At 33.4% G+C, this 41,619-nt stretch carries 41 protein-coding genes (1 of these 41 running past the window's edge); 12 read left to right on the top strand and 29 right to left on the bottom strand.

Features of this window, described 5'->3' with window-relative positions:
* The 3 genes from RT99_RS14305 to RT99_RS14315 all read right to left on the bottom strand — a co-directional run.
* Positions 1-432, bottom strand: the start of a protein-coding gene (locus RT99_RS14305) for a hypothetical protein (RefSeq protein WP_042565412.1). Its footprint begins 489 nt before the window's first position; the window shows 432 of its 921 coding nt (coding positions 1-432); its start codon is at positions 430-432; its stop codon lies off the left edge, out of view.
* A 436-nt stretch (positions 433-868) separates the two neighbouring features.
* Complete coding sequence (locus tag RT99_RS14310; RefSeq protein ID WP_042565413.1) at positions 869-1,303, bottom strand: DUF6526 family protein; 435 nt, start codon at positions 1,301-1,303, stop codon at positions 869-871.
* Between the two features lie 256 nt (positions 1,304-1,559).
* Positions 1,560-2,045 carry a DNA-deoxyinosine glycosylase gene (locus tag RT99_RS14315; protein WP_042565414.1) on the bottom strand — a complete coding sequence of 162 codons (486 nt, stop codon included), beginning with the start codon at positions 2,043-2,045 and terminating at the stop codon, positions 1,560-1,562.
* 229 nt (positions 2,046-2,274) lie between these two features.
* On the opposite strand from RT99_RS14315, the gene RT99_RS14320 reads away from it, so the two are divergent.
* Complete coding sequence (locus RT99_RS14320; protein ID WP_042565415.1) at positions 2,275-3,297, top strand: AraC family transcriptional regulator; 1,023 nt, start codon at positions 2,275-2,277, stop codon at positions 3,295-3,297.
* 281 nt (positions 3,298-3,578) lie between these two features.
* Complete coding sequence (locus tag RT99_RS14325; protein ID WP_042565416.1) at positions 3,579-4,532, top strand: helix-turn-helix domain-containing GNAT family N-acetyltransferase; 954 nt, start codon at positions 3,579-3,581, stop codon at positions 4,530-4,532.
* 127 nt (positions 4,533-4,659) lie between these two features.
* On the opposite strand, the gene RT99_RS14330 is transcribed toward RT99_RS14325, so the two are convergent.
* The 8 genes from RT99_RS14330 to RT99_RS14365 form a co-directional block, all read right to left on the bottom strand.
* A complete protein-coding gene (locus tag RT99_RS14330; RefSeq protein WP_042565417.1) occupies positions 4,660-5,859 on the bottom strand; it encodes an FAD-binding oxidoreductase in 1,200 nt (399 codons plus the stop codon).
* A gap of 1 nt (position 5,860) precedes the next feature.
* Positions 5,861-6,334, bottom strand: a complete 474-nt coding sequence (locus RT99_RS14335; protein WP_042565418.1) for a low affinity iron permease family protein — start codon at positions 6,332-6,334, stop codon at positions 5,861-5,863.
* A gap of 6 nt (positions 6,335-6,340) precedes the next feature.
* Positions 6,341-9,154 carry an AsmA-like C-terminal region-containing protein gene (locus tag RT99_RS14340; protein WP_042565419.1) on the bottom strand — a complete coding sequence of 938 codons (2,814 nt, stop codon included), beginning with the start codon at positions 9,152-9,154 and terminating at the stop codon, positions 6,341-6,343.
* A 14-nt stretch (positions 9,155-9,168) separates the two neighbouring features.
* Positions 9,169-10,023 (bottom strand): MlaD family protein, encoded by an 855-nt coding sequence (locus RT99_RS14345; RefSeq protein ID WP_042565420.1) that lies wholly within the window; start codon positions 10,021-10,023, stop codon positions 9,169-9,171.
* Between the two features lie 24 nt (positions 10,024-10,047).
* On the bottom strand, positions 10,048-10,827 hold the full coding sequence (locus RT99_RS14350) for an ABC transporter ATP-binding protein (protein ID WP_042565421.1): 780 nt from the start codon (positions 10,825-10,827) through the stop codon (positions 10,048-10,050).
* 2 nt (positions 10,828-10,829) lie between these two features.
* Positions 10,830-11,588, bottom strand: coding sequence for an ABC transporter permease (locus RT99_RS14355; protein ID WP_042565422.1), 759 nt, complete (start codon positions 11,586-11,588; stop codon positions 10,830-10,832).
* Between the two features lie 477 nt (positions 11,589-12,065).
* On the bottom strand, positions 12,066-14,336 hold the full coding sequence (locus RT99_RS14360) for a glycosyltransferase (protein ID WP_042565423.1): 2,271 nt from the start codon (positions 14,334-14,336) through the stop codon (positions 12,066-12,068).
* Positions 14,320-15,375, bottom strand: a complete 1,056-nt coding sequence (locus tag RT99_RS14365; RefSeq protein ID WP_042565424.1) for a pesticidal protein Cry7Aa — start codon at positions 15,373-15,375, stop codon at positions 14,320-14,322. The genes RT99_RS14360 and RT99_RS14365 overlap by 17 nt, the downstream gene beginning before the upstream one ends.
* 275 nt (positions 15,376-15,650) lie before the next feature.
* Between RT99_RS14365 and RT99_RS25015 the strand changes: the two genes are divergently transcribed.
* Entirely contained in the window at positions 15,651-15,812 is a 162-nt protein-coding gene (locus RT99_RS25015) for a DUF1328 domain-containing protein (protein ID WP_042565425.1), read from the top strand.
* Between the two features lie 170 nt (positions 15,813-15,982).
* Here the strand turns inward: RT99_RS25015 and RT99_RS14375 are convergent, their stop codons facing one another.
* From RT99_RS14375 to RT99_RS14420, 10 genes are all read right to left on the bottom strand, one after another.
* On the bottom strand, positions 15,983-16,444 hold the full coding sequence (locus tag RT99_RS14375; RefSeq protein WP_042565426.1) for a DUF1440 domain-containing protein: 462 nt from the start codon (positions 16,442-16,444) through the stop codon (positions 15,983-15,985).
* A 9-nt stretch (positions 16,445-16,453) separates the two neighbouring features.
* Positions 16,454-16,963, bottom strand: coding sequence for a DinB family protein (locus RT99_RS14380; protein ID WP_042565427.1), 510 nt, complete (start codon positions 16,961-16,963; stop codon positions 16,454-16,456).
* Between the two features lie 10 nt (positions 16,964-16,973).
* Positions 16,974-17,360: a VOC family protein gene (locus tag RT99_RS14385; protein ID WP_042565478.1), complete on the bottom strand. Its 387-nt coding sequence runs from the start codon at positions 17,358-17,360 to the stop codon at positions 16,974-16,976.
* Positions 17,361-17,440: 80 nt separating this feature from the next.
* Positions 17,441-17,650, bottom strand: coding sequence for a hypothetical protein (locus tag RT99_RS14390; RefSeq protein ID WP_042565428.1), 210 nt, complete (start codon positions 17,648-17,650; stop codon positions 17,441-17,443).
* Positions 17,651-17,662: 12 nt separating this feature from the next.
* Positions 17,663-18,043 carry a DoxX family protein gene (locus RT99_RS14395; protein ID WP_042565429.1) on the bottom strand — a complete coding sequence of 127 codons (381 nt, stop codon included), beginning with the start codon at positions 18,041-18,043 and terminating at the stop codon, positions 17,663-17,665.
* 514 nt (positions 18,044-18,557) lie between these two features.
* Positions 18,558-19,976 carry a TolC family protein gene (locus RT99_RS14400; protein WP_042565479.1) on the bottom strand — a complete coding sequence of 473 codons (1,419 nt, stop codon included), beginning with the start codon at positions 19,974-19,976 and terminating at the stop codon, positions 18,558-18,560.
* A 131-nt stretch (positions 19,977-20,107) separates the two neighbouring features.
* Positions 20,108-23,278: an efflux RND transporter permease subunit gene (locus RT99_RS14405; RefSeq protein WP_042565430.1), complete on the bottom strand. Its 3,171-nt coding sequence runs from the start codon at positions 23,276-23,278 to the stop codon at positions 20,108-20,110.
* Positions 23,279-23,289: 11 nt separating this feature from the next.
* A complete protein-coding gene (locus RT99_RS14410; protein ID WP_371198031.1) occupies positions 23,290-24,429 on the bottom strand; it encodes an efflux RND transporter periplasmic adaptor subunit in 1,140 nt (379 codons plus the stop codon).
* Between the two features lie 320 nt (positions 24,430-24,749).
* Entirely contained in the window at positions 24,750-25,343 is a 594-nt protein-coding gene (locus tag RT99_RS14415; RefSeq protein WP_042565432.1) for a TetR/AcrR family transcriptional regulator, read from the bottom strand.
* A 519-nt stretch (positions 25,344-25,862) separates the two neighbouring features.
* Positions 25,863-26,786: an SMP-30/gluconolactonase/LRE family protein gene (locus RT99_RS14420; RefSeq protein ID WP_042565433.1), complete on the bottom strand. Its 924-nt coding sequence runs from the start codon at positions 26,784-26,786 to the stop codon at positions 25,863-25,865.
* Positions 26,787-27,210: 424 nt separating this feature from the next.
* Between RT99_RS14420 and RT99_RS14425 the strand changes: the two genes are divergently transcribed.
* The 7 genes from RT99_RS14425 to RT99_RS14455 all read left to right on the top strand — a co-directional run bounded on the left by RT99_RS14425 (position 27,211) and on the right by RT99_RS14455 (position 33,330).
* Entirely contained in the window at positions 27,211-28,224 is a 1,014-nt protein-coding gene (locus RT99_RS14425) for a zinc-binding alcohol dehydrogenase family protein (RefSeq protein WP_042565434.1), read from the top strand.
* A gap of 205 nt (positions 28,225-28,429) precedes the next feature.
* Positions 28,430-28,609, top strand: a complete 180-nt coding sequence (locus RT99_RS14430; RefSeq protein WP_042565435.1) for a type II toxin-antitoxin system HicA family toxin — start codon at positions 28,430-28,432, stop codon at positions 28,607-28,609.
* 21 nt (positions 28,610-28,630) lie between these two features.
* Positions 28,631-29,026, top strand: a complete 396-nt coding sequence (locus RT99_RS14435) for a hypothetical protein (protein ID WP_042565436.1) — start codon at positions 28,631-28,633, stop codon at positions 29,024-29,026.
* Positions 29,027-29,077: 51 nt separating this feature from the next.
* Complete coding sequence (locus tag RT99_RS14440; RefSeq protein WP_042565437.1) at positions 29,078-29,518, top strand: cupin domain-containing protein; 441 nt, start codon at positions 29,078-29,080, stop codon at positions 29,516-29,518.
* 117 nt (positions 29,519-29,635) lie between these two features.
* On the top strand, positions 29,636-30,535 hold the full coding sequence (gene gnd / locus RT99_RS14445; RefSeq protein ID WP_042565438.1) for a phosphogluconate dehydrogenase (NAD(+)-dependent, decarboxylating): 900 nt from the start codon (positions 29,636-29,638) through the stop codon (positions 30,533-30,535).
* A 54-nt stretch (positions 30,536-30,589) separates the two neighbouring features.
* Complete coding sequence (locus RT99_RS14450) at positions 30,590-31,906, top strand: gluconate:H+ symporter (protein ID WP_042565439.1); 1,317 nt, start codon at positions 30,590-30,592, stop codon at positions 31,904-31,906.
* Positions 31,907-31,911: 5 nt separating this feature from the next.
* Positions 31,912-33,330 carry a gluconokinase gene (locus tag RT99_RS14455; RefSeq protein ID WP_042565480.1) on the top strand — a complete coding sequence of 473 codons (1,419 nt, stop codon included), beginning with the start codon at positions 31,912-31,914 and terminating at the stop codon, positions 33,328-33,330.
* Positions 33,331-33,492: 162 nt separating this feature from the next.
* Here the strand turns inward: RT99_RS14455 and RT99_RS14460 are convergent, their stop codons facing one another.
* The 6 genes from RT99_RS14460 to RT99_RS14485 form a co-directional block, all read right to left on the bottom strand.
* Positions 33,493-33,837 carry a dimethylsulfonioproprionate lyase family protein gene (locus tag RT99_RS14460; protein ID WP_042565440.1) on the bottom strand — a complete coding sequence of 115 codons (345 nt, stop codon included), beginning with the start codon at positions 33,835-33,837 and terminating at the stop codon, positions 33,493-33,495.
* 29 nt (positions 33,838-33,866) lie between these two features.
* Positions 33,867-34,280, bottom strand: coding sequence for a DoxX family membrane protein (locus RT99_RS14465; RefSeq protein ID WP_042565441.1), 414 nt, complete (start codon positions 34,278-34,280; stop codon positions 33,867-33,869).
* An 86-nt stretch (positions 34,281-34,366) separates the two neighbouring features.
* Entirely contained in the window at positions 34,367-35,161 is a 795-nt protein-coding gene (locus RT99_RS14470) for an AraC family transcriptional regulator (RefSeq protein WP_042565442.1), read from the bottom strand.
* 197 nt (positions 35,162-35,358) lie between these two features.
* Positions 35,359-35,853 carry an SRPBCC domain-containing protein gene (locus RT99_RS14475; protein WP_042565443.1) on the bottom strand — a complete coding sequence of 165 codons (495 nt, stop codon included), beginning with the start codon at positions 35,851-35,853 and terminating at the stop codon, positions 35,359-35,361.
* 463 nt (positions 35,854-36,316) lie between these two features.
* On the bottom strand, positions 36,317-36,925 hold the full coding sequence (locus RT99_RS14480) for a hypothetical protein (RefSeq protein ID WP_042565444.1): 609 nt from the start codon (positions 36,923-36,925) through the stop codon (positions 36,317-36,319).
* 190 nt (positions 36,926-37,115) lie between these two features.
* Entirely contained in the window at positions 37,116-37,721 is a 606-nt protein-coding gene (locus tag RT99_RS14485) for a hypothetical protein (RefSeq protein WP_042565445.1), read from the bottom strand.
* A gap of 420 nt (positions 37,722-38,141) precedes the next feature.
* On the opposite strand from RT99_RS14485, the gene RT99_RS14490 reads away from it, so the two are divergent.
* The gene (locus RT99_RS14490) at positions 38,142-38,690 is read left to right on the top strand and encodes a type 1 glutamine amidotransferase domain-containing protein (protein ID WP_042565446.1); all 549 of its coding nucleotides are present in this window, start codon (positions 38,142-38,144) and stop codon (positions 38,688-38,690) included.
* Positions 38,691-38,979: 289 nt separating this feature from the next.
* Entirely contained in the window at positions 38,980-39,711 is a 732-nt protein-coding gene (locus RT99_RS14495; RefSeq protein WP_042565447.1) for a hypothetical protein, read from the top strand.
* 197 nt (positions 39,712-39,908) lie between these two features.
* Here RT99_RS14495 and RT99_RS14500 read toward each other — a convergent pair whose 3' ends face one another.
* Together RT99_RS14500 and RT99_RS14505 are read right to left on the bottom strand one after the other, a co-directional pair.
* Positions 39,909-40,727, bottom strand: a complete 819-nt coding sequence (locus RT99_RS14500) for a hypothetical protein (protein WP_042565481.1) — start codon at positions 40,725-40,727, stop codon at positions 39,909-39,911.
* 121 nt (positions 40,728-40,848) lie between these two features.
* The gene (locus RT99_RS14505) at positions 40,849-41,394 is read right to left on the bottom strand and encodes a hypothetical protein (RefSeq protein ID WP_042565448.1); all 546 of its coding nucleotides are present in this window, start codon (positions 41,392-41,394) and stop codon (positions 40,849-40,851) included.
* Between the last annotated feature and the right edge of the window lie 225 nt (positions 41,395-41,619).

Here is a 41,619-nt window from a genome sequence, read left to right on the forward strand (position 1 = left end):
ATCTATATTATACGTGTGATCGCCAAAAGTAATATCTCTTTCTAAAGTTTTTGATGAATTTCTGTCTAAATTAAAATACTCAAAACCTAGTCTTGATCTTCTTGAAATACGCCATTCGAATGTTGATAAAAACGAGACGCTCGATTTTGAAAATCCTAAATCGTCTTCAAGATCTATCTCGGTTGCTGTATCGGTACTATTTCTTCCAACCTGAACCTGTGTGTTGTTTAAAGGAAAAAATGCTCCTGCAGTAAATTTAAATCGTCTGGCGTGCCAGGGCAATTCATTGACATCATAATCCTGAAGATCTTCTAAATTATTATTATTTTGTAAAGTAGGTAAAGTGGTTTCAGCAGGAATTTCGGCTGTGGTTTGTGCCTGAGCTGAAAACCAAAAAAGGGAAATAACCAACAAAGAAAATAATTTTTTCATAGGATTGTTTTTTAGGTTTATTGACAAAAATTAGCAATTAAAGTTAACAAAAAAAAACGTTCTTCTTACTTTTTTTATTTTATTATTTTTTAGATTTATTTGATTATCAGTATTGTATATTTTATTTTGTAAAAATAAAGATACTTTATATGCTTTTTTAGTGAATTAATTTTGTAAGAATGTTTTAAAAGCTGAAATATTTTTTTGTGAATACTGAATGTCGCGTGAGGGATAGGAGCAAGCTACCGAAGTAGCGCGGATAGCCCGACAGCATCCCGATGAGGGGGCGAATAACCGCAATGTAAATTTGCCCCCTTATCGGGATGGTGGTACGCCCAGATTGTTAAGATACTGAGAGTTGATCGTATTTTTGATTTACATTTTGGTTAGTTCAAAAAAAAAGCCTCTAAAAGAGACTAATGGAAAGTTGGTTTTGTTAGACACGATTATAATCGCCTCGCCAGTGAACAATTGCTTTTTTGATGGCGTTTCCGGAGAGGTTGTTTTTGATGGCATCGTCGATTAAACCAAGGAGTTCGTTGTCTGGCGCAAAACGCAGGGCAAATAATTGATCGTCGGTTAATTTGTATTCAAATTCTTCTAATCTTTTTCCGGTTAGTGTAAAATAGCGATACCTAAGTTCGAGTCTGACAATTCTGTTTTGGAGGGTAATTGCATAATGCTGGCGAAGCATAAAGGCAAGACAGAACAAAAAAATAAAGCAGACACTTATAAATGTCCAGATTAATTTATCGTTTGTGGTGCAGACAAAATATATACTTCCTGTCAAAAATGCGATCAAAACAGGATAATAAATAAAATGATGCCATGAATAAAATCGAATATGGTTTGAATATGTTTGAATTTTCATGATTTCTTCTGCATTAAATATTAGTGTTAAATTAATAAAAGCTATTCAATAAAGAATAGCTTTTATTTAAAAATAAACTAACAACCAATATTTTATAATCTAATTCCCTGGCAATAATTTATAAGTAGTGAGTCCATATAAATTAAAAGGATTAATTATTTTAAATATCTTAAAACCTTTGGTAAAATTATCTTAGAAGCTGTCCTTTTTTGTTACATTTTAAAATGATTTTATTATAGAATTCAAATATTGAATTTTAAATTAAGGTTTCAATAATTTTCCATTCCTCTAATTTTGACTGAAAAGTTTTACTCGCATTGGCAGGACTTGATGATGGTAAGGTAATTAAGTTATATTCTTTTTGAAGATGAACGTATTTTTTAAAGAAAGCCGCCGCTTTTTGTCCATTAAAAAGTATGGTTTTTATGTTAGGGTGACTTTTTAAGAAAGTTTCAAAATCATTGGCAATTTCATTTTTTATGGCACTGTCTAAACTTCCGACTCGTTCACAAAATTGTAAAACATCCCAAAGTGCTATTTTATTTTTTTGCAAAAGTGCTTTTTTGGTTGGATAGTCATCTGAAAAATCTTCTTTTAAAATAGTGAACATAAATTTCCAGAAATTGTTTTGTTTATGACCGTAGTATTGATTGATTTCTAATGATTTAGTACCCGGCATTGTGCCTAAAATCAAAATATTAGCATCATTAGAAGTTATTGGGGCGAAAGAAAAACTTTTCATTTTGTATTTACTTATTTAGAAGAAAAAATTTTAAATATTAGAATAATCATTTAGAGGTAATTATAAAACAAATTACAAAAATTATATAACATTTTCGGAAGGTCATTAAACGAACTTTGACAGATAGATTTTTAAGGAAATCCAACGTCTAAAAGAAATGTTTCTGTTTCTAAAAGTTTCTCAAAAATCTATTAAAAATAGAATGTAGAATTTTTAAAATCCACGCAAAATGAAAATAGTAACTATAAATACAGAGAAAATCGAAAATATTTTTGATGAGTTAACTTTAAACGTAGGCGGAAAAGTAACTTTCGATTTAGATGAATATACTTTGGAAGTCAATAATAGTTTTGCAAAAGGATCTATTACCGGCGCTTCATTCAATGATGATATTTCGTATGTGCAGTTTGATATGACTTTTTCTGCCGATGTTCGAATGAATATCTTAAACTTAAAATCGTCTCCGGTTTATTTTGCTTATTGTTCTAAAGGTAATTTATCTCACAGTTTTGGAATTACGGGCGAAGAAAGAAAATTGAAAACGTTTCAAACAGCAATTCTTTCCTCTAAACAAGATCAGGAACATGTTTTGTTTTTTGAAAAAGATAAGAAAACAAAATTTACTTTGATTATTGTGGGAACTCACGCGACTGTTAATCAGACTCATTCATTGAATGAAAATGTGAGAGAAACTTTTTTTGGTAAAAATACTGTCGAAGATTTCTTTTACATAGGTTCGTATAATTTAAGAATTGCCGAAAAAATAGAGCAATTAAATGCTGTAAATCAAAGCGGAATAGTTCGTAATTTATTGAAAGAAGGTATTTTAAGAATTATTCTTGCTATGGAAATTCAACAACATACAGATGATTTAATTGCTGCTTCAAAAGATACAAACTGTTTGACTTTAAGAGAAATGGAAGAAATTAAAGAACTTTCTGAAGCTATAAAAGCCAATCCTGAAGAACCATTTACAATTAAATCATTGAGCAAAAAATCTGGTTTGTCACCAAATAAATTGCAGGAAGGTTTTAAAATGATTCACAATCGCACGGTTAATGATTATATTACACATATGCGTGTTTTAAAAGCCGAAATTTTAATTAGAACGTCGGACTTGAATATTTCTGAAATTGTGTATTGCATTGGTTTTACAAGCAGAAGCTATTTCTCTAAAATCTTCAAACAAAAATTCAATTGCAGTCCAAAAGAATATAAATTCAATTTGAATCCGTTGGCTATTACAGCTTAGTTTTATAGAGGTTCTAAGATACTGAGATTCTAAGATTCTAAGGTTTTTTACTTTGGGATCTTAGAATTTTTTGTTTTTGGATGAATCTTTACGCCAATTTTTTTTACAATTTTTTTCGCAACGTAAATCGTAGAGACGCGTCTACGCAAAGATTGAACGACAAATATGTTTCGAAAATATCGTCAGCCTAAAAAAAAACTTAGAATCTTAGTCCCTCAGAAACTTAGTATCTCAAAAAAAACACATATATTTGCATAACTAATTATGTAATCAATTATAAAATGGATTTTTTTAATAAAGTAGGTAAGGTGGCTTTAGGAAGCCGTTTGCGTTTAATGACAGCAATAATTACAGATGATGCTGCAAAAGTTTACGAATTGTATGGAGCGGATTTTATGCCAAAATGGTTCCCGGTTTTTTATACACTTACAGAAGAAAGAGAAATTACGATCACTGAAATTGCTAATGAAATTGGACATTCGCAACCTTCAGTAAGTAAAATTGTTCAGGAAATGATTACTGCAGGACTTGTAAATGATAATTTAAAAACGACAGATAAACGCAGAAATATTGTGGCTTTGACAGAAAAAGGATTAATCCTGTCTAAAAAAATAAAATTGCAATGTATTGATGTTGAAGCTGCTGTTGAATCTTTGATTTCTGAATCAAATCATAATTTATGGGCTGCACTCGAAGAATGGGAATTTTTACTGGAACAAAAATCATTGTTTAAAAGAGTAAACGAACAGAAAAAAATACGTGAAAGCCAGGATGTTCAAATTATAGAGTATACTCCCGAATATCAGGAAGCTTTTAAAGCTTTAAATGTGGAATGGATATCAACGTATTTTGAAATGGAAGAAGCAGATTATAAAGCATTGGATAATCCTAAAGAATATATTTTGGATAAAGGCGGAAAGATTTTGGTTGCCTTATATCAAAATGAACCCGTTGGTGTTTGCGCCCTGATTAAAATGAATGATAAAAATTATGATTTTGAGATGGCCAAAATGGCTGTTTCACCAAAAGCGCAGGGAAAAAGTATTGGCTGGCTGCTTGGTGAAGCAATTGTAAAAAGTGCCCGCGAACTTGGCGCATCAAAGTTATATCTGGAAAGTAATACAATCCTTAAACCAGCGATTAACTTATACCATAAATTAGGTTTCGAGAAAGTTTCTGGTTTGGCAACGCCTTATAAACGCTGTAATATTCAAATGGAGCTTATTATTAGGTGAGATTCTAAGATTCTAAGTTACTAAGGTTCTAAGTTACAGAGTGAAGGTTCAAAGTGGCAAAGGTTCTAAGTTGCTAAGATTAAGATATAAAAACCCTTAGAATCTTAGCAACTTAGCATCTTAGCACCTATCTATGAAACCTATAATACTCCAAATCCTGATTTTTTATGTTGTTTATAGAGTCAAGAATTGAGTTCATTGCAATAACGCTAAAGGTGATTCCGTTACCGCCAAAGCCCAGTACATAATGTTCGTTTTTGTCTGGATTTGGTTTTCCGAAGTACGGTAAGCCATCTTTGGTTTCGCCAAAAGTTCCTGTCCAGGAATAATCTAATTTGAATTTGACTTTTGGGAATTTTCTTTGGAATTTCTTTAAAAGATAAATTTCTTTTTTGGGTAATAATTTGTCTCTTTTTTTAGCATCTCTAAAATCTTCATCGCCACCGCCCATAATAATTCGGTTATCCGGGGTTGCTCTAAAATAAACGTATGGCGTAGACGTATCCCACAAAATGGCATTTTTAAATACTTTTGGTAATTCAGGAATGCTTTCGGATGTGATTACATAGGTGCTTTTTAAATCGACCACTTTTTCAGTAAGTGTTTCGGTACTTTCGTAACCGGTACAATTTACAATATGATCTGCTGTTATCGTACATTTATCTTCAGTATGTGCAACGAGTTTTCCCTTTTGATTTTGGGTAGAAGTAATGTTGGTACGATCGTAAATCTTCAGTCCTTTATTTTCGCAATAAACGAGTAAATCCTGCGCCAGTCTATACGGATCCATCACCGCGGCAGTTTTAGATTCTATTGCCGCAATGGCATTTAATCCCATTTTTTCAAGATCCCATCTTTCAAGCCAGGTAACATCAAAGCCATGCTCTTTTCGGCATTTAAATTCGGCTTTTAAAAACGGAAGATCTTTTTTAAGAGAACAAAAATAAATGCTTTTTTTAAACTCAAATCCGCATTCGCTTTTTATGGCATCACATATTATTCGCAAATCAAAAATTGCTTTTTTTCCGTTTATATAGCTGTTAACGGCACAATCGACTCCTCTTAGTTTTATAAGATCATGAAGAGATACATCAATTTCATATTGAAGTAATGCGGTACTGGCGGCAGTGCTTCCGTTACACATATCACGACGGTCAATAATTGTTACCTTTTTTCCTTCGTTAATAAGTTTATATGCCATTAATGCACCGGTAATTCCACCGCCAATAATTAGTATTTCAGTAGTAATATCTGAGTCTAACGACGGATAGCTTGTATCCATTGCATGCTTTAACGGCCAGTAAGTTTCTGATGAGCGTAACTTCATTTTATTTGGTTTTGGTACGTGTTTTTATTCTGTTTTTATCCTTGCGTTCGTGTTGGTCATGTGCTTCGTCAATAGAATGCGAGGTTTTAATGCTTACTTCCTTTTTAGCAAGCTCACTTAGTCTGTGATAATATTTTTGAATAATAATCATTTCTTCTTCGGTCATACTTTCAATATCGACCAGACTATTGCTTGAATATTTATTGGAAGCAACCAATTCGTTTAATTTTAATTGAATGGCAAGTGAGTCCTTGTTCTGTGCTTTCTGAATTAAAAAAACCATTAAAAAAGTGATAATTGTTGTTCCTGTATTAATAACCAATTGCCAGGTTTCAGAATAATTGAAAATAGGGCCGCAAACAGCCCAAACTATCACAATTAAAAAAGCACTTAAAAAAGCGGTTGTGCTTCCTGCAGCTTTTGAAACATGCGAAGCAAATTTTTCGAATGCGCTATTTTGTTTTTTCTTTTCCATTTGATTCTAATTTTTTCGTTTTTTGCTGACTTTTTCTTCCTTAATCACTTTGTTGTTTTTCTCGTCATAAATGGCATCGTCAATTTTTTGACCTGTTTTGCTAAAAATTTTAATTTTAGGATCTTCGTGCGTTCCCGTAATTACAATTGGAAATCCAACAATACCAAACGGCGGAAGCCCCAATCGCATTCTTAAATCCAGTAATCCGTCAAAACTTGTGGTACCTTTTATAGTAGGCTTAAAACTGGCAACGCTAAATGTAAATGGCTCAATATGAATTAAATTATTATCGATAGATGATTTAATTTCGATACCTTTCATATCCGGGTTATTCAGGCCGTCTTGTCCGGTTTTAGAGCTTATTCCGTCAAATAATTTCAATCCTTTTACTTTTACATCGCGAAGATTTAAAGTTCCGCCACCTTCAAGTGATTCGTAAATTGGTCCCATATTTCCGTTCAAATCTCCTTTTATATTATAATCAACGCCAATAATTCCCTGTGCTTTTTCGGCAGCAGAAACCATATCATGAAACATCGGAATCTCTTTATAAGCTCTTTGCACGCTAAAATCCTTAGCAGTAAAATGAGCATCAAAATGCGCCGAAGTTGGCGATTCGTCTTTATAAGTAGCGTTTATTCCCAAAATACAATCGATGATGTTAAAATTGGTATTTTCGAGATAAAAACCTGCTTTTGTAATGCCAATTTTCCCGGTTAGTTTGTTTAAAACAAGTCCGTTATATTCAACTTTGTTTACGTTTGCCGTTAAACCAACATTTAGGTTTTTCGGTACAATAACAACACCGCTCATTTTTGGATGATCTTCTTTGGCGTATTGCACTTCAAGATTTCGATCTGTATTTTCACCTTTTTCGAGCGCCATAAATTCATCAACATTAATCAGTTTTGATTTTAAGTTGAAATTACCGCTCAAAGTTCCGTGCGATTCCAGAAAATAATTTATTGTATTGAGCAGATATCCATTGATAGCAAAATCTGATTTTCCATAAAAAGCATCAAATTTTTCGAACCACATTTTCTCGTTCTGAAAACGGAAATTTCCCTGTTTGATATAAAAGGCTTTAGGGAAAAGTTCAGAGGTTGCTTTAATATTTTTCAGAATAATGGTTCCCCGATTATCCAGTTTGTTATATTGTCCGGTTGTGGCATAGCTTTGTTTTCCTTTTAAAGAAAGATCTGCTTTTGCCCAGCCTGTAATGTCGACACCTTTTTTCGAAAATACTTTGTAGATTCGTCCAACATTTAGTTCACCTTTAATTTTAGCATTGTAAGCCAAATCATTAAAGTCAGAAAGCGTTGCATTTACATACATCGGATTTCCTTCAAAAACAAACGATGCCGGTGCAACGGCCACAATCAAATCCTCAAATGTTCCGGCTTTATTGAGTACATTGGCAATAAAAGTAATATCAGTAATTGGGTTAGGGTAGGAGTCTGTTTTTAGAGAACCATTTCGCAATGAAATTCCGCCAATTGTTTTAGGGAATAATTTTTTTGAAGTACTAAAAACACCTTTCGCCTGAATATTGGTTTTTAAAATTCCTTTTAAATCAATTGTACTCAAGCCCAAAGCAGCATCGACAGTAGCCAGATCGAGTGCGCCTTTTACGCTTGCGTCGACCGTCATTTCGTTAAATCCTTTGCTATGCAGATAAGCGGTAAAATAATCTTTTTCGCCAACCTTAAATTTTAAAGTTCTTAAGTTGATTAATAATTTTTCGACATCAAGAGAAGGTAAAACGGTATTTAGATCCATCTGAAAATCAGTTAATGGAGCGGGTGCATTTTGATAATTAATCGCGCCTTCGTTAATTTTTAAATTGAAAGCTAAATCTGGTTTTTGATTTTTTGAAACATTATAATTTCCTCTAAAAGATAAAAGCAAATCACTTTTTCCCGAAATTTCAGTTTCATCCAGCCAGGTTAAGTATTCTGGCGGCATTACAGAAAATAAATCTTTTACGGTTGTATTTTTTGAAGCTGCCTTAATATTTATTTTGTATCCGTCTCGTAAAATCGTAAATAAACCAGTAAATGTTAGAGGTAATTTGTTGATTCTTAATTCGTTTTTTTGAAGAATAAACGAAAGCGCATGTGTGTTAATTCTGGTAATTAAATCGGCACGTAATTCTTTCTTTCTCAGATAAGCAGTTCGGTTATAATAAAAATCGATGTTGTCAATTTTGGCATCGGTATTTAAATCAAAAATATCTTCGCTCAAATTTCCTTTTCCGACATAATTAAAACCTTTTGCATCAATGAGAATCTTAGCCGATCGATCGTTGTATTTTACGTGACAATCTTCAAGATCAATACGTTCTAAACGAATTGCTGTTCCTTCTTCGGGATTATCGGCTTTGTTTTTGTCTTCATCCGGAGCTTTATAAATATTGTAATTGGCTTGTCCTTTTTGGTTTACCATTACGTTTATTAAGGCTTTGGAAACGTATAATTTATTGATTTTTACTTCGTTGTCAAAAATCAGCCTTTTTAAGTTGATGCCAAACGCAACCTGTTCTGCTTTTATCAAAGTATCGTTTCCAAACGGCGCAGAACCGGTTAGTGACAAATCGTCAAGCGAAACTGTTAACGACGGAAAATGCGTAAAAAATGAAAGTCTCGATTTTGAGAACTCCATTTTTGTATCCAGTCTTTCGTTGGCAATTTTCTTTACTTCAGAGGCTACTTTGCCGGGAAACAATAGCGGAATGAGAAATAACAATAGCAAAATTGATGCTATTGTTATTCCTGTTACTTTGAGTGCTTTTAAGGCAATATTTTTGAAAGGCGAATTCATAGGCGTGTATTAAATTACTTTTTGGCTTTGTCTGCAGCTTCTTTTTTTTCAGCTTCTGCTTTTTTAGCATCTTCTTCTTTTTGTTTTTCTTCTTTTTCTTTTTGCTCTTTCGCTTTTTCTTCTTTTTCCTTTTGTGCTTTTTCAGCCTTTTCTTTTTGCTCTTCTTTCTTCTCTTTCAGTTCTTCCTGCTTTTTTTCTTTTTCTTTTTCTTTTTTCTTGAAGTAGCCTTTTAGTAAAAAGTTGCTTTTTGCAGCTTCCATATTTTCGCTGAAACCTTTTGTACCAGATTCAAGATTTGAAAGGGTATTCGAAACGCTGTTTGCCATTTTATCATCACGAACTAATCTCGCCAAAGCACCATTCCCGTTATTCATACTATGGCTAAAAATGGCTAACTCTTCAGTAATTATACCGGCATTATCAACGCTTTTTTTAACGCTTTTCATGATATCGTTCATTTCGATTCCGTTGACAGAAGCTATGGCTCCGCCGTTTTCGACTACTTTAGTCGATTTAACGCCAGGAGAAATCGTTAATACTTTGTCTCCCATTAACCCATCAGATCCTATACTGGCGCGGGCATCTGTTTTAATAAATTCGCGAACTTCATCTTTGATAACCATACTTACCACTACCGAAGAATCATTTATTAATCTGATTTCTTCAACCGTTCCGATATTTATTCCTGAAAAACGAACATTGTTACCCACTTCTAAACCGCTTACGGTTTTAAATTGTGAAGTGATGTTGAATGTTGAACCAAACAGGTTTTTCTGTTTACCGATAAAGTAAATTGCTATTATAAAAAGCAACAAACCAATTGTTACAAACATTCCTAATTTCCAAGTATATCCAGATTGCTTATCCATGATTTCTATTTTTGTTTTTTAGTTTTATTGAAAAAAAGAGCGTACCCATTCGTCTTCGCTTTTTTCTAGTTCTTCGTATGTTCCTTCGGCATGAATTACACCATCTTTTAAAACCATAATTCGGTCTGCAGTAAGTTTGGCACAAGCCATATCGTGTGTAATAATGATCGAAGTTGTTTTGCGTTTATGTTTTATGTCGAGAATCAACTCGCTGATTTCTCTTGATGTAATCGTATCTAAACCTGTCGTTGGTTCATCATATAAAATAATTTCAGGTTTTAGGATTAAAGTTCTGGCTAAGCCAATTCTCTTCTGCATTCCGCCGGATAATTCAGATGGCATTTTATCAATTGCCTCACTTAATCCTACGCTATCGAGTGCTTCAATAACTTGATTTTCAATTTCGTCAACGCTTAAATCCCTTTTGTGTTTTCTTAGTGTAAAGGCTAAATTTTCTCTAACTGACATTGAATCGTATAAAGCACCGCTTTGAAATAAAAATCCAATTCTGACCCTGATTTCATTGAGTTCACTTTTTTTAAGATGTAATACATTTTCGTCAAAAACCTTGATTTCACCTTTGTCTGGTTCAATTAAACCAACGATGCATTTTATAGTAACCGATTTTCCGGAACCTGAACGGCCTAAAATCACCAAATCTTCGCCTTTGTTTACAGTAAGATTCACGCCTTGCAAAACTTTATTGTTTTTGCCAAAGGTTTTGTGCAAATCCTTGATTTCGATGATTGCTTTTTTATCTTTCGCTTTCGGTTCTTTTTCTATATGTTTTTCTTCCTTGATCATCTTTAAAAAAATAAATCGGTTATTTGCACGGCTATCATATCTATAATAAAAATGGTCAACGACGCCGTTACAACAGCAGAGTTTGCGGCTCTACCAACACTTTCGGTTCCGTTTGCGGCGTTGAATCCTTTATAACATCCAATCATTCCAATAAAAAATCCGAAGAAAAAAGTCTTTATCGTTGCCGGAATCAAATCCAGAAATTCCAGAGACTGAATAATTTGTGTGAGGTATCTGCGAAAATTGACATCACCATGAATATTTACGCCCACGTAACCACCCATAATTCCTATTGCATCTGCAAAAAACACTAATATCGGGACCATTAATGTACAGGCTAAAATGCGCGTTACAACCAAATAATTATAAGGATTAATGGCAGAAACTTCCATAGCATCAATTTGTTCTGTTACTTTCATTGAACCTAATTCGGCACCAATTCCTGACGAAATTTTTCCTGCACAAATCAGGGCTGTAATAACAGGTGCAATTTCTCTTATTAGCGAAAGCGCCACCATACCCGGCAACCAGGATTCGGCACCAAATTTTACCAAAGTTGGTCGCGATTGCATGGTAAGCACAAGTCCCATAATGAAACCTGTTATGGCTACAAGCGGCAATGATTTATATCCGATGATATAACATTGTTTCAAAAATTGTCTGGTTTCGTAAGGGGGTATAAATACTTCCTTAAAAAACTGCTTTGCAAACAACGTTGCATTTCCTACTTCTTCGAATGTATTTTTTAAAGTGAGTATCAAAATAAGTTGTTTTTAGTTGGTGATATTAGGTTAGAAATCAATATTTTAACATATTGTATTTTCCTTTCTTATTTAATATTAAAGTTATCTTAATTGTTAACGAAAAATATTACAGAACTTTTTTTCAAGTTTATATAATTTACATCGTAAGCAATAACTTTAAAAGATTTACGTTGCATGGGAGTAGATTTTAAGGGGATTTTATGCGAACTAATTATTTTACCGCAAAGCACGCAAAGATTTTTGTCTGGTCGTATGTTTACAAAACATAAAGTTCGCAAAGCTTTGTATTGATTTAGCTTTGCGAACTTTTCTCTTTTTATAAAAACCTCAATAGTTAAAAAAACTTTGCGTGCTTTGCGGTAAAATTTTACTTTATTCGAAGTCTTCTTAAAAACAAAAAATCCCTTCTCGAAAAAGAAGGGATTTTACGGTAACAATCTGTTACTCAAATATAGTTATGGTATAGTTAAGATATTATGAGTTAATAGCCATATCAGTTTTTGCTTTCATTAACGGAATCACTTTACTTTCGGATAATTTCAGGTTCTCCATTATTAATCTTGCGGTTAAATAACAAACTGTCGATTCTGCACCCTGATTTAGGTTTACATTCTCTTTTTCCAAACCATCATATCCACCGCCGCTAACCGGGTTGTACATAATTTGGTTCAAATGATTTTTACCCAAGAACCAGTTAAAGGCAATTTTCATCAAACGTTTGTATTCCGGAGTTTTAAATGCGCTGTAGAACGAATTTAAAGTCTGAATCATGTATGAAACATCAATTGGCTGTTCTCCGTATTCTGCTGGTTCTGAGTCTTTATGATACCAGCCATTATTTGAAATTACTTTGAAATTATCCCCTTTATAAGTTTTAGAGATTAAGAAATCTAGCGATTCCAGAGCCACTTTTTTATAAATAGGTTTGTTAGTTACCAAATAAGCATATAGCATTGATTCGGGTAAAATTCCGTTTCCGTATGTTAAATAATTTTCAAACCATTTCCAGTCTTTAGTAGCATGAACTTCATAATTGTATAACAATTTCGCGTTTAGCTTATTGATAATGGCTGCCACATATAAATTAGGAATAGCGCTGTGATATAAATACAAACCTTTTGTTGCAAAACCTATAGAACGAGGTGATTGAATAGTTTCGGCCCATTTTAAAGAATTCAATAAACATTTTGAAGCTTTTTTAGCAATTGCTTCAGGCAGAATTTTTCGAATAGAAACAACTGTTCCTAAAGCCCAGATACCGCGTGCGTTAGAATCTTCCAGATTTACTTCGGCATTTTGCTCAATATGTTCACGATTGTTTTCATCAACATAATTCATGAAATTGCCTTTTGGTTTTTGGCAGCGCTCGATAAAATCCAGATAAATTAAAATATATGGCAAATCGGCTTTATCTTCTGTAAGTTTGTAATGCATACAAAGTGCTACCAAAGCTCTTGCATTATCATCTAAGGTATAACCTGAAGAAAGGTCCGGAACAGAAATTTTGCTGAACTGAATCATTCCAAGTTCTGTTGTCATTTTTTTAACATGTGCTAATTCAATTGGCGGATATGTAAATTTAATTTCTGTCGCATCTTCAATCAGTTTTTTGTATGTATTGATGTGCGCAATTGCTATATTTTCCCAAGAGCAGGCGCGTGTTTTTCTAAAGGCGTTTTTACCCATTTCTTCTCTTAGATTTTCATCAGAAAGTAATTTTATTGCAGCTTCTGCAAATTGTTCTTCATTTCCAATATCAACCAAAATTCCTGAATCTTCTGTAAGGACTTCTTTTGTATGCGGAATCTTTGATGCGACAATTGGGCAAGCGCAACTCATTGCATAAGAAAAAGTGCCGCTTACTGCCTGATTTGGATCTTTTGATGTAAACAGATAAATATCCGTAGCCTGCAAATAGCTTAAAAGTTCTTCTGTTTCAAGATATTGGTTGATGAAACGAACATTGTCATGCAAGTCTAATTCATTAACAATGGCTTCTAGTTTTTCACGATATGTATCTACGCCATCAATAATTAAATTAGGGTGTGTTCTGCCAATAATAAGGTAAAGTGCATTTGGCGTATGTTCAACAATTTTGCGCAAAGATCTTAAACCTGTTTCAATATTTTTTCCTTCGCCCAAAAGACCAAAAGTTGATAGCACTTTTCTGTCTTCAATTCCAAATTTTGCCTTTGCAGTTTCTGGTGCTTCGTAGACAACAACGTGAGTTCCGTGAGATATTGTTGTAATAAAATCTTGTGGAATGTTGTAATCATTAATCAGTATTTCTTCAGATCTTTTGGTCATCACAAATACAGAATTACTATAACTCAAAAGTAATTTTACAAAAGTTTTTAATTCGTTGTTCGGGGTAGGAAGTACGGTATGAAACGTAAACGTCACAGGTTTTTTGATCACATTTAAGAAATCTAATAAATGGTCGCCGTAATTTCCGCCGAACAATCCAAATTCATGTTGAATATGAACTAGTTTGACGCTTTCGTCATCATTAATTTCTTCGGCAACTTTTGAGTATTCTTCTCTGTTATTGGTGTTTAAAGTAAAAGCCTGTGTTGGATTTTCTTTTGGTTCCTTAACCAATTCGCAAATTTCACATGCTATAGATTTACCAAAAACATCGGTAATACCTTTTATTGTATCCTGCGTATAAGTAGCAATTCCACATTGTGTTGGTGGAAATGTTGATAAAAAAACGATTTTTGATTTATTAGATATTGCTTTCATGGGGATTACTTTTTAATTCGTTTAATAAGTCATTTAAGTTCACAGAGGCTACCGCAATTTTGTCATCGGCAGCACCATAATATATATAAAGAAGGTCGTCGAAAATTGCTGTTCCCGTTGGGAAAACTACATAATTGACATAACCGTGTCTTTCATAGTATTCTGATGGTGTTATCAGAGGTATTTTTAATCTTGATAAAACAATTTGCGGATTATTAAGATCCAGCAGTGCTGCACAGGCATGATATACTAATCCTTTTTCTCTTCTTTCGGCGGCGTGGTAAATAAGCAACCAGCCATCTGCTGTTTCGATAGGAGGAGCGCCCGGGCCAATATGACTTGTTTCATGGTCATATTTAGGTTCCATTACGAGATAATCAGGCAGGTTTTTTAAATAATCTTTCCAATAATGTTCGGTCAGGTCCTTTTTCTTTTCAAAACTAAATATTTGTATAGATGGAAATAAGCGGTGTAATCCAACAAATTTTCCATTTATTTTTTTGGGAAATAAAACCACGTTTTTATCCCATACAAATAGATTTTCTTTAATAGTTTCTGTCAAAGGATAATTTCTTTTGACATTAAAAGCAAGTATTTTGGCAATACTTGGATTTTCTAAATGTTTTCTAATCAGGTTTGTAAATTCATTCAAAATGAATTTCGGCGTAATAATTCCTTTCTTTTTAAATTTTTTCAAATCTTTCGAAACTGCTAAAGCTCCGCACGCATTTATTCCGTCATAAGTAACATAGGTGAGGTAATACAAATCATCAATTTTTGTAATCCTCGGATCTTCAACTCCATGAATTTCATAAATGTATTCGGGAACAAAGATTGGTTCAGTATTTCTTTCTGCTAAGGTCATTGGTCCTTCGAATCGACAATATCCTATAGTAGAAAAGTTACCTTTTTTTGCAGCTCTGTAAAACATGTGTACTGAATTTCTGTCTTGAAAAACGGCAGGATTTAAAACTCCTAATTCTTCAAAAGACCTTTCGGTTTTTTCAAGTACAATACCATGTTTTGTAGCCAATTCCATACGTTCTTTTTAAATATTATCTAAAATTAGATCGAAGGCAAGGGTACGATTAATCCAATCGACTAAAAATTTAACTCAAAAGCATTTTCATGGGAATTCTATAAGACTAAAATTGGAATTCTGATACTTTTTTGTAAGTTACTCATTTATTGTGTTTTATATTTGATTGCGCTAATAAATTATCGGATAGAGTTAATAAAGCTTTTATTTAAGAAAGAAATTTGAATAACAAACAGACCCAAAAAGTCACTTTTATTAACTAAAAAACAAATCATATGTTACGTTGGACAGTCATTTTTATTATTCTAGCTATAGTAGCCGGAATATTTGGTTTTGGTGGAATTGCCGCTGGAGCCGCTAGTATCGCAAAAGTTTTATTCTTCATATTTATCGTATTATTTATACTTTCATTAATAAGCGGAAGAAGAAAAGTTTAGTGATAAACTGATTAATTATATAAATCAAAAAAAGCGATACTTTGGGGAGTGTCGCTTTTTTTTGTTTGTTATCTTTTGTTTCAGGTTTCAAGTGGTATTACGCTGTTAACCCCGACAGGTTTTTAAAACCTGTTGGGGTTGTCGTATGTATCGTTAAGAAAATTGAATATTTATTTAAAAGAATAAAACTTCCGCGCTATAAAAGCAATTGGAAACCCGATACAAAATATCAGAATCAACACCGATAAGATTAAAGGAAAATCTAAATGTTTAGCCGGTAAAACCGGAAATACAATTGGCAGAACAATCAAATTCATTACAATCCAGACAAAAATGCCATACAGAAATCCCGAAACGAGGGCGCTCTTTTTTAAGAAGGTTAAATAGGGATAAATAATAAAATAAAACCAGGCAAAAAGAAAGGCAATTATAAAATGGAAACCCAATCCGTACCAAGCCATTTGTGAGTGATTGTAGGCCTCTTTCTTGAATATTCCGCTGGCAATGGATTGCAGAATTTTTATTGGAGTTGTTTTTTGTAATAGAATGGCGTAGATAAAAATCGCTGCTAAAATATCAAGTGTTCCGGCAATTAATCCTGCTAAAAATATTGTTCCCGCTTTTGATTTCATATAATGATTTTAGAGTTTTGTCGCATAATTAAAAATATCTTGTAACTGCTTCGTATGTCGTTGAACATGAATTAAACCAAAATAAATCCATTCTAAAATGGTGAATTTTCCAAATCCAGGAACTTCAAAATCAAGACATGTGAGTGTTAAATCACAAGTTTCTGAAGCGTTAAGTAAATCAGATTCTATATTAAGCAGGGTTAACGTTAGCGAATTTTTGCTGTAATCCTTAATTTCAGGTTTTATAAAATCGGGTGCATCCATTTTTGTTTTGAAGTCTAAAAAGATGCTTTCAATCTCTTTAATTTTTTCATCAGGTTTTCTGGCGGTTTTTTCGGTTTTTCCGGCAAATAATTCGGGATAACCGGAACAGACAAGAATAATATGCTGTGTTGTTTGTGCAGCTGTCCAGCTGCCTTTGTACGGAACGGTATTTAATTCACTTTCAGAAAACTCAGAAAGAATCCCGTTTAATTTTTTGAATGTTTCAACAATATCTTTTTGCACTATTGTTTTCATCTTTTTTAATTTAAATGGTCAATTTATCTACAGATGTGATCCACCAGATGTTTCCAAAAGGATCCGTTACACCACAAGTTCGGCCGTAATTTTGATTGCTTAATTCCATTAAAACTGTTGCACCTTCAGCGATTGCTTTTTTAAAACTTTCATCGGCATTAGGTACATATACAAATAAGTTAGCGTTTTGCACTTTAAAATCTTTGGTTTCGTCTGTCACCATAATAGTGCTGTTGTGCATCGTGATTTCAGCATGCTGCACTGTTCCGTCTTCGCGCAATAATGGTGCTTGTAATTCAGTCGCATTAAAAACGGTTTTTGTAAATTCTATAAATTTTAATGCTCCCTTTACAATTAAATACGGCATTACAACCTGATGATTTTTTGGTATGTTCATTTTTCTGTTATTTAAGATTGCTGATACAACCAAATTTACGATTTTAATTTAAACTTCTAAAAATCAATATTTTATATTGTTTAAGGAAGCGGTTCGCAATGATAACCGTAAGAATTTAAAAGTTCTATAATGTGGTGATTTGAAATTGATGCAGCATGAACCCGCAAAATCTTATCACAATCTTCGAGATCAAAATTGATGATGCTGTTTGGAAAATGCTCAAGAAGTTTCATCACAATCATTTTTGATTGCTCCATTTCCTGAACATTTGTTTTAAAAACTTCTATCATCGGTTATTGCATTTATAAAGCGATGTTTTTGTATTGCTCTATTTTATGGTGATAAATATATGAAGTCGCCAAAATCGCTAAAAAGATTAAAGGAAAGAAAGATTGAAAATCAACTCCATCAACCGCAAAATGGCTTATTGACGCAAATATAAAATCGAAAGCAAAACCTGCATAAGCCCATTCTTTAACACGATTTGAAACTTGCGGAATCACTAATATCAATACGCCGATAATTTTAAAAACGACTAAGGCATTCCCAAAATATTCAGGATATCCAAGGTGCCTGATTCCTTCTTTTGCCATTTCACTTTGAGAAGTCAGTGCTGGCATAACACCTTCAAACAGGAAAATAATAATAGTTGTAATCCAGAAAATCATCTTTGCTTTTTTCATTGGTTAATATTTAAATAGTTATTAGTTAATTACTTAATACAAATCTACCAATGTTATTTTTTATAATGAATAGGTATTTGCGACTATTTTAGGGTCATTTGGGACAGATGTTTGATTTTAGAGTTTAGAGTTTAGATTTTTAGATTTTTAGATTGGAGGAAAGAAGAAAGAAGCAAGAGAAAAGAAGCAAGAGAAAAGAAAATAGAGAATAGAATAAAGATGATAAAAGAAAGATCAATTTTGAATCTGCTTAAATCTGTATAATCTGCGTGAAACTTTTTTAAGTAAAGTAATCTCAAAGATTGCCAGACTAAGCGTCCCGAAGCCTCGGCACGCTCAGGAAGACATAAATGAGAGTAAAAAAATCCGCGACAATCCGTGTTTTCGCTTGCGAATCCGCGTCATCCGCGTTCAAAAAACTTTGTGTCTTAGTGCCTTAGTGGCAAAACAAAAAAAAACGCTGCAAAACCGAAGTCTTGCAGCGTAATCTCAAATAAATAATTAAAAACGGGTATTATCTCCAGCCTCCGCCTAAAGCGCGATATAACTCGGTATTGGCAGAAAGTTGTTGTCTTTTAATATCAGCTAATTCTAATTCGCTTTGAAGTAAATTTGCCTGCGCAGAAAGTACTTCAAGGTATTCAGCCATTCCGTTTTTGAATAGCAAATTCGAATTTTTAATAGCTTGCTGCAATGTTTTTACACGCTCTTGCAGAAAAGTTTCCTGTTGCTCTAATTTCTCTACTCTTACCAAAGCATCAGCAACTTCGCTTACAGCAACTAAAACCGATTGTCTGAAAGTTAAAACTGCTTTTTCTCTTTCTGCGACAGCGATATTATATTGTGTTCTTACTCTTTTATTGTTGAATAAAGGCTGTGTTAAACCTCCGGCAACAGTTCCGAACAATGAAGCGGGAATGTTAAACCAACTGCTAGTTTCGAATGAGTTAACTCCGCCCTGAGCAGTAATTTTTAGTGCAGGATACAAATCAGCTTTTGTGATTCCAACATTAGCATTGGCAACTTTTAAAGCCAATTCTGCACTTTTTACATCAGGTCTTCTGCTTACTAAACTAGACGGAATTCCGATTGCGTTATTGTTTTTAACTTCAATTGAACTCAAACGGGTAGTTCTTTCTTTTGAGTTAGGAAAAGATCCTGTTAAAACACTTAAAGCATTTTCCTGAATGGCAATGTTTTGTTCCAATAACGGAATCAGTTGTTGCGAACTCAGTTTTTGTGCCTCAGATTGTTGAATTCCTAATGAAGTTACCTGTCCTGCATCATATTTTAATTTGATGATCGTAGTTGTACTATCATTTAATTTCACGTTCTGTTTTGCAATTTCTAATTGTGCGTCCAACATCAAAAGATTGTAATATCCTTTTGAAACATTGGCTACAATATTAGTCTGCAATGCTTTTCTAACTTCTTCAGACTGAAGATAACCTGCATAAGCACCTTTTTTCTGATTGCGGATTTTCCCCCAAATATCAGCTTCCCACGAAAGTGAAGCTCCTGCAGAATAATCATCGATGTGTTTTTGACCCAAAGCCTGATTTAAATTCATTCCCGTAAAACTATTGTCAGACGGATTGCTAGTACTTGCATTCACAAATAAATTCACCTGAGGAACATTTCCCCATTTTGATTGTGTGAATCTGTATTGAGCAATTTCGATATTTTTGGTAGCGATTTGCAAATCATTATTTCTTGCCACAGCACTATCAATCAATTGAATAACATCTTTCTCTGTAAAGAAATTTTTCCACTCCACATCGGCAATACTCGTTGTATCTGTTGAAGTTGATGCATTCCTGAAATTTTCAGGAAATGCATCTTTTGGAGTTTCAATATCCTTCGAAACCTTACAGGATATTACTGTGGTGATCAAAATGGCGACCATCACGATTTTGGTTATATACTTTTTCATTTTATATGTTGTCATTAAATTTCTGTACAAGTATCTTTTCTGTTATCCAGATCTTTAGCGATTTTGTACGATATATAGGCGATGCCAATAATGATGGTCACCAGGATTGTCGTTATATAATTTTCCATTCTTTATTTTTCTTCTTCGTTATGAATTACGGCTACCGGTTTTCCGGAAACCTTTTCTTGTAAATGTTGGAATACGATAAATAAAACCGGGATGATTAACAACCCAAGAATTACTCCCGAAATCATACCTCCGGCGGCACCAATACTAATAGAGTGGTTACCCTGAGCAGAAGGTCCTGTGGCGCTCATCATCGGAATTAATCCTACTACGAAAGCCAGCGATGTCATGATAATTGGACGTAAACGTAATTTTGCAGCGTCTATAGAAGCTTTTACTAATGCCTGACCTGATTTTCGTTTCTGCACGGCAAATTCGACAATCAAAATGGCATTTTTAGCGAGCAGTCCAATAAGCATTACCAATGCAACCTGAACATAAATGTTGTTTTCGATTCCGGTTAAACCGATGGCTACGAAAACTCCAAAAATACCTGCAGGGATTGAAAGAATTACTGCTAAAGGCAAAATGTAACTTTCATACTGTGCAGCAAGTAGGAAATAAATGAATATCAAACACAATAGGAAAATTGTTGCCGATTGACCTCCTGAAGAAATTTCTTCGCGGGTTTGTCCAGAAAATTCAAATCCATAACCTGCAGGCAATTGTTGTGCTGCCACTTCTTCAATTGCTTTAATGGCATCTCCGGAACTAAAACCAGGTTTCGGAATTGCATTTATACCAATTGAGTTAAATAGATTATATCTTGATGCTGTTTCAGAACCATAAATACGGCTTAGTTTTACCAAAGTATTTAAAGGAACCATTTCGCCATCTTTATTTTTTACAAAGACACGATCAATCGCTGATGGATCTGCTCTGTCTGCAATATCTGCCTGAACTACAACTCTGTAATATTTACCAAATCGGTTGAAATCAGAGGCTTGTGCGCTACCAAAATAAGCTTGCATGGTTTGCAGAATATCTTTGACTTTTACCCCTAATTGATCTGCTTTTGCATCATTAATGTCCAATTGTAATTGAGGATAATCGGCTTTGAAAGAAGTAAAGGCTACAGCAATTTCAGGACGTTTCATCAATTCTCCGATGAAGTTTTGAGAAATTCCACTAAACTTGTCCAGTTTACCTCCGGTTTTATCCTGAAGAACTAAATCTAAAGCTTCAACGTTACTAAATCCGGGAACGGTTGGGAAACTAAATACGAAGAAACTTCCGCCAGAAATCGCGCCTAATTTGCCACGAACTTCGTTCATAATTTCATCAATATTTTTTACTTTTCCACGTTCTTCATTTGGCTTAAGCAATACGAAAACTACTGCAGAAGATGGACTTGTAGAGTTTGTCAATAAGTTGAAACCAGAAATTGCGGTTACAAATCGTGATGCATCAAGACCTCTTAAAGTATTTTCAGCTTCTGTCATTACTTTTTGAGTTCCGTCAAGAGATGTTCCGGAAGGAGTATTTACTGCAATTGCGATAAATCCCTGATCTTCTGTTGGAATAAATCCTGAAGGCGTAGTTTTAACCATTACTACGGTTGCGAAAGTAATTAAAGCCAAACCTCCTAAACTAACCCATTTGTTACGAATTAAGAATTTTAATCCGCCAACATAACGGTTTGTCAATGAATCAAAACTTTTGTTGAATCCGTTAAAGAATTTTTGTTTAAATCCTTGTTTCACATAAGGAGCGCTTCCATCTTCGTGTGCTGCATGATTATCCTTTAAGAATAAAGCAGCTAGGGCAGGGCTCAATGTTAAAGCGTTTACGGCTGAAATTACAATTGCAATTGCCATCGTAAAAGCAAATTGACGATAGAAAACTCCTGTTGAGCCTTCCATAAAACCAACCGGCAGGAATACAGCAGCCATTACCAGCGTAATCGAGATAATAGCACCCGTTATTTCGTGCATTGCTTCATGTGTTGCTACTTTTGGAGACAAATGTTTGTGCTCCATTTTCGCATGCACGGCCTCGACGACCACAATTGCATCATCGACCACAATACCAATCGCCAGAATTAATGCGAAAAGCGTTAAAAGGTTGATCGAAAATCCGAATAATTGCATGAAGAAGAACGTTCCTAAAATTGCTACAGGTACAGCAATAGCCGGGATTAATGTTGATCTAAAATCTTGCAAGAAGATAAATACCACAATAAATACCAGGATAAAAGCTTCTAATAAAGTGTGTTTTACCTGATCGATCGATTGATCTAAAGATACTTTTGTGCTATAGAAAATATTGTGTTTGATACCCGTTGGGAAATCTTTTGATGCTTTAATCATCAATTTATTTATCGCAACCTGAATATCATTTGAGTTAGAACCCGCTAACTGAATTACTCCAATTACGATTCCTTTTTTACCATTTAAACGTGTTAAACTGTTATACGAATATGAACCAAGTTCAACTCTCGCAACATCTTTTAAACGAAGAATAGAACCATCAGCGTTAGAACGAATTGCAATATTTTGATAATCTTCTGGTTTGGTAAGTTTCCCTTTGTATTTAATTACATATTCAAAAACCTCTTTACTTCTTTCTCCAAATTTACCCGGAGCAGCCTCTAAACTTTTGTCCTGAATCGCTGCCATAACTTCGTTTGGCGTCACGTTGTAAGTCGACATTTGAGTAGGGTTTAACCAAACTCTCATCGAGTAATCTTTAACTCCACCAAAAATACTGGCAGAACCTACACCCGGAATACGTTTAATTTCCGGAATAATATTAATTTGAGCATAATTGGCAACAAAAGTCTGATCGTATTTCGATTCATCTTCAGTATACATACCAATCGCCATGATAAAACTGTTTTGTTGTTTTGCCGTGATTACACCTTGCTGAACAACCTCTGCAGGCAATTGACTTGTTGCCTGAGCAACTCTGTTTTGCACGTTTACAGCAGCCTGATCGGCATCTGTACCTAATTTAAAGAAAACAGTAATAGCAAGAGTACCATCATTACTGGCAGTAGAACTCATGTACGTCATGTTTTCAACACCATTTATAGATTCTTCCAGCGATGGTGCAACAGAACGTAAAACCGTTTCTGCATTCGCTCCCGGATAAACAGCCGTTACCAAAACCGATGGCGGTGCAATATCAGGAAACTGTTGTAAAGGCAATTTTGTAAGTCCAAGTACACCGAGTATCACCAATAAAATGGAGATAACAGTTGCCAGTACAGGTCTTTGTATAAATATTTTGAACATTTTCGTAAAAATTATTTTTTAGTAATGATTTGCGCAACTGCTGTTGCTTTTTGAGGCTGGATAACCTGACCTTCCTGAAGTTTGTCAATTCCGCTTAAAACAATTTGGTCACCAGATTTTACACCATCGCTAATAAGATAGTTTGTACCGCTTTTACCAATAATCGTGATAGGCATTTTGTTTACTTTATTTTCTTTGTTTAAAGTGAAAACAAATACTTTATCCTGCATTTCAATAGTTGCTGATTGCGGAACAAGGATTGCATCGTCATGGTTAATTCCTAAACGAATTTTTCCTGTATTTCCAGAACGTAAAGTTCCGCTTGCATTAGGGAAAGTTGCTCTTAATGTAATCGCACCGGTAGTTTTATCAAATTGACCGTCGACCATATCAATTTTTCCTGATTTGCCATAATCGCTATTATCAGCCAAAATTAAAGTTACAGGAGGTAATTTTTTAATTTTATCACCAAGTGTGTTTCCTGCGTATTGAGATTTAAATTTGATGAAATCAGTTTCTCCTAAAGAGAAGTAAACAAAAACTTCATGTACATCAGATAATTTTGTTAAAGGCTCAATGTCAGATGCTGAAACTAAACTTCCTTGTTTTTTAGGCAATCTTCCAATATAACCACTCACTGGAGCTGTCACATTGGTATATCCTAAATTAATTTTTGCAGATTCTACCATTGCTCTTGCTTGTTCTATATTGGCAGCGGCAATTTTTTGAGAAGCTTTAGCCGTTTTTAACTGATAATCAGAAACTACTTTGTTTTGTACCAAAGGAGTTAATTTATCAACTTCTAACTGAGCGTTAATTAAAGCAGCTTCAGAAGCGTGAAGACTTGCCAAAGCATTGTTTAACTGCTCACGAAACGGACGTTCGTTTATTTTGAATAAAGTCTGACCTTTATTTACATAAGCACCTTCATCAACCAAAACGCGATCAAGGTTTCCGCTTACCTGAGGGCGAATTTCTACATCAACAGTTCCTTGTATTGAAGCAGGATATTCGGCATCAGTAACAGCATTTGAATTCTGGATAGCTAAAACAGGCAAAAGCGGTGCTGCAGGAGCTGGAGCCTGTTGTTTATCTGCACAACTACTTAGTACTAGCGCAAGAATAAAGCTGGTTATAATTACATTTTTCATTTTAATATTGGTTTTAATTTGTTGGACATTCTCGTTTTTAAAAATTTTATTTGTGGTATTCTGGAAATTCATATTTATGTCTATTAAATTTTCTAACGTTGTTAAGTAAATTGGTGCAAAATTTCAAATAATAATGCATTCGAATTATATTTCATAAATCGGTATTAAATTATTTATCATTGTTAAGTAAATGACGAAAAAAAAGCCGTTGTATTACTCAATTAAATTTTCTAACGTCGTTAAGTAAAATTGTAAAAAAAAGTATTTGCAAATTTACCCATTAAATCATTTATCACTGTTAAGTAAAAATGAAATTTTTTTTATTGTATTGACTTTATGATTCCACCAATCGCATCTTTCAGGATTTGATTGTTGATAGTTTCCATTACTTCACTTCTGTTAATGATGTTAATCGCGATTAAGCCGTGAATAACAGAAAAGAAAGTAAAATACTTTTGTTTAATAACTTCCGGACTCGGATTACTGTCTTTCATAATTTCAGCAATCACCGCCGTAAACAGTTTATATGGGGCTTCAGCAGCCGAACATTGCTGAGAACAACAGTTCATTTGTACACCAAACATTACCTGATACATCTCGGTATCTGTAAAGGCAAAATCCCAATATGCCATCCACATTGCTTCGATTTGATCTTCTGGTTTTTCAAATTTGGCTTTGGCATTTTGAAGTTCCTTAGCTAGTTTTATAAAACCTTTTCCGGTCAATTCAGTTAAAATAGCTTCTTTATTAGAGAAATATTCATAAATAATAGGAGCGGTGTATTCAATTTTATCAGCAATCTTTCGCATACTAAGACCCTGCCATCCTTCTTCTTTGACGATAGCATAAGCAGCTTCAAGAATGTTACTTCTTGTCTCTTCTTTTTGTCTTAAAATTCGATCTTTACTTGCCATTTTATTTAAGTATTAAATTGTTTAACACTGTTAGGCAAATGTAACACCGTTTTTCTAATAATGAAATAATATTATCATAATATTTTCTTATCGTGATATAGATACCGAAAAATAAGGCTTTCTGAAGGATTTAAATAATTAGATATTTTGTTTTTATCGAAATTTGAATTCTTTTTTAAGCGTTTTTCAGATGTCTTATTTTGCAAAAACGTCGTCAAAATCAAAAGCTATACACAAAGTCGATAAAAACAGCTGAATTTTTAGAAGCAAACCAATCTCATCTTAATAAAAATATTCGTCACATTAAACTGGACTAAAGTCCAGCCCTACAAAACTGGGTAGAGCCGAAGGCTCTTTTTTTGATTTTTAAAAAATCATTCTAATGATTATCTGCACAGATTATAAAATTCCGGAGGAATGATTCATATTGTAGGGCTGGACTTTAGTCCAGTTTATTGATAAGGTTTGGTTTCCCAAAGTGTAAAGAATAACACAAGTATTTGGCACAATATCCATTGATTATTTCATTCCCCGAACGTTCATTTCTAACGTATAAACGCTTTTGCCAGCAGTTATAAATAATGTTTTAAATTTTTTTCCTCCAAAACAAACATTGGCTGTCCAAGGTTCCTGAACATCAATATGGGCTATTTTTTCTCCCTTTGGATTAAATACAGTAACTCCTTTTCCGGTTAAGTAAATGTTTCCGGACTCGTCTCTTGTCATTCCATCTGAACCTGATTCAGTAAAAAGCGTTTTTTTGCCTAGAGACCCATCAGTGTTGATAATATAAGAGTACGTTTTGTTTGCTGTTATATCCGCTACGTATAAAGTTTTTCCATCGGAAGTTCCAATTATCCCATTGGGTTTTATAAGCTCATCGTCAACGTTAATAATTTTAGATTTATCCGGAGATAAATAGTAAACACATTCTTTCTCTATTTCTTTGGAGGTATGTTTCCAGTAATCTCTTTTGTAAAAAGGATCTGTAAAATAGATACCACCTTTGGGATCAACCCAGAGATCATTAGGACCATTCAGCTTTTTTCCTTCAAAGTCATTTACCAACACAGTAGTATTTTTGTTTTGGTCTATTTTCCAAATTTCATTTTTTTCATCGGCACAAGCCAAAAGATTGCCTTCGTGATCAAAATACAAACCGTTAGCTCTTCCTGCATTTTCCATAAAAACAGAAAGTTCCCCATTAACCGACCATTTTATGATTCTGTTATTAGGCTGATCGGTAAAATAAATATTTCCTTTTTTATCTGCGGCAGGTCCTTCTGTAAAACGGTATTGATCGGATAGTTTTGTGAGAACGGCGCCTTTTGCAATTAAGTTATGGTTGTTGCCTTCTGATAGCTGAGCGTATATGAAATTTGTAAAAGAAAAAGCGATGAAAAATATTAGAAGTAATTTTATTTTAAGTTGGAGTTGGTTCATAGTGAAAAGGTTTAAAGGTTGTTTTTTGAAAAAATGAAAGGCTAATATAGTTTGTTTTATGGTTCTCGTGTTAATTTCTTAGTGTTCATAAGTAAAATTTCTAAGTAGAATTTGGGTTATTCTTTTTTAGGAGCAGAAGAATTATGTTTTTTAAGACGACTTGTCCCGCTATCCGCTTGTATCTTTTCCGGGCTAAAAAGCCAGAAAAAGGATACCGCTTCTATCGGGGCTAGGAGAGAGGTTTAGTTTTTTATGAGATACATAAAGTAAATTAATTTCTTATTTTTATTAATGGTCAATTTTAACCTATCATTAATAATCTCCAAACGATAAACATATACAAATTCATAACAAATTTGTACAATTTCCAGATTCTTCTTTGTCCGTATCTTTGTATTATTAGTTTAAATCAAAACATAAAAAGATGAAAGCAATAGGATTTAAAACCTCATTATCAATAGAAAAAGAAGATAGTTTTACAGCATTTGAAACTCCAAAACCAACTCCCGTAGGACTTGATTTATTAGTTAAAGTTCAAGCCGTTTCGGTAAATCCGGTCGATTTTAAAATCCGCCAGAATAGTGCCAAAGAAACTGTTTTAGAAACTCCAAAAATCATAGGTTGGGATGCCGTAGGAATTGTAGAAGCCATTGGCGATCAGGTGAGTTTATTTAAAGTAGGCGACGAAGTGTATTATGCCGGAGATATTACCAAACCAGGCAGTAATGCCGAATATCAACTTATTGATGAACGCATTGTTGGCAGAAAACCAAAATCACTTTCGATAGAACAAGCTGCTGCGATGCCGTTAACAGGTTTGACAGCCTGGGAAATATTATTTGACAGAATTAGAATTGACCCTGAAAAAGATAAAGGGAAAACTATTTTGATAATTGGCGGAGCAGGCGGTGTAGGCTCAATTGCCATTCAACTGGCTAAAAAAGTGGCAGGCTTAACTGTAATCGCTACAGCTTCACGTCCTGAATCTATTGAATGGTGTAAACAGCAAGGCGCCGATTTTGTAGTCAATCATAAAAAATTGATACAAGAAGTTCGAGACGCCGGTTTTCAACAAGTTGATTTTATATTAGATTTTGTTGATGCTAATCAATATTGGAATGCATTTGTAGAGTTGATAAAACCTCAGGGGCATATTGGCTGCATAAGTGATCCTGTCGAAAATGTGAATCTTCGTCAATTAAAAGGCAAAAGTGTCAGTTTCCACTGGGAGTCAATGTTTACACGCTCTGTGTTTCAAACCGAAGATATGATAGCGCAACACCATATTTTAAACAAATTAGCTGATTTATTAGACAACGGAACAATTCAATCTACTTTAAAAACAACATTGAATGGCTTAACGGTCTCTAATTTTAAAGAAGCGCACAAACTATTGGAATCGGGAACTACTATTGGTAAAATTGCAATTAAAATTTAAGGAGAAAATTTAAGAAAGAAGAAAGCAAGCTGATAAGGCTTGCTTTTTTATTGATAATAAAAAGATTTTTACAAAATTACCTAATCTTTAAATATAAATATTTTCTTACTTTTGTTTTGTGATTTTAAAAAATTAATACATCACAAAATTTATTTTTTTAACTATTTAAGATAGTAATTTTACTATCTTTGTAAAATCGTTTTTAATGAAGTCAAGAGAATTTATTAGGGAAGCTATGCGAAATGGCTGGGTATTCTTAAGACAAGGAAAAGGAAGTCATGAGATTTATGAAAAGGATGGTAAACAAGTTGTGATTCCTAATCATGGAGCAAAAGAAATTGGAAAAGGATTAGAGCAAAAATTAAGAAAAGAGATGGAGTTGTAGCCTATCTAAAAGTTGATAAATATGAAAACAATTAAAATTATTATCGAAAGAAACGAAGATGGTTTTTGGGGTTATGCAGAAAATGAGAAAGCAATTGTTGGTGGTGGCGATACAGTTCAGGAATGCAAACAAGATATATTAGATTGTATTGAAACTTTAAAAGAATTAAATGGAGATAATAAGCCAGGTTTTCTGGATAAGGAATATGAACTACTTTATAAATTTGATACTGCAAGTTTATTAAATTATTATAAAGGCATATTTACCAACTCAGCACTAGAAAGGATTACAGGTATAAATCAAAAACAAATTCAACATTACGCATCAGGTCACAGAAACCCAAGATTAGAGCAGCGTTTAAAAATAGAAAATGCTTTACATAATCTGGGAAAGGAACTTTTAGCAGTAGAATTGTAAATTTTTAATTTTTATAGATTTCATTTTTTTGTATTATTACTATAAAAAAACATGAAACTATCAACTACCATTAAAGTTGCAATCGTAACTTTAATAACTCATACCATACAATCTCAGGAAGTAAAAAAAGAAACAGCTCCAACAGAGATAAAATATACCATTGAAAACTGTGTCAATCATTTTGATTTAGACAAAGCAACAAAAACCAAAGTAGGATACCAATATTGGTTTGGTGATAAAAATTTTACTCAGGAAAACACACTCAAAATGAGTATCGTCGAACCCGGAAAATCTACACACGCACCGCATCATCACATTGAAGAAGAATTTTTTTATATTCTTGAAGGAACAGCTCAATTTTATTTGGATGGAAAAACCACAACTGCCGGACCAAATACCAGTTTCTATTGTCCGTCAAATATGGAGCACGGCATTAGCAATGTTGGAAAAACAGACCTAAAATATCTCGTAATCAAGAAAGATTTGAGATAGGAATAATTCGCTGCAACCATTCGCTTCAATTTTTTATTTAACATATTAAATCAAAATTGAAACAATTAAAAGCACGGAAAGTAATATTTTTACGAATCAAATAATAAAAAAAGACACATGCAAGTAGGAATAATAGGATTGGGAAAAATGGGATTTAATCTCGCCTTGAATTTAAAAAGAAATAATTATGATGTTGTTGCACAGGATGTCAACTCCGATTTTGTTTCAAAAATTGGTCAGGAAGGAATTGAAACCGCCTTTTCTGTTGAAGAACTTTGCAAAAAGCTTACAGACAGAAGAGTGATTTGGCTAATGGTTCCTGCTGGCGAAATCGTAGATGCTGTTATAACTTCTTTATTGCCATATTTGTCAAAAAGCGATATTATTATTGACGGCGGAAATTCGAATTACAACGATTCAAAACGCCGTTATGCACAACTAAAAGAACATGGAATTGATTTTTTAGATTGTGGAACTTCTGGCGGAACTTCCGGAGCTTTAAATGGAGCCTGTACCATGATTGGCGGAGATGCCGATGTATTTGATTATGTAGCAAAAGTTTTCCAGGACATTTCTGTAGAAAACGGATTTTTATATACCGGAGCTGCCGGAAGCGGGCATTTTACTAAAATGGTTCACAACGGTATCGAGTACGGAATGATGCAGTCTATTGCAGAAGGATTTGAGGTTTTTGAACATTCAGAATTTGATATCGATTTTCAAAAAACGGCCAAATTGTTCAATCACGGTTCAGTGGTTCGCAGCTGGTTGATGGAACTTACTGAAAATGCTTTTTCTAAAGATGCAAGACTAGACGGAATAAAAGGAATTATGCATTCATCTGGCGAAGGAAAATGGACTTTAGAAACAGCTTTAGATTTAGGCGTTCCAACTCCTGTGATCGCCCTTTCAATTATGATGCGTTATCGTTCTCAAATGTCGGATACGTTTTCTGGAAAAGTGGTGGCGGCACTTCGAAATGAGTTTGGCGGACACGCTGTAGAAAAAAGCGAATAAAAGTTATTTAGCTATTTCGAATACAGTTATTAATCATTTATCACATTCAAATCCATGTCTTTACTGATTCTGATTGCCAGTATTCTTTTGTTATTGCTTCTTATTTCCGGCGTTAAACTTAATGCCTTTATCGCTTTAATTATTGCCGCATTTTTTGTGGGAATCGCAAAGCAAATGCCTTTTCCTGATTTAATTAATTCAATTCAATCCGGAATTGGAAGTACACTCGGATCTTTAATTTTAATTATTGCATTTGGAGTTATTCTGGGTAATTTGTTATCAGACAGTGGTGCCGCGCAGCGAATTAGTTCCGTAATGATTGATTCCTTTGGCATCAGGCATATTAAATGGGCAATGGTTATTACCGGTTTTTCAGTAGGGATTTCGATGTTTTATAATGCGGGTTTTATTATTTTAATTCCGATGGTTTTTGCTGTTGCTAAAAGTACCAAACAGCCCATTATTTATCTGGGAATTGCAATGGCTTCGGCACTTTCTATAACGCACGGTTTTTTACCGCCGCATCCCGGACCTACAGCAATTGCGGTTATTTTTAAAGCCAATATTGGTAAAACATTACTTTACGGACTTCTGGTAGCGTTGCCAGCACTTTTTGTAGCCGGAATCGTTTTTCCCGAGTTTATCAAAAAAATCCAGGCGTTTCCTCCAAAAGGATTATTCGAAAGTAAAACTTTTACAGAAGCCGAAATGCCTTCTTTTCAAATCAGTATTCTAACTGCTTTAGTTCCTGTTTTTTTAATGGCAACTGCAACTTTTAGTGAATTAATTTTGTCGGAAGGTTCAATACGATCCATTTTACTTTTCATAGGAAATCCAACCACTTCAATGCTAATTGCCGTACTTTTTGCGGTATTTTCTTTAGGAATTTTTCGCGGAAGAAAAATGCAGGATATTATGGATAAATCGGGTAGTGCCATGAGTTCTGCCACCATGATTATTTTAATTATTGCTGCCGGTGGCGCTTTTAAACAGGTTTTAATAGACAGCGGAATGGGAAATGATTTAAGTACATTTTTCGAAAAATCCTCTCTTTCTCCCTTATTTTTAGGCTGGTTAATAGCCACAATTATTCGTATTGCTTTAGGCTCTGCAACTGTTGCAGGATTAACCGCAGCAGGAATTGTACAGCCCTTAGTATTGGCTTCTGGCGTCAGTCCCGAATTAATGGTATTGTCTATTGGTGCAGGAAGCTTAATGTGTTCTCACGTCAACGATACCGGATTCTGGATGTTTAAGGAATATTTTGGCATCAGTATTTCGGATACTTTTAAAACCTGGACGGTGATGGAAACCATTATTGGTGTAATGGGATTAATAGGCGTTTTGGTGCTCAATTTATGGATCAAATAAAAAACATGGAATCATTTTATATAGGAATCGATATTGGAACCACAGCCACAAAAGCCATTTGTTTTGACAAGCAGGGAAATGTCATCAAAGAGGTTTCAATGGCATACCCAATGTACCATCCAAAACCGGATTGGAGTGTTCAAAATCCCGAACAAATTTTGCAAACGGTTAAAGATTGCATTACCGAAATTACAAATGGAATTCAGCCGGAATTTATCAGTTTTAGCTCGGCGATGCAAAGTATTATCGCTATCGATGAAACCGGAAAACCCTTAACAGAGGCTATTTTATGGGCTGATAACAGAGCTCACACAATTGCAGAAAAACTTAAAAATTCTGAAAAAGGAAAACATTTTTATCAAAAAACCGGAATCCCGATTCATCCTTTTTCACCCATGACTAAAATTGCATGGTTTAAGGAATTTGATTCCGATATTTTTTCTAAAACCTATAAATTCATTAGCATTAAAGAATATGTATGGCATCATCTTACGAATGAATATTATACAGATACTTCAATGGCATCCGGTACGGGATTATTGAACATTCATACTTTAAAATGGGATGAGGAAATTTTAGATTTTTTAAGTCTGAAATCCGAACAATTATCGTCAGTTTGTGAAGTAACACATCAATGCAAAGGGATTTCAGACGATTTTTTATATATAATTGGAGGAGGCGACGGCGCTTTGGCAAATTTAGGAACAGGAGCAATGAACAAAGGTTGTATTGCCTTAACCATTGGTACAAGCGGAGCTGTGCGTTTGCCAATAGACAATCCCTATCTTGACGAACAAATGCGAACGCAATGTTACCATTTGATGGATAATCAATATCTTACTCTGGGTGCGGTAAATAACGGCGCTATTATTCTACAATGGCTTAGGGAAACTTTGCTAAAAACAGATCAGTCTTTTGAAGTTCTTTTTGCAGAAGCAGAAAAAATTCCTGCCGGATCAGATGGTTTGCTTTTTGTCCCTTATTTATTGGGCGAAAGAGCGCCAATTTGGGATGCTGCTGCACAAGGATCAATTCTAGGAATGCAAATTACCCATACGCAGGCGCATTTGGTAAGGGCGACTTTAGAAGGGATTTTGTTTGGATTGTTTCAAATAACCGAAATTTTAATTCCCGATACTGAAAGAAGAAAACAGACCAAAGTAATGGCGAGTGGCGGATTTGGAAAAAGTGAACTCTGGCTTCAAATGGTGGCCGATATTTTTCAGATGACCGTAGAAACTTCCCAAACGATTGAAGGTTCTGCCTGGGGCGCTGTATTAATTGGAATGAAATCTATTGGTATTGACGTCGTGACTGAAAACAAAACCGGAAAGATTTTTTATCCCAATACAGACCATAAAGATGTTTATGAAAATGCTTTTAAGAAGTTTAAAAAAGTATATCAGGTATTGAAAGATTTGTGAGATGTTATAAAGATTTAAAGTATTAATTAATAAAAACACTCTCGCAAAGTCGCAGAGCCGCAAAGTTTTCTTTTTTTAAGTTTCCCTTTGCGACTTTGCGACTTTGCGAGATTATTTCAACATGCTCTGTAAAAAATTAAAAGACCTCAGACCATTTACATATCACTTCAAAATAACAACTTCCTCCGGCACTTTAAACAATAATATACATCCGGTTTTAGAAAACACAGAATGTGTGCTTCCCGGTGGCATATACAAATAATCGCCTTTTTTAAGTTCATCTTTTCCGGAGCGCACTTCGCCTTCGAGAACAAAGATTTCTTCTCCCGAGGGATGACTGTGATTTGGATATGAAGCTCCCGGTTCAAATTTAGATAAAAAGGCTGTTGGTCTTTTGGCAACGTCGTCGTAACACAAAGTTTTTACAGAGATTCCGTCTGTTTTTACACCTTCTTCGATTAAAGGTTTCCAATTTATTTCACTGGTTTTTGTGATTTGTTTTTCCATTTTTATTGAATTTTAATTTGTTACTTTTTCTAAATCATTTCATCTAAACTCCACTTATATTGCTCTGCAGTCGACAACAGAAAAGCCGCCATAGAAAACACAAATACCGAATAATCTAACGGATCTTTTATTCCAAAAGAATACGTCATGGCAACGGCAAACAATAAAGTCAAAAGGGAAGTGGCAATTGCGGACAATCTGGTTTTAAAACCGATTAATAAAAGTATTCCCAAAAGTGTTTCGGCAATGGTCGCAGTAATAGCAACTGAGGGAATACAACTTTTTGGAGCAAAGGAGTTTACTTTTTCGGTGTAAGCCAGAAAATTTTCCCAGCCAGAGGAGTAATTTCCCCATAAACCTAACCGACTCGAAACGGCAGAAATAAATCCCGCTGATAATGCGAGTCGCAAAAGCAAGACTGCAAAATCCTGATATCTTTTCATGTGTTTTTGATTAGCAATTATTACAGGTACAAAGATGTAATAAGTGCTAACGCGAAAGAATAGAGAATCTAAGAAAAAGCATGTAATTATAAATGCGGAACTTTTTCTTTATATGATTTTGGAGAGATATTAGTGTGTTTTTTGAAGAAGTTCGAAAAGTAAAACGGATCATTAAATCCCAAAGCATAAGCGACTTCTTTTACCGATAACTTCTCGTAATTAAACAAACGTTTTGCTTCAGAAATAATTAATCCGAAGACTACATTTTGTGCCGTTTTGTTGGTGTGTAATTTGGAAAGTTCGTTTAGTTTGGATTCGGTTGTACCAATGAGAGAAGCGATTTCATTAACAGAAAGATTCTTTTCGAAGTTCTTTAAAACAGTTTCCAGAAAATGCAGAAACAATGCATCGGGTTTGTAAATTTCATCGCCACGATTGATTTTGGTACGATTAATTTCAATCAATATTAATTCAATTCGGCTGTGAATAGAAATGAGATATTGATAAGGCGTCTCGGTTAATTCTTTGCTTATTTCTTCCAATTGCTTGATAATGATTTCGCTGTTATCGATCTTAATCATTTCATTCATAGCAAAATGACAAAACAATCCGTTGTGGAAAATCAATTCCATATCAGTATCATCTTTGCAGAAAAAATTATAGGTAAATTCTAAAACAAATCCGGTTGCGTTTTGAATGTCTTTGAAATAATGAATTTGTCCGGAAGTTATCGTAATAACAGAATTTTGGGTTAATATAAATTCATTTTCATCAACAGAAATTGTTGTAGAACCTGAGGTACAAAAAATCAGGACATATTTTAAAATACGTCTTGGATTTTGTAAATCTGCAGCCTGATCAAATGTTTTTATAGAAATCATATTGAAAACAATTCTTAATCAAAAATAAGACTTATTTCAGGAGTTTAAAAATAATCTCGCAAAGGCGAGGAGTAAAGATTTTTTCACGCAGATCAGACAGATTTAAGCAGATTTATTTTTAGTAAATTATAATCTGCGTATATCTGCTTCAATCTTTTAAAAATCTGCGTGAAAAAAACTTTATAATATTATTATCGTTACGATAAACTCTCCAAAACCTTTTCTAAGTTATCAATAGTCATTTTAAAGCCTTGTACAAAGCCCATTTCAATCATTTTCTCCATGCGTTCCAAAGATTCGTTGAAAATGGTAATATTAACTGTGGTAACCCCGTCTTGTTCACTAAAAACATAATCCCAGTCAGAACCGGGTAATTGACGGTTTTCATTTTCGTCTGCAAACGTATTGTACATTTTAAAATTCGTTTTCGGCGTAATCGAAGTATATTCCTGAACCGACCAGCGTTCTTGTCCTTCAGGACTTACCATCGCGTAGAATCGTCTTCCGCCAACTTCAAAATTCATGTATTTTGTTTTCGCTGTAAAGGGTTTTGGCGCTACCCATTGATCCAGAATTTCTGCTTTAGTAAAAGCATCCCAAACCAAAGGTAATTCTGCATTAAATTCTCTTGTTATAACTACTGTTTTTGATGGTTTGTCTACGGTAAAATCAAATAATAAATCGCTTTTCATTTTTTCTCTGTTTTTTTATAGTTAATAATATGTCGTCAAGTGGTTAAAAAGTTTTTTTATAATATTCGTGCAAATTTGCAAATAAAATCTTGCAAGAAAATCTAAATTAGAAAACTTTACGCTTCTGGGACTTAATAAGTGTCATAATTTTTATTTTTAAATAATTAATTAAGAAACTAATCGGTTGCAAATATATGTGCAACTATTTGGTTTCGCAAATTTTTTAGTGATTATTTTTATTAGAAATAATTTAGAGTGGTTGTTGTTGAGGATATTACTATGAATTACTACTGGTTTTGTTTCGCAAAATTACGCGAAAGCGAGCACAGAGATTCACAAAGTTTTTTTGTTTAAAAGCTTGAAAAAGTAATCGCGCAAAGTCGCTAAGGCGCAAAGCTTTGTTTTTGATAAATTCTATTGTCACCCTGAGCGGAGTCGAAGGCTTATGAAATCTATTTTACAACTAAAACTGTTCAGGTTTGAACTTATTTTGTCGTATTGATTCGTCTAAATTCTCTTTCCAGCCCTTGCATATTGAGCCGCCGGCGTCATTATCAAAAGTGTCGTTAACAACATCATTCAAGAGATAATCTAAAGAAGCAAGTACTTTTTTCCCGGCTATGCTTTTTGGCGTTCCACCTCTGGAAACGTGATGATCTATGGCAGACAAATCAGGATAATTTATTTCGAAATCCTCACTCAATATTTTTTTACCCTTTACAATGAAATCAACATCAGAATAGGATAGCGTTACCATAATTTGCGGACTAACCCATGAACCTTTACTAACTCTTTGCCAAAAGTACGATACTAAGCTTTCCCGTGTGGCCTGTTTTAGACTTAGTAAAGCAATTGAAGCAACCAAATGTGACCTCCAGTCTTCATTTAAAATTAAAAGTTTAATACCTTCTTTAATCGATTCTGCGGAATTATTTTCAAGAATAAATTCTAACTTAGAGATACTCAATTTTAAGTTGAACGTTTCTGGTTCTTCAGCATAACTTCTAAAGCTTAAAAACGGCAGATGATTCGGTTGCCCGTCCCAAAAGTTTCTGAAAATTCCTAATTCCATTTCGATTTTATTAGAGTTTTTGGATTTATTGGCTTTTAAAAATTGCGAAAACGACTTTTGACTAAATGAAAATAGAGTTAAAAAGTAATTTCGATAGTAAGAATTGAAAAGTTTCTTTAACATAGTATCGTTGTGATTGGTTTTTGTTATTTGCTGCGTTCACAAGCAGGAAATTTGCTGTACTGATTTTTTAATTTATTCTTAGAGTAAAAAAAAATATTATCATTACGATTCCAATTATAATTTCCGGACTTACTTCATCGAAAAATTTAGGCTTTTTAGAAAAAGAATATACTATTGCTGTCATAATTGATAATGCAAATAGTAACAAGAAACCCATTTTTCCATCTTTATTATCTACTCTGTTTCTGCATTGAATGTCGAGGTATTCTTTGTCGTTTTTTATAAGTGAATGAATTTCGCAGGAAGTTTCCCTGTCAAAATCCTCTATATCCTCTTTTAAAATAGCAATCGAAATTGTATCTCCCGCTTTTATTTCACTTAGAATTTCATCTTTATTAGCACATCTGTAATCAAAACTTGCAATCTCAAAAGTACTGTAGTTATCCACACATTTGAATTCTATCCATCTTCTCCCATGTTTGCCTTTTGTTTCTTTAAATTCAGGCTCTTGTGACGTTATTAAATTATCATAAACTTCAAGCTCTGATGACTTTATAATGTAACTTCCACTTATTACTTTCATAAAAAAGTAGGTTCCAATGATGAAACAAATTATGGCTACATTTAAATAATCTTTTTGCTTTTTCTCCCAATCCTCAAGATTATCAGCCATATATTTTAATTGAAATATTTAGTTTTATTGGTCGTACGACGTGCGAAATCTTTCCATTTCGTAACTTATTTTTATAGACAAATAAAGGAAAAAACTTAGATAAATTGATTATAGATCATTGAAATATTTACAAAGTCGGGAGAACATAATGTAGTGGCATATTTTTCTTGTTTTCCTGAAATGTCTTTTTATTTTCTTATTCACTAATTTATACAATTATTTTCTTAGCTTGATCCTATAAAATAGTAAACTAAATTGACATGAATTTTATATAATTTCAATTTAATTTTTAAGAAAAATCTGAAATTCAATTAATTAACTTTTATTAAAGAAAGGTTTAACATGCTCAGTTTTCGCTGGCTGTCTGAAATTATTAATTTTAACTAAATCAAAATTTATAACGATTAAATATTTAAAATTATGAAAAAGAATATAGCCATATTAGCAACAAACGGTTTTGAAGAATCAGAATTATCATCGCCTAAAGCCTATCTGGAAGAGCAGGGTTGGAATGCAGATATCATCAGTTTGAAATCAGGGACAATCAAAGCCTGGAAAGACGGAAATTGGAGCAAAGAATATAATGTAGATGTAGTTTTAGATCAGGCAAATGAAGCCGATTATGATGCTTTGGTTCTTCCGGGAGGAGTTATAAACCCTGATTTATTGAGAAGAGAAGAAGCTGCAGTAAATTTTGTACGTTCTTTTTTTGAAAGTAAAAAACCAGTAGCGGCTATTTGTCATGGTCCTCAAATTCTGGTAGATGCAGATGTTTTAGAAGGTCGAAAAGTAACTTCGTTCTTCTCTGTTAAAAACGATTTGATAAATGCCGGAGCACAATGGGAAGATTCAGAAGTAGTCGTAGACAACGGATTAGTAACCAGCCGAAACCCGAATGATTTGCCCGCTTTTAATAAAAAAATGGTGGAAGAAATTAAAGAAGGAAAACACGAGCGTCAGACCGTGTAAATAGATTTTTATTATTTATCATGTTACAAAAAATGCAAGATCGATTTTGGTCTTGCATTTTTAAAAAAAAAAAATACTAGTTTAATTACTCATAATTAAATAGTTATTGGAGTTTTTCTATTATCCAATTCATGTGGTTAAGGATTTAATTACATTTATTTAGATTGTTACCAACTTTATGTTCAAGAGCCCCCAAGCGAATAGGAAACTAGGTAAAATACTTGTTTACTTTGCTGACACCAGAACTTTAACATCTATTTTGTATATTGCTTAACTTAAACGTTTATTAATGTATAGAGAATTAGTTGTTTTTAGAAATGGTTTTAAATATTTCGATAAAAATAAATCATGGATTTTAGGAGGGTTATTTATATTTTCGATATTACGAGACTATGTGTGGTATGCTTGCTTTGGTGTTAACATTTTATCTTATTCCACATTGCAAGATACGTTTGTTTCATTATTTAACTACGTAATTATTTTTTCAATTGTCCCTTTAATTTACATGTTTCTATCATTGTTATTGTCGAGGATCGTAAATAATCATAATGCAGTTATAATAAAAGTTGCAATATATTTCGCAGTATTTATTCTCGGCTTTATTTATTTCTTTCTCTTTAAGAAATTTGTTTCATTTCTCTTTGTCTTATTTTTTATTTATTTTATAGTTAAGGATTATGGAAAAAGAAATTACTTGAGTATCATAAGTTTTGTTACTCTAATATTTATAGCGCTTTCAATTTTTTTACCCTTGATGACTTATGTGCATGTTTTGAACCATGTGGAAAAAGCAAAAACGTTAGAATTTAAGGTAAGTGAGGACAATATGGATTTTTTTTCTTTTTCATATAATGATAAATTGTACGATACATCAAGTAAAAATTATTACTTGATTGGCAATACTTCCAATTATTTTTTTCTTTTTGATAATAGAATTGACAAGGCTCTTGTATTTCCTAAGAGTGAATGTAAAGATATAAAAACTGAAGTTTTTATATTATCTAATCTTAGCACTAAATAGGAAATAAAACCAGAAAGTCTTCTCTAATTCGAACATCTTGTTTGTGAACACAATCTACAATGCTAATTTTAGCATTGTAAACATCTTTTCAATAAACTTTGTACTAGATTTTTATTTTTCATTTAGTTACTTGGCATCTTTTGATTTCAGTAGTGAGATGCTCATGCCAGCAAGCAGGGAAATCAGAAAGTTTTATTTTATCCAATTTTTGTATTTAATTCATTCATTGTATAATGAACAAAGTTATGACCTAAATCAGTAAGAACATATTTTTCATTATCATCGAAAGCTGATTTTAAAGTTCCTGTTGAATAAGTTTTTTTTCTTTGTTGCTTTACAAAATTCCCATTGTAATCAGTTGCTCTATACTGTCGAATTACACCACCCATGCTTAAATCTCTAATCAACATTTTAAATAAATCGGCTTCCATAGAATCTTCTCTAACATATGCTCCGTTTAGTTCTTGCCAAATTTCGTTTCTAGTGGCATTCTGATTTTGATAAATCACTTTTATTACTGAAAAATGAATTTCGTGGTACAGATTTAACCAGTCTAGAAAAAGTCTAATTAAATCATCGGCAACAATTTTTTGTCCTCCCGCATTAGTGATTAATTTACGTATTAATTCTCGCTTTTCAAAAGTATCTGCATTGTCCCAAGTTCTAAAAGATTTTCGTACGATTTGTAAGTATTCTTCGCTTTCAAGTCTCTCATTTATTTCTTCAGAAAATTCGTTTAGTTTTTTCACCACTTCGTATAAAGTTTCACCAAGAAGTTTCATTTTAGTTCTATGTTCTTCAAGCCATTTTTCATAAAGTAAATTATTTTTAGGTTGGTCATCAAAATGTAAATCTGTTAGTGTCGTCAAAAATCCACCCACCCAAGGAATTCCTCCAAGTGCTGCGCCAAAAAATTTTGAGAAGATCCTATCTCTTTCACTTCCAGGTTGAGTTTTTAATTCCTTTTTAATTTGATCTTCAATTGAAGTATCAACAATTCTAATCTCATTTTTCATTTCATCGTGATTTACAATTTTTAAATGCTTTATATATCCTGTCTTGTCCTGAAAAAAGTTCACATATTCAATCCTAAAATAAGGAACAATATTTTGCTTTTCAATCAAGGAATTCTAAAAATTATTTGATTTTCTTAAGAACGGTAAGCAATTTTGGAATTTTGTCAACTTGTGTTTCTGTCCAGAAAGTATAGTTTAAAATTTTATCGTCATCATAACTATTTAGTTTGATGCTAATTCTACGATCTTTTTCATAAATAAAATATGACAAAGTCATTTCTTTTGCTTTAAAAATAAATTCGGAAGATTTGCCTTTGAACTTTAAGTCTAAATTTGGAATTACGTTATCTTCTACAAAATTTATAAATTCTTCAATCTCATCAATTCCAACCCAAGCCGTTTTACGAATGTCTGGATTCTTTATATACATGTCTAATTGCAAAGCATTAGTTTTTAAACCTGATTTTAAATCAATTACTTCTATGGGAAAGAAATTTACAGATTCACCTATTCCTGATTTAAATTCAGCGGTTGTATTCCAGTCTTTATTAATTCTTGTAAATTGTGTTTTATCAATTAATATTCGAGTTGATGATTCAATGTTTTCTTTTTGAGAATAAGCTAGAAACGTCCCAAGTATTAGAATTGTTGATAATAACTTTTTCATGTTTATTTGTTTTTAATTATTTAGAACAAAGATTATCAATTAGTAATCAGTCATATTACGGAAATCCATAATTTGCTAAATATTATTTTATCAAAAGTATCCATTTACCAATATAAACAACCAAGTACTTATACCTGATTATTTGTTATGAAAACAAAACCCCTAGCCCCGATGGGAGGGAAAATCCTTTTGTGGTGGGGTTCACCACAAAAGATTGGAAGGAAC

The sequence above is a fragment of the Flavobacterium sp. MEB061 genome (assembly GCF_000834715.1).
Lineage (GTDB): Bacteria > Bacteroidota > Bacteroidia > Flavobacteriales > Flavobacteriaceae > Flavobacterium > Flavobacterium pectinovorum.

Bases quoted from the DNA above. Each gene is read 5' to 3' on its own strand.
- RT99_RS14310 (WP_042565413.1), bottom strand. From the start codon at position 1,303: ATGAAAATTCAAACATATTCAAACCATATTCGATTTTATTCATGGCAT.
- RT99_RS14315 (WP_042565414.1), bottom strand. From the start codon at position 2,045: ATGAAAAGTTTTTCTTTCGCCCCAATAACTTCTAATGATGCTAATATT.
- RT99_RS14320 (WP_042565415.1), top strand. From the start codon at position 2,275: ATGAAAATAGTAACTATAAATACAGAGAAAATCGAAAATATTTTTGAT.
- RT99_RS14325 (WP_042565416.1), top strand. From the start codon at position 3,579: ATGGATTTTTTTAATAAAGTAGGTAAGGTGGCTTTAGGAAGCCGTTTG.
- RT99_RS14330 (WP_042565417.1), bottom strand. From the start codon at position 5,859: ATGAAGTTACGCTCATCAGAAACTTACTGGCCGTTAAAGCATGCAATG.
- RT99_RS14335 (WP_042565418.1), bottom strand. From the start codon at position 6,334: ATGGAAAAGAAAAAACAAAATAGCGCATTCGAAAAATTTGCTTCGCAT.
- RT99_RS14340 (WP_042565419.1), bottom strand. From the start codon at position 9,154: ATGAATTCGCCTTTCAAAAATATTGCCTTAAAAGCACTCAAAGTAACA.
- RT99_RS14345 (WP_042565420.1), bottom strand. From the start codon at position 10,023: ATGGATAAGCAATCTGGATATACTTGGAAATTAGGAATGTTTGTAACA.
- RT99_RS14350 (WP_042565421.1), bottom strand. From the start codon at position 10,827: ATGATCAAGGAAGAAAAACATATAGAAAAAGAACCGAAAGCGAAAGAT.
- RT99_RS14360 (WP_042565423.1), bottom strand. From the start codon at position 14,336: ATGAAAGCAATATCTAATAAATCAAAAATCGTTTTTTTATCAACATTT.
- RT99_RS14365 (WP_042565424.1), bottom strand. From the start codon at position 15,375: ATGGAATTGGCTACAAAACATGGTATTGTACTTGAAAAAACCGAAAGG.
- RT99_RS25015 (WP_042565425.1), top strand. From the start codon at position 15,651: ATGTTACGTTGGACAGTCATTTTTATTATTCTAGCTATAGTAGCCGGA.
- RT99_RS14375 (WP_042565426.1), bottom strand. From the start codon at position 16,444: ATGAAATCAAAAGCGGGAACAATATTTTTAGCAGGATTAATTGCCGGA.
- RT99_RS14380 (WP_042565427.1), bottom strand. From the start codon at position 16,963: ATGAAAACAATAGTGCAAAAAGATATTGTTGAAACATTCAAAAAATTA.
- RT99_RS14385 (WP_042565478.1), bottom strand. From the start codon at position 17,360: ATGAACATACCAAAAAATCATCAGGTTGTAATGCCGTATTTAATTGTA.
- RT99_RS14390 (WP_042565428.1), bottom strand. From the start codon at position 17,650: ATGATAGAAGTTTTTAAAACAAATGTTCAGGAAATGGAGCAATCAAAA.
- RT99_RS14395 (WP_042565429.1), bottom strand. From the start codon at position 18,043: ATGAAAAAAGCAAAGATGATTTTCTGGATTACAACTATTATTATTTTC.
- RT99_RS14400 (WP_042565479.1), bottom strand. From the start codon at position 19,976: ATGAAAAAGTATATAACCAAAATCGTGATGGTCGCCATTTTGATCACC.
- RT99_RS14405 (WP_042565430.1), bottom strand. From the start codon at position 23,278: ATGTTCAAAATATTTATACAAAGACCTGTACTGGCAACTGTTATCTCC.
- RT99_RS14410 (WP_371198031.1), bottom strand. From the start codon at position 24,429: ATGAAAAATGTAATTATAACCAGCTTTATTCTTGCGCTAGTACTAAGT.
- RT99_RS14415 (WP_042565432.1), bottom strand. From the start codon at position 25,343: ATGGCAAGTAAAGATCGAATTTTAAGACAAAAAGAAGAGACAAGAAGT.
- RT99_RS14420 (WP_042565433.1), bottom strand. From the start codon at position 26,786: ATGAACCAACTCCAACTTAAAATAAAATTACTTCTAATATTTTTCATC.
- RT99_RS14425 (WP_042565434.1), top strand. From the start codon at position 27,211: ATGAAAGCAATAGGATTTAAAACCTCATTATCAATAGAAAAAGAAGAT.
- RT99_RS14430 (WP_042565435.1), top strand. From the start codon at position 28,430: ATGAAGTCAAGAGAATTTATTAGGGAAGCTATGCGAAATGGCTGGGTA.
- RT99_RS14435 (WP_042565436.1), top strand. From the start codon at position 28,631: ATGAAAACAATTAAAATTATTATCGAAAGAAACGAAGATGGTTTTTGG.
- RT99_RS14440 (WP_042565437.1), top strand. From the start codon at position 29,078: ATGAAACTATCAACTACCATTAAAGTTGCAATCGTAACTTTAATAACT.
- gnd (WP_042565438.1), top strand. From the start codon at position 29,636: ATGCAAGTAGGAATAATAGGATTGGGAAAAATGGGATTTAATCTCGCC.
- RT99_RS14450 (WP_042565439.1), top strand. From the start codon at position 30,590: ATGTCTTTACTGATTCTGATTGCCAGTATTCTTTTGTTATTGCTTCTT.
- RT99_RS14455 (WP_042565480.1), top strand. From the start codon at position 31,912: ATGGAATCATTTTATATAGGAATCGATATTGGAACCACAGCCACAAAA.
- RT99_RS14460 (WP_042565440.1), bottom strand. From the start codon at position 33,837: ATGGAAAAACAAATCACAAAAACCAGTGAAATAAATTGGAAACCTTTA.
- RT99_RS14465 (WP_042565441.1), bottom strand. From the start codon at position 34,280: ATGAAAAGATATCAGGATTTTGCAGTCTTGCTTTTGCGACTCGCATTA.
- RT99_RS14470 (WP_042565442.1), bottom strand. From the start codon at position 35,161: ATGATTTCTATAAAAACATTTGATCAGGCTGCAGATTTACAAAATCCA.
- RT99_RS14475 (WP_042565443.1), bottom strand. From the start codon at position 35,853: ATGAAAAGCGATTTATTATTTGATTTTACCGTAGACAAACCATCAAAA.
- RT99_RS14480 (WP_042565444.1), bottom strand. From the start codon at position 36,925: ATGGAATTAGGAATTTTCAGAAACTTTTGGGACGGGCAACCGAATCAT.
- RT99_RS14485 (WP_042565445.1), bottom strand. From the start codon at position 37,721: ATGGCTGATAATCTTGAGGATTGGGAGAAAAAGCAAAAAGATTATTTA.
- RT99_RS14490 (WP_042565446.1), top strand. From the start codon at position 38,142: ATGAAAAAGAATATAGCCATATTAGCAACAAACGGTTTTGAAGAATCA.
- RT99_RS14495 (WP_042565447.1), top strand. From the start codon at position 38,980: ATGTATAGAGAATTAGTTGTTTTTAGAAATGGTTTTAAATATTTCGAT.
- RT99_RS14500 (WP_042565481.1), bottom strand. From the start codon at position 40,727: ATGAAAAATGAGATTAGAATTGTTGATACTTCAATTGAAGATCAAATT.
- RT99_RS14505 (WP_042565448.1), bottom strand. From the start codon at position 41,394: ATGAAAAAGTTATTATCAACAATTCTAATACTTGGGACGTTTCTAGCT.